The following is a 57,671-nucleotide window of genomic DNA, read 5'->3' as shown; positions in this document are numbered from 1 at the left end:
CGTTGCCCTCGCGCGGCGGCATTGTGCCGTCAGCGACCACGGCGGGCAATGCACCGGCACGGCGGAGCAGGCGTACGAACGCCTCGCGGATCTGCCGGTTGTCGGCAAGCTTGGCCGCCGAGCGGGCGACCACGACGTAATCGCCCCCGGCCATGTCTGACCGGAGGTGGCGTGTGGCATCGCGCAGCACACGCTTGATGCGGTTACGGCCCACCGACCGCGTATCGACCTTGCGAGACACAGCCAAGCCCAGCCGGGCGGGGGGATCCCCTTTCAGCCAGTGCAGTGTCATCAATGGGTCGGATACACGGCGGGCGCCGTTGAAGACCGTTGTATATTCGGCACGCGTACGAACCCGCGCAGAGCGAGGAAATCGCTTGCGCGGGTCGGTGCTGCTCACGATCGGATTTGCATCTGCCGCACGGGGCGGCAACGCAATCAAGCGCTGAGGACTTTGCGGCCCTTGGCGCGGCGACGCGACAGGATCTTGCGGCCGTCAGCGGTCTTCATACGCGCGCGGAAGCCGTGATCGCGCTTGCGCTTGAGGTTGCTGGGTTGGAACGTGCGCTTGGTGGCCATGGGGGCACCTGTATGAATGGGACGGAAAGAACCGGAAATTCTATAGACCCTACCCCGGTCGCGTCAAGCGCTGTAGCGCTTTCCCTGCAGGGGTTTCATCCACAGGCTGTGGATGGATCTGTGAACAAGTCAGGGACAAGCATTCCCGCCCCCGCCCTGCGGTGGTAGTCTGCGCCATCCACTTTCCCCCTTTCCGGCACGTGGCCGGGCGGCTTCCTGCGCCCGTCCCTCGTGCCTTCGATGATTATTTCCGATGGATGCCTGGTCCCGTTGTATCGAACGTCTGGAAGCGGAATTTCCGCCCGAAGATGTCCACACCTGGTTGAAGCCGCTGCAGGCCGACCACCGCGCCGACAGCATGGTGCTGTACGCCCCGAACGCCTTCATCGTCGACCAGGTGCGCGAGCGCTACCTGCCGCGCATCCATGAGCTGCTGCGCTATTTCGCCGATATCACCGACGTGCAGCTGGAAATCGGCTCGCGGCCGCGCGTGGCCGAGCCGGTCCCGGCCATGGCTCCCGCCAGCGGCACGCCGGCGCCGGCCGCACCGGTGGTGCCGTTCAACGGCAACCTGGACGCGCACTACACCTTCGCCAACTTCGTGGAAGGCCGCAGCAACCAGCTGGGCCTGGCCGCTGCCTTCCAGGCGGCGCAGAAGCCGGGCGACCGCGCGCACAACCCGCTGTTGCTGTACGGGGGCACCGGCCTGGGCAAGACCCACCTGATGCTGGCCGCCGGCAACGCCATGCGCCAGGCCAATCCGGGCGCACGCGTGCTCTACCTGCGCTCGGAGCAGTTCTTCAGCGCCATGATCCGGGCGCTGCAGGAAAAGACGATGGACCAGTTCAAGCGCCAGTTCCAGCAGGTGGACGCGCTGCTGATCGACGACATCCAGTTCTTCGCCGGCAAGGACCGCACGCAGGAAGAGTTCTTCCATACCTTCAACGCGCTGTTCGACGGCAAGCAGCAGATCATCCTGACCTGCGACCGCTACCCGCGCGAAGTCGAGGGCCTGGAAGCGCGCCTGAAGTCGCGCCTGGCCTGGGGCCTGTCGGTAGCGATCGAACCGCCGGATTTCGAGACCCGCGCGGCCATCGTGCTGGCCAAGGCGCGCGAGCGTGGCGCCGAGATTCCCGACGACGTGGCGTTCCTGATCGCCAAGAAGATGCGTTCGAACGTGCGCGACCTGGAAGGCGCGCTCAACACCTTGACCGCGCGCGCCAACTTCACCGGCCGCGCCATCACCACCGAGTTCGCCCAGGAAACCCTGCGCGACCTGCTGCGCGCCCAGCAGCAGGCCATCAGTATCCCGAACATCCAGAAGACTGTGGCCGACTACTACGGCCTGCAGATCAAGGACCTGCTGTCCAAGCGTCGCACCCGTTCGCTGGCGCGTCCGCGCCAGGTCGCTATGGCGCTGACCAAGGAATTGACCGAGCACAGCCTGCCGGAAATCGGCGACGCCTTCGCCGGCCGCGACCACACCACCGTACTGCATGCCTGCCGCCAGATCCGCACGCTGATGGAGACCGACGGCAAACTCCGCGAGGACTGGGACAAGCTCATCCGCAAGCTGAGTGAGTAGATCATCGGGACACCGGGAAGGATCAGGCAACAGGGCCAGCGAATGATGCATCGACGCCACGCAGGCGTCATCGCACAAAACGGTGCATCATTCGGGGGCAGGCGTTGGGGAAGCTGTGGATAAAAGTGCGCGTCCGGATCGACGCAAAGTTATCCACATCTTTCCCCACCCGTTCCGGACCAGTAATACAGAGGGTTTCGATGCAATTAAACCCTTTAAAAACAAATACTTGGGTGTGTTTTAAACCAAATCTGGCTCTACCAGCACCACCAAGCTTTTGATTTAACCCACATCTTTTAAAAGCATAGGGGCACGAAACCACATGCGTTTCACACTGCAGCGCGAAGCCTTCCTCAAGCCGTTGGCCCAGGTCGTCAACGTGGTCGAACGCCGTCAGACCCTTCCGGTTCTGGCCAACTTCCTGGTCCAGGTGCAGGGCGGCCAGTTGTCGCTGACCGGCACCGACCTGGAAGTGGAAATGGTCTCCCGCATCGCGGTCGAGGATGCGCAGGATGGCGAAACCACGATTCCGGCACGCAAGCTGTTCGAGATCATCCGTGCCCTGCCCGATGGCAGCCGGGTGACCGTGTCGCAGACCGGTGAAAAGATCACGGTGCAGGCAGGACGTAGCCGTTTCACCCTGGCGACGCTGCCGGCCAACGACTTCCCGTCGGTGGACGAGGTCGAGGCCACCGAGCGCGTGGTGGTACCGGAATCGGCGTTGAAGGAACTGATCGAGCGCACCGCATTCGCGATGGCGCAGCAGGACGTGCGGTACTACCTCAACGGCCTGCTGTTCGACCTGCGCGACCAGCTGCTGCGCTGCGTGGCCACCGATGGCCACCGCCTGGCGCTGTGCGAGACGGCGCTGGAGAACAGCACCGGTTCCAAGCGTCAGATCATCGTGCCGCGCAAGGGCGTCACCGAACTGCAGCGGCTGCTGGAAGGCGGCGATCGGGAGGTAGAACTGGAAGTCGGACGCAGCCACGTGCGGGTGAAGCGCGACGATGTGACCTTCACTTCCAAGCTGATCGACGGCCGTTTTCCCGATTACGAAGCGGTGATTCCGATTGGCGCCGACCGGGAAGTGAAGGTCGATCGCGAGAGCCTGCGGGCTTCGCTGCAACGTGCGGCGATTCTTTCCAACGAAAAATACCGTGGCGTCCGTGTCGAAGTCACCCCGGGCCAGCTGAAGATCAGCGCGCACAACCCGGAGCAGGAAGAAGCGCAGGAAGAAATTGAAGCCGACACCCAGGTCAGCGATCTGGCCATCGGCTTCAACGTGAACTACCTGCTTGATGCCTTGTCGGCGCTGCGCGACGAACACATCGTGATCCAGCTGCGCGATTCCAACTCGTCTGCACTCGTGCGCGAAGCCAGCAGTGAGAAGTCCCGCCATGTGGTCATGCCGCTGCGTCTCTGACGTCTCCGGTTCCACGTGGAACAGAGAGCCCGGCGATGCCGGGCTTTTTTGTGTCTGACGTCTACGTTCCGGATCGACATTCCGGTGGTGTGATGTTCCACGTGGAACTGACTTCCGGAGTTGATAGCTGGATCAACGTAATCGATGAAAATAATTCCAGCGAGGCAGGGTCCTGTGAGATCGGTAGAACAGGATCCCTTTGACCTGGGCTGAAGAACCGGGCTTTAGATGCCTTCAAAGCTTTAAATCTGAGAATAAATCAGAAGCTTGGTGGTGCTGGTAGAGCTGGATTTCATGTAAAACTTTGTTATCTATTTGTTTTAAAAGAAATTTCATGTGTCGAAACCCCTATGGAAAAGCAGGGGATCAGGCTGTGGATAGCTGTGAATAAGCAGGATCCGGAAAAATGGCGGGTAATTTGTCCACAGGATGTTCAACATCCATGAACGCGCAGCACACAGGGCTGAGTGACGCCAACAGGTCCATGGATCATGTCCGGTCCTTTCCCGGACCAGTAAAGCGCCCCGGCTCTGCCGGGCAGATGCTTTAAGCTGCCGGTCTTGCCTCGGATGGTGGTGTCCGGGGCGTCCTGTTTACTTCCGAGCGTCAATGCACATCGTCCGTATTTCGCTGAACCGCGTGCGCCGGTTCGACTCGGTGGAACTGGCTCCCCGCCCCGGAATCAACCTGATCACGGGGGACAACGGCGCCGGCAAGACCAGCGTGCTGGAAGCCCTGCATCTGATGGCCTATGGGCGCAGTTTCCGTGGTCGCGTACGTGATGGGCTGGTGCAGAAAGGCGCTGATGCTCTCGAAGTCTTCGTTGAATGGCAGGAGCATGGGGGCGCGGCACCGGTCGAACGGTTGCGCCGTGCGGGTCTGCGTCACGGTGGGCAGGCGTGGAAAGGCCGGTTGGACGGTGAGGATGTCGCCCAGCTCGGATCCCTGTGCGCTGCGCTGGCGGTGGTGACCTTCGAACCGGGCAGCCACGCCTTGGTCAGCGGGGGCAGCGAGGCACGCAGGCGCTTCGTCGACTGGGGGTTGTTCCACGTGGAACCTGACTTTCTCCCCCTCTGGCGCCGTTACACGCGCGCGCTCAAGCAGCGCAATGCCCTGCTCAAAGCCGGGGCAGCTCCACGGCAACTCGATGCCTGGGATCATGAACTGGCCGAGGCCGGTACTCCGTTGACCTCGCGGCGCGAACACTATCTGGATCGGCTGCAGGACCGGGCAGTGGCCATTGCCGCCGACCTGGCGCCGGGGCTCCAGTTGCAGGGTCTCGAGCTGCAGCCGGGCTGGCGCCGGCATGAAATGTCGCTGGCCGACGCCTTGCTGCTGTCCCGCGAGCGCGATCGCACCATGGGATATACCTCGGTGGGCCCGCATCGAGCCGACTGGTCTGTCGGATATGCTGAAATCCCCGGACGCGATGCCCTGTCGCGCGGCCAGGCCAAGCTCACCGCCCTTGCCAGCCTGCTGGCGCAGGCGGACGATTACGCCGCCCAGCGCGGCGAATGGCCGGTGATCGCCCTGGACGACCTCGGCGCGGAGCTGGACCGGCACCACCAGCAACGCGTGCTGCAACGCCTGGCGGGGACGCCTGCACAGGTCTTCATCACCGCGACCGAGCCACCTGCCGCACTCGAAGGACACCTGCGTCCGGCTGCCGTGTTCCACGTGGAACACGGCGCCATTCATGGGCTGCAATGACCGTTCCGGGTGCGTAATGGCCCGGCTGGTATACTTTCCACGACCCCCTCTTTACTCACGCCCCGACCTCCGGGCCGGCGCGTGACCTGTGGAGCCAACGGCAAGCGCGATGAGCGAAGAACAGAACACCCCGGCCAGCAATGGCAATTACGACGCCAACAGCATCACTGCCCTGGAAGGGCTGGAGGCTGTCCGCAAGCGTCCCGGCATGTACATCGGCGACGTCCACGACGGCACCGGTCTGCACCACATGGTGTTCGAAGTCGTCGACAACTCCATCGACGAAGCCCTCGCCGGCCACGCCGACAACGTCATGGTGACCATCCATGCCGACGGTTCGGTATCGGTGTCGGACAACGGCCGCGGCATCCCGGTCGGCAAGCACGAGCAGATGAGCCAGAAGCTCGGTCGCGAGGTTTCCGCCGCCGAAGTGGTGATGACGGTCCTGCACGCCGGCGGCAAGTTCGACGACAACAGCTACAAGGTTTCCGGTGGCCTGCACGGCGTCGGCGTCAGCGTGGTCAATGCGCTGTCGCAGAAGCTGCTGCTGGATATCTTCCAGGGCGGCTCCCATTACCAGCAGGAATTCAGCAACGGCGCCGCGGTCGGTCCGTTGAAGCAGTTGGGAGCCACTACCAAGCGCGGTACCACCGTGCGCTTCTGGCCCTCGACCGTGGCATTCCACGGCAATGTCGAGTACCACTACGAGATCCTGGCCCGCCGCCTGCGCGAGCTTTCGTTCCTCAACTCCGGCGTCAAGGTCATCCTGGCGGACGAGCGTGGCGAGGGCCGCCGCGACGACTTCCATTACGAAGGCGGCATCAAGAGCTTCGTGGAGCATCTGGCGCAGTTGAAGACCCCGCTGCACCCGAACGTCATCTCGGTCACCGGCGAGCACAACGGCATCACCGTGGAAGCGGCGCTGCAGTGGACCGATTCCTACCAGGAAACGATGTACTGCTTCACCAACAACATCCCGCAGAAGGACGGCGGCACCCACCTGGCCGGTTTCCGCGGCGCGCTGACCCGCGTGCTGAACAACTACATCGAGCAGAACGGCATCGCCAAGCAGGCCAAGATCAGCCTGACCGGCGACGACATGCGTGAAGGCATGATCGCGGTGTTGTCGGTGAAGGTGCCGGACCCGAGCTTCTCCAGCCAGACCAAGGAAAAGCTGGTCAGCTCCGACGTCCGCCCGGCCGTGGAAAACGCCTTCGGCGCGCGCCTGGAGGAGTTCCTCCAGGAGAATCCGAACGAAGCCAAGGCCATCGCCGGCAAGATCGTCGATGCCGCCCGTGCCCGCGAAGCCGCGCGCAAGGCGCGCGACCTGACCCGCCGCAAGGGCGCGCTGGACATCGCCGGCCTGCCCGGCAAGCTGGCCGACTGCCAGGAAAAGGACCCGGCGCTGTCCGAACTGTTCATCGTCGAGGGTGACTCGGCAGGCGGCTCGGCCAAGCAGGGCCGCAACCGCAAGAACCAGGCGGTGCTGCCGCTGCGCGGCAAGATCCTCAACGTGGAGCGCGCCCGTTTCGACCGCATGCTGGCTTCCGACCAGGTCGGTACCCTGATCACCGCGCTGGGCACCGGCATCGGTCGCGACGAGTACAACCCGGACAAGCTGCGCTACCACAAGATCATCATCATGACCGACGCCGACGTCGACGGCGCGCACATCCGCACCCTGCTGCTGACGTTCTTCTACCGGCAGATGCCGGAGCTGATCGAGCGCGGCTACGTCTACATCGGCCTGCCGCCGCTGTACAAGATCAAACAGGGCAAGACCGAGCTGTACCTGAAGGATGACCCGGCGCTGGATGCCTACCTGGCCAACAACGCGGTGGAGAATGCCTCGCTGGTCCCGGCCGCCGGCGAACCGCCGATCGAGGGCGTGGCGCTGGAGAAGCTGCTGATGACCTACGCCAGCGCGCAGGAAACCATCAACCGCAACGCCCATCGCTACGACCGCAACCTGCTCGAAGCGCTGGTCGACTTCACCCCGATGGACCTGGAGCACCTGCGCAACGCCGCTGCTGGCGAAGGCCTGGACGCCCTGGCCAAGCGCCTGAACCAGGGCAGCCTGGGCGCCCCGCGTTTCAGCCTGACCTTGCAGGAGCCGAACGAACAGCGCCCGGCCGCCGTGCTGGTCACCCGCCGCCACATGGGCGAGGAGCACATCCAGGTGCTGCCGCTGGCGGCGTTCGAATCCGGCGAGCTGCGTCCGCTGCACCAGGCCTCGCAGTTGCTGCACGGCCTGATCCGCGAAGGCGCCACGATCAACCGTGGCAACCGCTCGGCCGAAGTCACCGGCTTCGCCCAGGCCCAGGCCTGGTTGATGGAGGAGGCCAAGAAGGGCCGCCAGATCCAGCGCTTCAAGGGTCTGGGCGAAATGAACCCGGAACAGCTGTGGGACACCACCGTGAACCCCGATACCCGCCGCCTGCTGCAGGTGCGCATCGAGGACGCAGTGGCTGCCGACCAGATCTTCAGCACCCTGATGGGCGACGTGGTCGAACCGCGCCGCGACTTCATCGAGGACAACGCGCTGAAGGTCACCAACCTGGATATCTGACACAATCCGGCAACAGGGCAGGTGCCACATCTCGCGCCTGCCCGCTATCCGTGGCAGCCCCAGGAGCACGATGTCCGCACTACCGCCGGTTCCGTTGTCCGTCCCGCCCACCACGCCACCGGTGTCGCGCCAAGGTTCCCCACTGCTGGGGTTCGGACTGGATGTCCTGCTGGCTGCCTGCATCCTGCTGGGCCTGAGCTTGTTCTGCGGCCTGGCCTGGGGCCTGTGGCGCGGTTTCGAGGTCGGCATGGCGATCGCGCGCGAAGGCGGCGGTGCGCCTGACGCGGCCCAACTGGGTACGCAGCTTGGGCAGCCGGGTGCCCTGGCGCAGATGCTGATAGCCCTGGTCTCCACCGGCGGTGCCGCGCTGGTGCTCTACTTCTGGCGCCGGCGCGCCGTGCCGGCCGAACGCGCCGCATCCCATGCCGCCGCACGCCGAGGTTCCACCTGGGCATGGACCCTGCTGGTGGCCGCCTGCGTGTTCGTCGGCAGCAGCCTGATCGGCTGGGCGGGCAAGCAGCTCGGCATCGAGCCGGTACCGACCAACCTGCCCCTGATGGAACAGGCGATGGCCCAGTACCCGGTATTCCTGGTCGCCTTTGCCGTATTCCTCGCGCCGGCCTATGAGGAACTACTGTTCCGCCGGGTGCTGTTCGGTCGCCTCTGGGCGGCGGGCCGGCCATGGCTGGGCATGGTGCTCAGTGGCGCAGCCTTCGCGTTCATCCACGAGATCCCCGGCACGAGCGGCAACGGCCTGCCCGAAATCCTGCAGTTGTGGCTGGTCTATGGCGGCATGGGCGTGGCTTTCGCCTGGCTGTACCGCCGGACCGGTACCTTGTGGGCCGCCATCGCCGCGCATACGCTCAACAACGCCGTGGCGCTGGCCGCGCTGGTGCTCTTCGGCATCCAGTAATGGCATTGGCCGATTGACGGAAATTTAAGCCGGACGCTCGCACACTGCGGACATGAACAAGGGGAAATCCGCCATGAAACCCGTGCTGTCCGTTGCCCTGCTCGCGCTTCTGCTGGCGGCCTGCGCGACGACGACCTCGCCGACGGGCCGGCGCCAGATCATGGGCGGCGTCTCCCAGCAGCAACTGGATCAACTCGGCGCGCAGGCGTTCGCCGAGACCAAGGCGAAACAGACCCTGAGCACGGACGGCAAGCAAAATGCCTACGTGCAATGCGTGGTCAACGCACTGGTCGCGGAGTTGCCCCAACAGTACCGTGGCGTACGTTGGGAGACGGCATTGTTCGTGGAGAAGGAACCCAACGCCTTCGCCCTGCCCGGCGGCAAGGTCGGCGTCAACACCGGCATTTTCAGCGTGGCGAAGAACCAGGACCAGCTGGCGGCGGTGATCGGCCATGAGATCGGCCATGTGATCTCCCGCCATCACGAAGAACGCCTGACCCGGCAGATGGGAGCATCCAGCCTGCTGCAGATCGCCGGCGCCCTTGCCGGCGACTACGGGCAGCTGGTGACCCAGGGGGGCGGCATGGTCGCGCAGACCGGTTTCCTGCTTCCCAACTCCCGCACCCAGGAAAGCGAGGCCGACGTGGTCGGCCAGCGCCTGATGGCGCAGGCCGGCTTTGATCCGGCGCAGGCGGTGGACCTCTGGCAGAACATGATGGCCGCCGGCGGCGCCCGCTCGCCGCAATGGCTCTCGACCCACCCCGACCCAGCCAACCGGATCCGCGAACTGCAGCGTGACATCAATGCGCTGGAGCCTGTCTATCGCCAGGCCCGGGCGGCAGGACGCACCCCCCGTTGCGGCTGACCCGTGCGGATGTCCACGCCGGCCTCCTGGACATTGTTGCAGTACAGCAACACAAGTGATTTCTCCGTCAAAAAATTTCTGTTACGTTTGGCGGCTCCGTCTTACCGGACGGCCCGTCTACAGCACCGCCCCCCGCGGTTTCATCGAGGTGACCCATGATCTCCCGCAGCCATAAGCAGGCCCTGCTTTCCGTCCTCATCGCGACCGTGCTTGGTGGCGCTGTGGTTGCCGACGCCGACGCCCAGTCGCGCTCGTCCGATCGTGGTGGCGAACGCCGCGGCGGCCATGGCTCGACCAAGGCGCAGGTGCTGTATCCGGAAGCGACCCGCGAAGAGCCCAAGGGCAAGCCGTCCTCGAAGATGGGCGGCAAGCTGCAGAAGCTGTTCGTCGCCTACAACAAGGACGAGTACGAGGAAACCCGCAAGCTGGCTGACGAGATCATCGCCGCCGACGGTGCCAACGACTATGACAAGGCGGTCGCCAACCAGCTCGCTTCGCAGGCTGCCTACAACCTTGACGACAACGCCGCCGCCAAGCAGTACCTGCAGCAGGCCGTCACCCTGAACCAACTGGACAACAACGGCCACTTCCAGGCCATGCTGATGCTTGCCCAGCTGCAGCTGCAGGACGAGCAGTACGCTGAAGGCCTGGCCAACCTGGACAAGTATTTCGCCGAGTCCAAGTCGCACAAGCCCGAGGAGCTGGTGATCAAGGGCCAGGCCCTGTACCAGACCGAGAAGTACGCCGAGGCCATTCCGGTGCTGAAGGCGGCCATCGCCGCTTCGCCCGAACCCAAGGACAACTGGAACCAGCTGCTGATGGCCGCCTACGCCGAAGCCGGCCAGACCGGCGAAGCAGTCAAGGAAGCAGAGGCCCTGGCCGCGAAGAACCCGGCCGACAAGAAGGCGCAACTGAACCTGGCCAGCATGTACATGCAAGCCGACCAGATGGAAAAGGCCGCCGTGGTGATGGACAAGCTGCGCGCGGCCGGACAGCTCACCGAAGAGCGCGAGTACAAGCAGCTGTACTCGATCTACGCCAACACCGAGAACAAGGAAAAGGACGTCATTGCGGTGATCAACGAGGGCCTGTCCAAGGGCATCCTCAAGCCGGACTACCAGGTCTACCTGGCGCTGGCGCAGTCGTACTACTACTCCGACCAGATCCCGCAGGCCATCGAGGCGTGGCAGAAGGCCGCCCCGCTTTCCAAGGATGGCGAGACCTACCTGAATCTGGCGCGTGTGCTGCATGCTGAAGGGCGGATTCCCGAAGCCAAACAGGCGGCCCGGGATGCAAAGGCTAAAGGTGTGAAGAACCCGGCCGATGCAGACAAGATCATCAACCTGAAGTAAGCAGGAATAACGCCTGAACAGCTGCATTTGTGATGCGCAGCTGGTCAGGATTGGTATAAGCTTGGAGGTTCCTGCGGTGTCATGCACCGCTGAATCAGGGGCGTCGGAACAGCGCCGCCCCGGCCCCACTAACGAGCTCTTGGCGCATGACGGAACAACTGGTTTTCCACCACAGGTATGACGGCGAGAAAGACACGGGTCTGAGCTGGCCCCGCATCGCCGGTATCGCCTTTGTAATCGCACTCCATCTGGCAGCCCTGATGATGCTCCTGATCCCGGCCGTGGCCCCCAAGGCCGCCAAGGAAAAGGAACGCAACGTCATGGTGACCCTGGTCGACGCTCCGCCGCCGCCCCCACCGCCGCCGCCGCCGCCGCCGCCGCAGGACACCCCGCCGCCGCCGGTCAAGAACCTGGCGCCGCCGAAGGCCTCGCCGCTGCCGCCGCCGCCGGAAGCACCGGTGGTCGACGTGCCGGAACCGCGCCCGAACGACGTGGTGACGCCGCCGACGCCGCCATCGCCGCCGGCCGCTGTCACCGACATCCAGGCCAGCGTGGACATCTCGTCCAAGAACATGAACCCGCCGCGTTATCCGCCGGCCGCTTTCCGCGCCGGTATCCAGGGCGAGGTCATCCTGATCATTGATGTCGACGCCAGCGGCAACGTCACCAATGTCTCCGTCGAGAAGTCCAGCCGTAACCGCGACCTCGACCGTGCCGCCATGGATGCTGCACGCAAGTGGAAGTTCAATGCTTCCGTCGTCAATGGACAGAAGGCGGCTGGTCGCGTCCGCGTCCCGGTCAACTTTGCGCTGAGCTGATCCCCGGCGGCCGCAGGGCCGCCACCAGGGAACCGTTCGACTTTAGCTACACCCTTTAACACCACACACAACAAAGGTAAGCGTCATGCTGCAGGAAATCTTCATCGCCGCTGCTGCCGGGGGCAACGCAAACAACGCGCTCTCGCAGATGGGCTTCGAGCATCTGATTCACGAAATGACCTCCAAGCCGGGTGACTTCGCGGTTTCCTGGGTCGTGCTGCTGACCCTGGTCGTGATGTCGGCGATGTCGTGGTACTGGACCGTCATCAACATCTTCCGCACCGCCCGCCTGAAGTCGGCTTCCGACCGCGTGCCGGGCATGTTCTGGGATGCCGCCAATGCCCAGGACGCCATCCGCGCCATGGAAGAGCAGCCGGCTTCCGAGCCGTTCTCGAAGATCGCACTGGACGCTGCCCAGGCCGCTGCCCACCACCAGCAGGCTGGTGCCGCCGAGACCCTGAGCCGTTCGGAGTTCGTCGATCGCGCCCTGCGTCAGGCCGTCACCCGCGAATCCAACAGGCTGCAGGGCGGCATGATCCTGCTGGCCACCGTCGGCGCGACCGCTCCGTTCGTGGGTCTGCTGGGTACCGTGTGGGGCATCTACGGCGCGCTGATCAAGATCGGTGCCACCGGTTCGGCCTCGATCGACGCCGTTGCCGGCCCGGTGGGTGAAGCGCTGATCATGACCGCCATCGGTCTGTTCGTCGCGATCCCGGCCGTGTTCGCCTTCAACTTCTTCAGCAAGATCAACAGCGCCACCGTCAGCAAGTTCGACACCTTCGCGCACGATCTGCACGACTTCTTCGCCACCGGCTCGCGCGTCCGCTGAGCCGTCGGCAGAGCAGTCCTCGCAACGATATAGACGGAGCCCGTTATGGCTTTCAGTAGTGGTAACAGCAGCGGCCCCATGGCCGACATCAACGTCACGCCCCTCGTGGACGTGATGCTGGTGCTGCTGATCATCTTCATCATCACGGCTCCCCTGATGTCCCACAAGGTCAAGGTAGAGCTGCCCGAGGCCAACCTGAACATCAATCCGGACGACGCTGAAAAACGTCCGAATCCGATCACGGTTGCTGTCAAGGAAGACGGTTCGCTCTACTGGAACGATGAGCTGGTGACGAAGGAGACCCTGGAGTCGCGTTTCGCCACTGCTGCCCAGCAGACGCCCCAGCCCCCGCTCAACCTGCGTGGTGACAAGACCACCAAGATGAGCGTGATCAATGAAGTGACCAAGATCGCGCAGGGCCAGGGCATGCTGGACGTCGGCTTCGTTGCCACCAAAGAAAAGGGGCAATAAGCGATGGCATTCAGTAGTGGTGGAAACAGGGGCCCCATGGCCGACATCAACGTCACGCCCCTCGTGGACGTGATGTTGGTGCTGCTGATCATCTTCATCGTGACCGCGCCGATCATGACGTACCCGATCGCCGTGGACCTGCCGCAGCGGGTCATCAATCCGCCGCCGCAGCTGCGCGAGCCGCCGCCGCCGATCGATCTGCGGGTGGATGCGAGCAATCAGGTTTACTGGAACAACAGCCCGGTGAACGTGAACGAGCTGCAGCAGAAGATGGAAGAAGAAGTACAGAAGGATCCGACCAACCAGCCGGAACTTCGCATCGATGCCAATCCGGATTCCGAGTACGAGGTCATGGCCAAGATCCTGGCCCAGGCCAAGAACGCTCAGATGAAGAAGATCGGTTTCGTGCAGTAACGCAATACCCAAGTCATGACGCGACTGGAGAACGCCCCCGCTTGCCGGGGGCGTTCTTTTTCCGTAAGACCGCGGCGAAACGCGGTAGTCTCCGGACAGCAGAGCCATGGGGAAATCCGCATGTCGAAATCAGGCAGGATCGTGTTGGCGGTGGCTGTATCGGCAGGAGCGATCGGCTCACTGTGCATCGCTCTTCTGCTGATCGCGCCTGCCATGAGGTATCCGGTCGCAGTGGATCTGCCGCAGCGGGTCATCAATCCCTCGCTGCCGCTGCGCCAACCATCGCCGCCGATCGATCTGCGCGTGGATGCCGGCAACCAGGTTTACTGGAACGACAACCCGCTGGATCTGGACGAACTTGGGCGGAAGATGGAAGAGGAAGTAAGAAAGGACCCGGCAAACCCGCCGGCACTGCGGATCGATGCCGCCCCGGATTCCGGATACGAGGTGATGGCCAGAATCCTGGGCCAGGCCAAGGAAGCCGGAATAAAGAAGATCGATTCCATGCGGTAGCGGGGATTCCGGCCCATGGCTGGAAGATGCCCGATCAGCAGGAAACCCCCGCGGTTCCCTGCCGCTTTCATGCCCCAACTCAGCCCGTATGGCCGATCGCCGCCAGATAGGCTTTCACCGTGGCATCGAGTCCGCCATACAGCGCCTCGCCTATCAGTGCGTGGCCGATGGAGACTTCCAGCACCTGCGGCACCTCCTCCAGGAAGCGGCCCAGGTTGGCCTGCGACAGGTCGTGGCCGGCATTGACGCCCAGGCCCGCGGCCTGCGCTCGCCGTGCGGCATCCGCGAACAGCGCCAGGGCGGCGTCCGGGGAGCCGGCGGCGAAGGCCTCCGCATAGGGACCGGTATAGAGCTCGATGCGATCCGCGCCGAGCGCGGCGGCGGCGGTGATGTCGGGGTTGCCAGCGTCGACGAACAGACTGACCCGGCAGCCGAAGCCTTTCAACGCGGCGACCAGGGGACGCAGGCGCTCGCCATCGCGGGCAAAATCAAAGCCGTGGTCGGAGGTGAGCTGGCCATCGCCATCCGGCACCAGGGTGGCTTGCGCCGGCCGGGTCTGTTCGCACAACGGGAGCAGGCCTGGATAGCCGGCGCGCGGCGGTGCGAAGGGGTTGCCTTCGATGTTGAACTCGACGTCCCGTGCACGGGTGAGCGCGGAAAGCGCATGGACATCGTCGGCGCGGATATGCCGCTGGTCGGGGCGGGGATGCACGGTGATGCCGTGCGCGCCCGCATCCAGGCAGGCCGTTGCCGCGCGCAGCACGTCCGGGTCGTTGCCGCCACGGGAGTTGCGCAGTACGGCGATCTTGTTGACGTTGACGCTGAGGCGGGTCATGACGGCGGATGGTCTTCAGATGCGGAGGGGGACGGGGAAGCGGCCGGCCGCAGCTGGTCGCGCAGGGCCTGCAGCTCGGCCGGGTGCAGGGAGCGCGCAGGCTGGCTGGCCGCGCCGCCGAAGCGTGCCGCATGCAGCCCCTTGATCCACAGCAGGAAGAAGAGCAGCGCGGCCAGCAGCGCCAGGAGCAGCAGGCCCGCATGCGTGGTGGTGATGGCAAGGGTGAAGGCGCCCAGCGCGAGCAGCAGGAACAGCCAGTACATGACGATCTCCCGTGGAGGCGAGCAGTGTAGCGGCCCGCCCGGGGACGCTTCCATGCGCCGGACGCTACAGCAGGGGAGAAGCGAGCCGGGCGAAGGCTTCGGGCAGGCGCTGCCGCCACAACGGGCGATCGCGGTCGGGCCGCACCGGCGTGGCGCAGGCGAACTCCTGGGCCAGAATCGCTTCCAGCTCCGCGGTCAGTCCCCGGTCGTGGTAGAGCATCGACAGCTCGAAGTTCAGGCGGAAGCTGCGGTGGTCGAAGTTGGCGCTGCCGACGATGCAGGTATCGTCGTCGGCGATGAAGGCCTTGGTATGCAGCATGCGCGGGCCGTATTCGTAGATCTTGACCCCGGCCTGCAGCAGTTCGTCGTAGTAGGAGCGGCCGGCCAGGGTGACGAACAGCGAGTCGCTGCGACGCGGCACCAGCAGGCGCGTGTCCAGCCCACCCAGCGCGGCCGAGGTCAGCGCCATGCGCGCGGCTTCGCCGGGGACGAAATACGGCGTTACCAGCCAGACGCGGCGGGCGGCTTCATGGATCGCCGCCACGTGCATGCGATGGATCGCCTCCCATGAGGAATCCGGGCCGGACACCAGTACCTGTGCCTGCACCCGGCCATCCTCCCGTGCCGGGCCATCGGAGGGAAAGAGGTCTTCCCGGTCGAAGTGGGCCATGCGCTGCCCGCTGGCGTAGATCCAGTCCTCCAGGAACACCAGCTGCAGGCTGCGCACGACGTGTCCGGTCAGGCGCGTGTGCAGGTCGCGGTAAGCGTCGGGATTGCGGCTGTCGTCCTCCTCGTCGGTGATGTTGATGCCGCCGGTGAAGGCGAGCGAGCCGTCGATGACCACCAGCTTGCGGTGGGTGCGCAGGTTCAGCCACGGGCGCTTGAACGGCTTGAGCAGCTGGCGCGGATGGAACCAGACCACCTCGGCGCCGGCGTCGAGCAGCGGCCGCAGGAAACTGCGCTTGACCCGCGAGGAACCGACCGCATCCAGCAGCAGGCGCACCTTCACCCCTGCCCTCGCCCGCTCGGCCAATGCGTCGCGCAGGGCCGTGCCGGCATGGTCGGGCTCGAAGATGTAGTACTCCAGGTTCACGTGGCGCGTTGCGCCGGCAACTGCCGCCAGGATCGCCGCATAGGTCGCCGCGCCGTCGACCAGCCAGTCCACGGCGGTGGCGGTGCTGGGCGGCAGGCCGGTGGTGGCCTGGCCGATGCGCGCCAGCTCGGTGCAGTGCGCATCGGCCGGGCAGACCGTGTTGTAGGCCTCCATGCCCTCGCGCGAACGCCCGCGCCGCAGGCGCTGGCGCACGATCTTCTGCGGGCCGAGCACATAGAACACGAACAGGCCGATGTAGGGCAGTGCCGCCAGCGACAGGATCCAGCTCAGCGTCGCCACCGGCTCGCGCTTCTGCAGCACGATGTAGCCGGCCAGCAGCACCAGGTACAGCACATAGGCGGTCGCCAGGATCTGCGCCGCGTGCGGGATGGAGGACACGCTGGTCCAGAGACTGTGGAGGGCTTCGCGCATGCGGCGATTCTAGCCATGGCCCGTGCATGGCGCGCGAGGCCGGCCATGGCCGTGCACCTGCATGAACGCCGCGTCGCTGCATCTGCGACGCGGCCGCGCTAGCGTAGGCCGATGCCGACTCCGATCAAGGGCCGAGGTGCCGCCAGCCACCTGCCCGGCCGCTTCGAGACCACCATCACCGATACCGTCGACGACGGCTGGCTGGCCGACGATGGCGAGGAATTCGCCACGCCGCGCCTGCGGACCGACGTGCGCGTCGAAGTCGCGCGCAGCATCATCAGCCGCAACACGTCTCCGGACGTGGGCTTCGACCAGTCGGTCAACCCGTACCGCGGCTGCGAGCACGGGTGTTCGTACTGTTTCGCGCGGCCCACCCATGCCTACCTGAACCTGTCGCCGGGATTGGACTTCGAGACCAAGATCTTCGCCAAGACCAATGCCGCCGAACTGCTGCGCAGGGAGCTGGCCCGGCCCGGCTATGTGGTCAAACCCATTGCGCTGGGCATCAACACCGACGCCTACCAGCCGGTCGAACGCAGACTGGGCATCACCCGCCAGCTGATCGAGGTGATGCTGGAAACCCGCCATCCGTTCTCGCTGATCACCAAGAACGCGCTGGTCGAACGCGACATCGACCTGCTGGCGCCGCTGGCCGCGCAGCGCCTGGTCAGCGTGCATTTCTCGGTGACTTCGCTGGACCCGCACCTGTCGGCGAAGCTGGAACCGCGTGCCTCCGCGCCGCATGCGCGGCTGCGGGCGATGCGGCGCCTGCACGAGGCCGGGATTCCGGTCGGCGTGATGGTGGCGCCGGTGATCCCGTGGATCAACGATGCCGAACTGGAAGCGGTGCTGGAAGCCGCACGCGATGCAGGCGCGCGCAGTGCCGGCTACGTGCTGCTGCGCCTGCCCTACGAGGTGGCGCCGCTGTTCCGCGAATGGCTGCAGGCGCACCATCCGCAGCGGGCCGAACACGTCATGAGCACCCTCAACCAGCTGCGCGGCGGCAAGGACTACGACAGCCAGTTCGGCAAGCGCATGCGCGGCGAAGGCGTGTACGCGCAGCTGCTGGCGCGGCGTTTCGGGCTGGCCAGCAAACGCCTGGGCTTCAACGCCTCGCGCGAGCAATGGCCGTGGCTGGATTGCAGCCGCTTCGTGCCGCCGCTGCCGCCGAAGAAAGCCTCGCCGCAGGGCGAGCTGTTCTGATCCGCCACGGATGCCCTGCGGTCGTCGCCGTCAGGGCCGGGGCCCGGACAACCGCGAGGAGTGCGAGGACAGCCTCTGCCAGTGGCCATCGCGCAGCGCCCACACGCAGGTGAAGCGCTGGCGCCCTTCCCTGGGCTGGCTGGCCATTGCGGGTCGCGGCCTGCGCGCGGGTGCCGCTGATCACGGAGGTATCGCCGTAGCCGCGTACCTGTACGTCCGCGTTGTCGATGCGCGTGTTGCGGTGAGTGCGCTTGGCCAGTTCCTGTCCCTGCAGATAGCCGGCTCTGTGCTGCACCCGGCCATCGGAACGGGGGAGCAGCCAGTCCTCGGCCAACAGCGCGGCCAGCGCCGATGCATCGCCCTGCAGGCGCAGGCGGCTCCAGTCGGTATCGGCCTGTTCGAGCGTCGGCGTCCGTGCCCAGGCCAAGGCGGAAACCAGCCGCAGGGGTACGGCGATCGATGCGCGCATCGGCATGGCCTCAGGGAAAACGCCGACGGTGGCTCGAACCGGCGCGCCTGTGTCGTGCCGGAAAACGCGCGGCAGGGGCTTTCCCGATGCTGCCACAGCGGGGCATTGCCCCGCTCTCCCCGCAGGCCGCGTGGACTCAGCCCCGCGCGTCGTGCTCGTGGTGGTAACGGGTGGCTTCGGCCACCTCGTTGCGCGAGCCGAGGAACACCGGCACGCGCTGGTGCAGCTGGTCGGGCTGGATGTCGAGGATGCGCTGGCGGCCATTGGTAGCGGCGCCACCGGCCTGTTCGATCAGCATCGACATCGGGTTGGCCTCGTACATCAGCCGCAGCTTTCCGGCCTTGGACGGATCCTTCCTGTCCCACGGATAGATGAAGATGCCGCCGCGGGTGAGGATGCGATGCACGTCGGCCACCATCGAGGCGATCCAGCGCATGTTGAAGTCCTTGCCGCGCAGGCCCTCGCGGCCGGCCAGCAGGTCGGCCACGTAGCCCTGCATCGGCGCTTCCCAGTGGCGCTGGTTGGACATGTTGATGGCGAATTCCTTCGTGTCGGCCGGCACCTGCATGCCGCGCTGGGTCAGCACGAACTCGCCGGTCTCGCGGTCCAGGGTGAAGGCGTGGGTACCGTGGCCGACGCTGAGCACCAGCATCGTGCTCGGCCCATAGATGCAGTAGCCAGCCGCGACCTGCTGCACGCCCGGCTGCAGGAAGTGCTCGTCGCCGGGCTTGTCCACGCCGGCCGGCGCGCGCAGCACCGAGAAGATGGTGCCCACCGACACGTTCACGTCGATATTGGAGCTGCCGTCCAGCGGATCGAACAGCAGCAGGAAGTCGCCGTGCGGATATTCGGACGGCACCGGCTGGCTGTGGTCCATCTCCTCCGATGCGCAGGCGGCCAGGTGGCCGCCCCAGGCATTGGCCTCGAGCAGGATCTCGTTGGAGATCACGTCCAGTTTCTTCTGCGCCTCGCCCTGCACGTTGCCGGTGCCGGCGTCGCCGAGCACGCCGCCCAGCGCGCCCTTGCTCACCGCGATCGAGATGCTGGTGCAGGCGCGGGCCACGACCGCCACCAGCTGGCGCAGGTCGGCGTTGATGCGCCGGGCATGCTGTTCTTCGATCAGGAAGCGGGTCAACGACGTGCGGGACATGGACGATGGCTACCTTCAGCGGAAAGGAACGCTATTGTCGCGGGTTGTCCCTGCATTTACGAGTCGAGGGCCGGGGCAGGCCGGGCCGTGTCCCGCCTGTGGGTGGAACTGGACAGGGTTTGTCGGTACGGGAAGCCGGTAGATGCCATCGACGCCGGCTACAGGCGGCATACCATGGACGCCCCGGAGGGAGAGGACATGGACTGGGACCAGGCAACGCATGGCCTGCCGGCGGCACTGGGCATCGGCCTGCTGATCGGCGCGGTGCGGGAGCGCCAGCATGGAAACGCCGCATCGGCGCAGGCGGGCGTGCGTACACACGCATTGCTGGCATTGATGGGGGCCGTGGCCCTCGCGCTGGGACAGGCCGCATTCCTGGTGGCGCTGCTGGCGGCTGCCCTGCTGGCGTGGAGCAGCTACCGGGTGACCGCCCGCGACGATCCGGGCCTGACCGGCGAGGTCGCCCTGCTGGTCACGGTGCTGCTGGGTGGCCTGGCGCTTGAAGAGCAGGAACTGGCGGCGGCGCTCGGCGTGGTGGTGGCGATCCTGCTGTGGGCCAAGGCGCCGCTGGCGCGGTTGAGCCGCGAGGTGATCAGCGACCAGGAGATGCGCGATGCGCTGCTGTTGGCCGCCTGCGCGCTGGTGGTGCTGCCGCTGTTGCCGGTGACCGCGATCGATCCCTGGGGAGTGCTGGTGCCGGCCAGGTTGTGGCGGATCGTGGTGCTGGTGATGGGCGTGGGCATGCTCGGCCACATCGCGCTGCGGGCCGTAGGCGCCCGTCGGGGCCTGCCGGTGGCGGGTTTCTTCTCCGGTTTCGCCTCGTCCACGGCGGCAGTGGCCGGGTTCGGCCGTGGCAGCAGGGCCTCGGCCGCGCTGGTGGGGCCCTCGGCGTCGGCCGCCTTGCTGGCTAATCTGGCCTCCCTGCTGCTGTTCGCGGCGGTGATCGGCACCACCTCGCCCGCGTTGTTGCGTGCGAGCGCGTGGCCGCTGCTGGCCGCGTCGCTGTCGTTGTTGGCGTTCTCGCTGCTGGGCCTGCGCCAGGTGAAGGAAGAAACGCTGCCGCCGACTTCCGCCGCCAACGCCTTCCGGCTGGGGCATGCGTTGATGATCGTGCTGGTGATCGCCGCGGTGCTGCTGGTGTCCGAAGGATTGCGTCAGTTGTTCGGCCAGGCGGGGGCATTGGTGGGGGCCACCATCGCCGCGCTGGGCGAACTGCACGCGGCGGCGGCCAGCATCGCCAGTCTCGCCGCTTCCGGCGGCCTGGAACTGGCGACGGCGCGCTGGGGCGTGGTCGCCCTGCTGGCATCGGCGTCGCTGGCCAAGTCGATACTGGCCTTCGCCAGCGGTGGCCCACGCTATGGAGCCGCCGTCAGTGCGGGGTTGGCGGCGATGGTGGTGGGCGCGGCGGCAACGACCTGGCTGGTACCGGGCTGAACATGCCGGTGCCGGCCGTGCCCATGGATGAAAAAAAGCCCGGATTCGGCCGGGCTTTTTTTCGATCATGGCAAGGGCACCGGATCAGCCGCGGCTGACTTCGTAGACGGCCTTGGCCACGTAGTCCAGGTTCTTCTGGCTGAGCGCGGCCACGCAGATGCGGCCGGTACCGACGGCGTAGATGCCGTACTCGTCGCGCAGCCGGTCCACCTGCGCCTTGCTCAGGCCCGAGTAGGAGAACATGCCGGCCTGCTGCTGGATGAAGCCGAATTCCGGCGCGCCCAGGGCGGCCAGCTTCTGCACCATGCCGGCGCGCAGGGCGTGGATGCGTTCGCGCATCTCGGTCAGCTCGGAGCCCCACATGCCGCGCAGCTCGGCGCTGCCCAGCACGCCGGCGACCAGCGCCGCGCCATGGGTGGACGGGCTGGAGTAGATGGTGCGGATGATGCGCTTGACCTGCGACTGCACGGCCTTGGTCGAGGTCGCGTCCGGGCCCACCACCGACAGCGCGCCGACGCGTTCGCCGTACAGCGAGAACGACTTGGAGTAAGAGTTGGCGACGATGAAGCTGTCGATGCCGGCCTCGGCGATGATGCGCACGGCCTGGCCGTCCTGCTCGATGCCCTTGTCGAAGCCCTGGTAGGCCATGTCGATGAAGGGGAACAGCTGGCGGTCCTTCAGCAGCGCGGCGACCTGCTTCCACTGCTCCGTGCTCAGGTCAGCGCCGGTCGGGTTGTGGCAGCAGGCGTGCAGCAGCACCACGGTGCCCGGCTGCAGCTTCTGCAGGTCGGCGACCATGCCGGCGAAATCCAGGCCGTGGCTGGCGTTGTCGAAGTAGGTGTAGTCGACGATGTCGAAGCCGGCGGCGCCGAACACGGCGCGGTGGTTTTCCCAGCTCGGGTTGCTGATGGCGACGGTGGCGTGCGGCAGCAGCTTGTGCAGCAGGTCCGCGCCCACGCGCAGCGCGCCGCTGCCGCCGATGGTCTGCGAGGTGGCCACGCGGCCGGCGGCGATCAGCTCCGAACCCTCGCCGAACACCAGCTTCTGGGTGGCCTGGGTATAGGCAGGCAGGCCGTCGATCGGCAGGTAGCCGCGCGGCTTGGCCTCGGCGGCGAGCTGCTGCTCGATCAGGTGCACGGCGCGCAGCAGCGGGATGCGGCCGTCTTCGTCGTAATAGATGCCGACGCCAAGGTTGACCTTGGTCGGGCGCGGGTCGGCGTTGTAAGCCTCGGTCAGACCCAGGATCGGGTCGCCAGGAACCTGTTCCACGTTTGCAAAGAAGGACACGGCGGTACTCGTCACGGTGGCGGGAGGAGAGAAGTTCGGGACGACCGCGCAACGCGGTCAAACCGGCCCATCCTAACAGGGCCGGGCGCCATTGGCCGCAGGGTTTCAGGCGGAACCGTCGCGGCGCGACGCAGCGCTCGCCGGCGATCGGCGATGATGCCGGCATGAAGCGATGTAGACGGTTGTTTCCGGCGATCGGCCTGGCAGTGGCGCTGCCGGCGACGGTATCGGCCGGCACGGCGCCCGCCACGCTGGACGCCGTGCAGGTGCAGGCCGCGCGTGTGCATGCGACCGACGATTTCGACCTGCCCGCGTCGATGACCAGCGTCGGCGTGGACGAGGACGGCGCTGGCCGTGGCGCATTGGTGTCCGAAGCCCTGGGCGGCGTTCCCGGCCTGCTGGCGCGCGAGCGGCAGAACCTGGCGCAGGACACGCAGCTGTCGATCCGCGGTTTCGGCGCGCGCTCCACCTTCGGCGTGCGCGGCGTACGGCTGCTGGTCGACGGCGTGCCGGCGACGATGCCCGACGGGCAGGGCCAGTTGTCGCATTTCAACCTGCTCGGCGCCGAACGCATCGACGTGCTGCGCGGGCCGTTCTCGGCGTTGTACGGCAACTCGTCCGGCGGTGTGGTGCAGCTGTGGAGCGCCGATGGCCAGGCGGGCGACCCGTGGCGGTTGCGCGCGACCTTCGGCAGCGACAACAGCCGCAGCCTGGGCCTGCAGCTCAGGGGCCAGGCCAAAGCCATGCATTACAACGTCGCCGCCAGCGATTACCGCACCGATGGCTGGCGCGAACACAGCGCGGCGCGGCGCGGATCGCTCAACGCGCGGCTCGGGTTCGAGCCAGCGCCGGGCCAGCGCCTGGACCTGCTGTTCAACGTGCTCGATGCCCCGCACGCGCAGGACCCGCTGGGCCTGACCGCCGAACAGGCGCGCACCGATCCGCGCCGGGCCACCGCCGTCGCCACCCAGTACGACACCCGCAAATCGGTGCGGCAGGCACAGGCCGGCGCGGTGTATACGCTGGATCGCGAGCGCCGGACCTGGCGGCTGATGGCCTATGCCGGACAGCGCACGGTCGAGCAGTTCCTGGCGATCCCGCCTGCGGCACAGGCCAATCCCCTGCACTCGGGCGGGGTGATCGACCTGGACGGCGGTTACGGCGGCGTGGATGCGCGCTGGGCCTGGCACGGCGCCTTGGCGGGCCGGCCGCTGGAACTGGTGGTCGGCGCCAACGCCGACGGCCAGCGGCAGCATCGCACCGGCTATGAGAACTTCGTCGGCGACGCGCTGGGCGTCAAAGGCCGGCTGCGCCGCGACCAGCGCGACCGCGTCGGCAACGTGGACCAGTTCGCGCAGGCCTGGTGGCAGCTCGGCCCGCGCTGGTCGCTGCTGGCCGGGGCGCGCCACAGCCGGGTGCGCTTCCGTTCCGATGACCATTACATCGTTGCCGGCAATCCCGACGACAGCGGCCGCCGCCACTACGCGGCGACCACGCCGGTGGCCGGGCTGGTGTTCCGCGCCGGCGAGGATCTGCGCCTGTATGCCTCGGCCGGGCGCGGCTTCGAGACGCCGACCTTCAACGAGCTGGGCTATCGCGCCGACGGCGGCGCCGGGCTGGCGCTGGACCTGTCCCCGGCCACCAGCCGCAACGTCGAGCTCGGCGCCAAATGGCGCAACCAGGCCGGCGCGCGGCTGGAGCTGGCGTGGTTCCGCGCCGACACCGACGACGAACTGGCCGTGGCCGGCAACATCGGCGGCCGCAGCAGCTACCGCAACATCGGCGCCACCCGCCGCCAGGGCGTGGAGCTGGGCTGGCTGCAGCCCATCGGCGAGAGCCAGCAGCTGCAGCTGGCCTGGACCCGGCTGCAGGCCAGCGTGCGCGAGGGCTACTTCACCTGCACCGGCCTGCCTGCGCCCTGCATCGTGCCGCGCAATCCGGTGGCGGCCGGCAGCGCCCTGCCGGGCGTGCCGCGCCAGCAGCTGCACGCACGCTGGCGCTGGCAGCCGGGGACGTGGCTGCTGGCGGTCGAAACCGTGGCCGCAAGCGCCACGCCCGCCACCGACCTGGGCGACGCCCGTGCGCCGGGCCACGCGCTGCTGAACCTTGAAGCCAGCCGGCGCTGGCCGACCGCGCATGGCCCGCTGCGCCTGTTCGCGCGCGTGGACAACCTGCTGGACCGGCGTTACATCGGCTCGGTCATCGTCAACGACGGCAACCAGCGCTATTACGAACCCGGCCCGGATCGGGGTTGGACGCTGGGCCTGCAGTGGCAGTGGGCGCCGCGCTGAGGCCGCGATGGCACGACCGCCGCGCCCGCGGGAGGGGATGCGGGCGACGGCGGCCATGCGCGGACGGTCAGGCGTTCATGTCCAGCACGACGCGCCCTTCGATCTGGCCGGCGCGCATGCGCGCGAACACGGCATTGATGTTGTCCAGCGTATCGGTGGTGACCGTCGCGGCGACCTTGCCGTCGGCGGCGAACTGCAGCGATTCCTGCAGGTCCAGGCGGGTTCCGACGATGGATCCGCGCACGGTGATGCCGTTGAGCACCATGCCGAAGATGTCCAGCGGGAAATCGCCGGGCGGCAGGCCGTTGAGCGATACCGTGCCGCCGCGCCGGACCATGCCCAGCGCCTGCTCGAACGCCTTGGGCGACACCGCGGTGACCAGTGCGCCGTGGGCGCCGCCGATCTCCTTCTTCAGGAACGCTGCCGGGTCCGTGGTACGGGCATCGACGGTGACCGCCGCGCCCAGCCGTCGCGCCAGGGCGAGCTTGTCCTCGTCCACGTCCACCGCCGCGATGTTCAGGCCCATCGCCCGCGCGTACTGCACGGCCATGTGGCCCAGGCCGCCGATGCCGGAGATCGCCACCCAGTCGCCCGGCTTGGTGTCGGTGACTTTCAGGCCCTTGTAGACGGTGACGCCGGCGCACAGCACCGGGGCGATCTCGACGAAGCCCAGGTTCTTCGGCAGGTGCCCGACATAGTCGGCGTTGGCCAGTGCGTACTGGGCGAATCCGCCGTTGACCGAATAGCCGGTGTTGCGCTGGCTTTCGCACAGCGTTTCCCAGCCGCCCAGGCAGTGCTCGCAATGGCCGCAGGCCGAATACAGCCAGGGGATGCCGACGCGGTCGCCTTCCTTCACATGGCGGACGCCTGCGCCCACCGCGACCACATGGCCCACGCCTTCATGGCCGGGAATGAAAGGGGGCTCGGGCTTGACCGGCCAGTCGCCCCCGGCGGCATGCAGGTCGGTGTGGCAGACGCCGCAGGCCTCGATCTTCACCAGGATGTCGCCGGCGCCCGGCCGCGGCACCGGCACCTCCTCGATAACCAGCGGCTGGCCGAACGCACGCACCACCGCGGCCTTCATCGTCCTGTCCATGCGCGATCTCCGTCAGGGAATGTCCCTACTCTGGCGACGTCCGGCGGACGCCGCATTGATCGTGATCACGCCCTGGGCAGGGAGCATGCGCCGGGACGCCGCCCGCCGGCTCAGCCTGCCAGCACCGCCGCTTCGCGCGCCAGCCGCTCGATGCCGGTCCAGTCGCGCGCCGCCAGCAGCTCGCGCGTGGTCAGCCACGAACCGCCCACGCACAGCACGTTGGGCAGGTGCAGGAACTGGGCGGCGGTCTGCGCGCCGATGCCGCCGGTCGGGCAGAAGCGCACGTCGCCGAACGGGCCGTTCCATGCCGACAGCATCGCCGTGCCGCCGGCCTGCACCGCCGGGAAGAACTTGAACGTGTCCAGCCCCTGCTCCAGCCCGCGCATCAGCTCCGACGAAGTGGCCACGCCCGGCAGGAACGGCAGGTCGGTATCGCGCGCGGCGGCGTAGAGCCGGTCGGTGGCGCCCGGCGAGACCGCGAAGCGGCCGCCGATGGCCTTCACCTGCTCCATCTGCCCCGCGTCCAGCACGGTGCCGGCGCCGATCACCGCGTCGGGCACGGCCTCGACCATCGCCTTGATCGCCGCCATCGCGGTGGGCGTGCGCAGCGTCACTTCGATCACCGGCAGGCCGCCGCGGAACAGCGCCTGCGCCACCTGCACCGCATCGTCGATGGCGTCGGGGGTGAACACCGGGACCACCGGCGCCAGCTTGAGGACAGCGCGCACGCGCGGATCAGCGCCGGACATCGAACCTTCCTTCGCCCACCAGGGCCATGACGTCGGCCACGCCGACCGGGTTGAAATCGCCGGGAATGGAGTGCTTCAGGCAGCCCGCGGCCAGGCCGAAGCGGATCGTGGCATCCGCGTCGAAGCCTTCGATCAGGCCGTGCAGCACGCCGGCGGCGAAGGCGTCGCCGCCGCCGATGCGGTCGACGATATCGGTCAGCTCCTCGGTCGGCGCCACGGCGCGGGTGCCGTCGCGGCCGAGCAGCATCGCGCCGAGCGAATGGTGGCCGACGCTGTGCGTCGTGCGCTGGGTGCAGGCCAGGTACTGCAGGCGCGGGAAGGCGGCGAACGCCATCGCCGCGGCCGCGTCCACGCGTGCCTGCGCCTCGGCCTGCGGAAACCCGCCGCCCAGCACCACGCCGATGTCGCGGTGGTCGGCGAACACGATATGCGCGCAGTCGAACAGGTCGCGCAGGATCGCCTTCGCGTCGCCGCCCCAGCGTTCCCACAGCTTCGGCCGGAAATTGCCGTCGAAGGACACCTTGATGCCCGCCGCGTTGGCCGCGCGCGCTGCCGCCAGCGTGGCCTGCGCGGCCTCGGCGCCGAGTGCCGGACTCACCCCGGACAGGTGCAGCCACTGCGCGCCGTGCAGCAGCGCCGGCCAGTCGTAGCTGTCGGCGCGCGCGTTGGCGAAGGCCGAATCGGCGCGGTCGTAGACCACCTCGCTGGGCCGGTGGCCGGCGCCGGTGGTCAGGAAGTACAGGCCCATGCGGCCTTCGCCGCGGCGCACCCGGCCGGTGTCCACGCCATGCCGGCGCAATTGCCCGGTCACCGCCGCGCCCAGCGGGTTGTCGGCGACCACGCCGACCATCGCCACGTCGTGGCCGAAGTGCGCCAGCGCCACGCCGACATTGGCCTCGGCACCGCCGCAATGCACCTCCAGGGCCGGGGTCTGCAGCAGCAGCTGGTGGCCGGGGGCGCCGAGCCGCAGCAGCAGCTCGCCGAAACAGACAACACGGGGGGAACTCATCGGGACTCCTGTCGCGGTCTACACGGGCGGGAATGATGGCACGATAGTTTGACCATCGGTGTCATACATCCGGAATTGTCTCTTGTCCCTGTCGGTATCGGCGCCGTAATGTCCCAAAGACAAGGGGTTGCGGCGGTTTCTCCGTCTGTTGCAGTGCAAGATGCTCCCTCCCTGCGCGCCTGCTACTTTCGGTTTTGACCAGCGGTGTCATAGGCCTTTGGCACTACAGGAATCACCGCTTCGCATGTAAACCTTTGGAGAGGGGGAAACACATGTATCCACACAGCAAGCAGAAAAAGACACCGGTTACCTTGCTCGCGCTGTCGATCGCGCTGGCCCTGCAGGCCGGCGCCGCGTCGGCGCAGGATGCCGGCGCTGCCGCCACCGAACTGGACACCGTGACCGTCACCGGTTACCGCGCCAGCGTCGAGAAGGCACTGGACATCAAGCGTGGCGAGGCCGGCATGGTCGACGCCATCGTCGCCGAGGACATCGGCAAGTTCCCGGACAGCAACCTGGCCGAATCGCTGCAGCGCATCCCCGGCGTGGTCATCACCCGCGACGGCGGCGAAGGCCGCCAGATCACCGTGCGTGGCCTGGGCCCGGATTTCACCCGCGTGCGCATCAACGGCATGGAAGCGCTGAGCACCGTCGGCAGCAGCGACGGCCAGGGCGGCACCAACCGCAGCCGCGGCTTCGACTTCAACGTATTCGCCTCGGACCTGTTCTCGCAGCTGATCGCGCGCAAGACCGCCTCGGCCGACGTGGAGGAAGGCTCGCTCGGCGCCACGGTCGACCTGCGCACCGCGCGGCCGTTCGATTACGACGGCTTCACCCTCGTGACCAACGTACAGGCGGCCTACAACGATGCCTCGCAGGCGGCCATGCCGCGCTTCGCCGGCCTGATCGCCAACAGCTGGGCCGACGGCAAGATCGGCGCGCTGCTGTCGGTGGCGTATTCCGAGCGCGATACCGTGGAGGAAGGCACCGGCACGGTGCGCTGGGCCAATGCGTTGGCGAACACACCGACCAATACGGCCAATCCGAAGGGTGTCGGCTTTGCGGGTTGCAGCACCAAGAGCGCTCCATTCCCCGGGGTCTGCAGCGACCAGGTCTACACGCCGCGCTTCCCGCGCTACACGCTGATGGAGCACGACCAGAAGCGCCTGGGCGTGACCGGTTCGTTGCAGTTCAAGCCCAGCGACCGCACCACCTTCAGCCTGGACATGCTGTACTCGAAGATCGATGCCCAGCGCGACGAGAAGTACATCGAGGCCAACGGCCTGAGCAAGACCGGCAACGACGGCAAGGCCCAGATCGTGGTCAGGGACGGGGTGGTCGAGAATGGCGCCTTGGTCTACGCGAAGATGGACAACGTCGACATCCGCGCCGAGAACCGCCATGACGAGTGGAGCACGGATTTCTACCAGGTCGGCCTCGATGGCGAGCACAAGCTGACCGACAATTTCACCCTCAGCGGCAGGGTCGGCACCTCCAGGTCCAAGCATGACAATCCGGTCCAGGCGACCATCATGATGGACAAGCTGGACGTGCAGGGTTACAGCTACGACTACCGCGGCAGCATGACCAGGCCGGTGTTCGACTACGGCGTCAGCCCGACCGATCCGAGTGACTGGACGCTGTCCACCATCCGCCTGCGCCAGAACTACGTGACCAACGAGTTCCACAACGGCGAGCTGGATTTCGCCTGGGTCGTCGGCCCGTCGTTCACCCTGAGCGGCGGCGTGCAGGGCAAGAACTACAGCTTCGATTCGATGGAGCGCCGGCGGACCGCGAACGAGGCCACCTCGCTGCCGAATTTCAGCACGGGCGGCAAGATCGTCCCGGTCGACATGACCGAACAGGCCAGCCTCGGCGGAATGGCCGGTTCGCCGGGCAAGTGGGTGGTGCCGAACTTCGACGCCATCGCCAACCTGTTCGGCGTCCTCAGCGGCGAGGGCATCTACGCGCTGAGCGATTACGCCGCCAGCATGCGCAGCGTCGAGGAACAGGACCGCAGCGGTTGGCTGATGGGCAAGTTCTCCACCGAGATCGGCTCGATCCCGGTGTACGGCAACTTCGGCGTGCGCCACGTCAGGACCAAGCAGACCTCCACCGGTGTCGCCACCGCCAGCGGCAAGCCGGTGGCCGCCACGGTGACCCGCGAATACAACGACACCCTGCCGTCGCTGAACGTGGTGGCCGAAGTCACCCCGGACTTCCTGCTGCGCTTCGCCGCGGCCAAGGTGATGTCGCGCCCGGGCCTGGGCAGCCTGACCCCGGGCGTGACGGTCAACGTCAGCGGCAGTGCGAAGACGGTCAGCGGCGGCAACCCGATGCTCGACCCGGTGCGCGCCAAGAGCTACGACCTGGGCCTGGAGTGGTACTTCGACGAAGGCGCCATGCTCGGCGCGACCCTGTTCTACAAGGACATCGGCAGCTACATCCAGAACACCCGCGAAACCCGGATCTATGCCGACAGCGGTCTGCCGGCCAGCCTGCTGGAAAATCTCAACGCCAGCCCCAGCGACGAATTCGTGTTCACCGTGCCGATCAACACCCCGGGCGGCAAGCTGCAGGGCGTGGAGCTGAACTATGTCCAGCCCTTCACCTTCCTGCCGGGCAAGTGGAGCAACTTCGGCACGCAGCTGAACTACACCTACGTGGACTCGGACATCCAGTACCTGTTGTCCTCCGGCGCCGCCGCGCAGAAGGCGCCGATGACCGGCCAGTCCAAGAATTCGTGGAACGCCACCCTGTTCTATGAAGGCAAGAGCTTCTCCGGTCGCGTGTCGGCCACCAACCGCAACGACTACCTGATCCAGGTGCCGGGCACCGAGACGGGCTTCAACAGCGAAGCCAACGGCGTCCACGGCCAGAGCGGCACCACCATCCTCGATGCGTCGATCCACTACCGCATCAGCGACAAGCTGGAAATCAGCCTGGAAGGCGCCAACCTGACCAACGAGGCGCAGGAATCGTGGGTGGCCAACCCGTCGGTGTCGCTGCCGCTGGAGTACAGCCAGACCGGCCGCACCTACACGCTGGGCCTGCGCTACAGGTTCTGATGCGATGAACCCCGCCCCGGCCCGGCGCCGGGGCGTTCCGGAGATGGTGCGACGCAGGATGTGATGGCGCACGTGCGTCGCTAACTTGGCCCACCGCATGCGGCACAGGCAACCGCACGCACGCTTCCAAGAGACGCACGATGTCACGACGTTCCGCCCGCTCCCTGCTCCGTCCCCTGCTGTTGGCTTCCGCGCTGTCCGCCGCTCTCCCGGCGGCGGCGCATTCTTCCCCGGCGCAACTGCTGTTCCGCGTCTCGGCCGACCAGGGTTTCGTCGCCGACCAGGCGCAGGGCGACGCGGTTCCCAATTTCCAGGACAAGGTGAGCCTGGTCGACGACGGTGCCCATGGCCGCGCGATCCGCTGGGAAGACGACGGCGTGCTGTCGTGGAACGCACCGGGCAACATCCGCGCCGAGCGCGGCACCCTGTCCTTCTTCTGGCGTTCGCGTTACGCCGTGGGCGAAGCGCCGTTCGTGATCTTCCGCGTCGGTTACGCCGACCACAGCAGCTGGGACATGACCTGGCTGCGCATCGACTGGAACGGCCACGGTTTCGATGCCTTCGTCACCGACGCCAACCTGGCGCGCACCCGCGTTTCCTTCCGGCTGGAAAACAACCCGTCGCCGGTGCAATGGCAGCACATCGCCTTCGCCTGGGACGAGGACCGGGGCGTGCGCCTGTTCCTCGATGGCCGCGAAGTGGCGCGCGCGGAGACCACCGGCGACTACGATGCCGCGCTCGACCAGCTCGGCCTGGCCGGGCGGGTAATGGCGCCCTACCAGGTGCAGAGCCGCTACAACTTCCTGCGCGGCAGCGACGTCGACGAGATCCGCGTCTACGACCGCATGCTCGACGCCGACGGCGTGGCCGCGCTGGCGCGCAATGCCGAACCGCGCGCGGATGACGCCGCGACCGCCTCGCAGCGGGCATGGTGGCACCGCTACGGCTGGGAAGGCGCCCCGCCGCCCGCGCTGGCCGCGGCGACAACGACGATCCGCAAGATCGAGTTCGCCGACGCCAAGGACAAGAAGCAGTGGATGTGGAAGGGCACCGACGGCATTGCCGAGACCACCTGGCCCGGCGTCTACAACCGCTCGCGCCTGCCCGGCCGCAACGACTACTTCCAGCTGCCGGACTGGAACACCTATGTTGAAGGCGGGCAGCACCTCGATCTGACGGTGCCTGCCAATGAGCAGATCAACCGCATCGAGATCCGCGGCGCGGCCTTCGGCACGCTCGACGGCGATGCCGGCACCCTATTCACCCGCCCCAAGGGCGTGGTCCGCAGCGTCGATGAGTTCGCCACCCAGACCGGTGGCGCGCTGCGCTTCTCCAACGCCGAGCAGGAAACTCCGATCCAGGAAATCTGGGGTTACCACGTCAGCGACGCCACCGAGCCGCAGGGCACGGTCAAGCAGCGCTACCTGGTCGACAGCAGCGTGCTGCCGGACTACACCAACGTCGCCGCGCTGCGCGACTACATCGATGGGCGCTTCGCACCGGACGAACGCAGCGTGGTGATGGCGCTGCCCAAGGGCGCCGGCTCGCGCCGGCGCGCGGCCGGTTCGCTGCCTGCGCATCCGCAGCCGATCGTGCACGTACTGGTGCCATCCGGCGTCGGCGACGCGCCGGCGGCGCAGCCGCTGATCCGCAGCTGGGCCTACAGCTGGGAGAACATGCACGACGGGCTGGACGGCGTGGCGCTCGATCTTCCCGCGCTCGACCTGCCGGCAACGCATGACGGATTGATCCCGCTGAACATCCGCATCAAGGATCCGATCTGGCCGGCGCGCGACATGATCGACGTGTCGGTCTCGGTGCGGCCCGGTCAGAAGCGCACGCTGTGGCTGGACCTGCGCGACCGCATCCTCACCGCCGACAGCCTGTGGATTTCCATCGCCTCGGCCGCGCCCGGCTTCAATGCCGCTTCGCTGGACGGCGCCGAAGTGCGGCTGGTGTTCAAGGACCGCGCGGAGGCGCTCAAGGAGCACGTCGCCGACCGCTTCAACCAGGTGCGCGACAACTGGGGCTTCCTGGTCGAGGAGCACACCACCTCCAAGCGCCAACGCCTGTACGCGCGTGTCTACGCCGACCTGAGCGATCTGCTGCGGGTCGATCCGGAACACGAGCTGGGCCGGCTGTACTGGAACTACATCAGCTACAACAGCCAGGGCAAGCCGCCGTTCCAGCAGCCGCAGCCGCCCAAGGGCGTTCCGCTGTGGGCGTTCCGGCAGGTGGAGGACCTCAAGCGCGTGCGCCGCTTCGTCGACTGGTGGATCGACAACCGCCAGGTCGAATACGGCGACTTCGGTGGCGGCATTTCCGACGATACCGACCTCACCCAGCAGTGGCCGGGACTGGCGCTGATGGGCGTGGAGCCCGAGCGCATCAATGCCTCGCTGACCGCGCTGTCCGATGCGGTGTACAGGAACGGCATGTTCGCCAACGGCCTGAGCACCATCGAGACCGACGAACTGCATTCCTACGAGGATGGCATCAACGCCAACAGCGCGATGCTCTACCTCAACTGGGGCGATCCACTGACCGTCGAGCGCCTGATGGAGACGGTCAAGGCCTTCGACGAGCGCATCATCCTGCGCAACCCGCAGGGGCAGCTGCTGTTCTCCAGCAACTGGTTCGGCGGCAACAAGGTCTACCGCGAACCGAACTGGCAGTGGCAGAAGCCGTACTCGTTCCCGGTGCTGCATCCGGCATTCCTGATGGGCGAGTACAACGCCGATCCCACCGGCCGCAAGCTGGTCACCGGTCTGGCCGACAGCTATCTGGCCCACGCCTACACCGACGACAAGGGCCGCTGGGCGCTGCCCAACGAGATCAACTGGGCCACCGGCAAGACCCGCGGCGGCGAGCTGAACCAGGGCTCGGGTGGCGGCGACGTCATGCACACGTTCTGGGCGGCGTGGCGCTGGAGCGGCGACGACCGCTACCTGAAGGCGCTGGACTACCGCGTGCTGCGTGGCGGCCCGAACGCGCTGTCCAACCTGGGCGAGAACTTCATCGACCTGCTCGGCCGCCAGCAGGACTGGGGCCGGCAACTGGTCGCCGACGCCGACAAGGGCGACACCGGCTTCGCCGCCATCACCGCGTGGCAGCTGAGCGGCGACAAGAAATACCTTGAAGCGCTGCATGCCGAGGGCATCCAGGCCAAGGCGCAGCGCGAGTACATGAACACCGAAGGCCACTGGTGGAGCGACCGCGTCGAGGCGCCCAGCGAGTTCCTGCAGCGCCTGCGCCTGGGCGGCATCGCGCTCAAGCGCAACCAGAGCTTCCCCGGGCACACGATGAGCTGGCGATTCGCCCAGCCCGGTGCCGCCGAGCAGGTGGCGCTGCTGGTGCATGCGCCCTCGCGCGAACGTTTCAAGGTCATCGCGTACAACCTCGGCGACCGACCGGTGGACGCGGCGATGACCGGCTGGAACATCGCCGCCGGCACCTGGCGCATCACCAGCGGCATCGACCGCGATGGCGACGACAGGATCGACGGCAAGGCGCAGGTGCGCGAGGTCGCGCTGCAGCGCAGCGCCTCGACCATGCTGCGTTTCGCGCCGAAGCAGGCACAGGTGTTCGAGTTCGAGTTGCTTGAAGCCGGCACCCCGGTGGAAACCCGCGCCGACCTCGGCATCGGCCGTGGCGACCTGCAGATCACGGAGGGAGGCGTGCGGCTGACCGTGCACAGCCTGGGCCATGCCGCCACCCGGCCGGGCCATGCGCTGATCGAGGATGCGCGCGGCCGCGAAGTGGCGCGCGTTGTGATTCCCGCGCTGGAAGCGCCGCTGGACCTGCGGCCGCGCACGGTGACGCTGGATCTGCCGCTGCCGCCCGGCTTCGACCGCCGCGGTGCCAGCGTGCGGGTGCTGCAGGAGGATGACGCGGAAGAAGTGACGTTGTTGAACAACCGCCTGCCGTTGCGCTGACAACCCCGTGGCGCCGTGCGTCGCGAAACCCCGCAGGCGGCATGCTGCCCGGAGGGGCTTGCCGCGGCAATGCCACAGCGGGGCGTTGCCCCGCTCTACAAGGCGGCCGGGGTTTTGTAGCGCCGGGCATCGCCCGGCGGGGCTTGGCCAGTAATGCCCCAGCGGGGTGTTACCCCGCGCTACGACAGCGGGGCGTCGGTCTGCATGTCCCGGCTGCCGCGCAGGTACCAGCCGGGGCGTTCCGGATCGGGGACGAATACCGTGCAGTGCTCCATCGGGCGCCGATAGACATGCACCGAGACCGCGATCTCCGTGTCGCTGGCGTTGCGCAGCACATGGAACTCGTCGGGCGGGATCAGGTTGCCGGCGCTGCCGCGTTCGCCGGTCAGGGTCGGCAGGGGCTGGAAGCGGCAGGCTTCGCCACGGGCCTCCAGCAGCCGGTAAGGGGTGATGCGCAGGGCGCCGCGCCAGACGCCTTCCACGCACCACAGGCCATCATGGTCGTGCAGCGGCGTGCCCTGCCCCGGTCCCCAGGTCATGGCGATGATGCTGTAGCCATGGCGCTCGCTGCGGTACAGCTCGCGGCGTGCGTAGTGGTCGGTGATCGGCTCGTGCACGCAGTCGGGCAGCACGATCGCCGGATCGGCGATGGCCTGCGACAACGCCTGTTCGACCCGCGCCACCGCCGCGGCAATGTCGGGCGCGAGGACCGCCGCATCGATGGCCTCCACCAGCCGGTCGCGGCCGGTGAAGTCGGGGAAACGGGTTGCATCTGAAATCATGCCGCCAGTCTAGGGCAAACCAGTGAACATTCCGTTCGCCGTCCGGCATGATCCGATGGCATGTCCGGTTCATGAGGTACCGCGCTGCACGAACGGCACCTGCGCATAGAGCCGGCGCTCGCCGCCGCGCGGGTCGTCCTGCAGGCGGCTGTCACGGTCGAACACCAGGGTCTGCCGGCGTTGCAGCGAATAGGGTTCCCAGTGCGGCAATCCGCCCTGGCCGGGATCGCCATGGTGGGCGAAGGCCAGCAGCGCGTCGCTCATCGCATCGGCCATGCGCGTGGCCGATGCGGAGCTGCCGGTGCGTGAGCCGGGCTGGTGCGTGTTGTGGAACACCAGCGGGATGTCCAGCGTGTGGAAGGCGCGCAGCCGTTCCGCCTCGCCGCCATGGTCGTACCAGTCCAATTGGTAGGCCCAGGTCGGCGCGCCCTGCCGCGCACGCGCTTCCAGTTCCTCGACCGCGCCGCGCCAGGAGCGGCCGGCCGTGGTCGCGGCGAAGAACACTTCCGACGGCGTGTAGTGCGGGTACATCCGCCGGTAGGCGGCGATCACCACCGACGGCAGCAGGTCCACGAACTGCTCCTTCTCCAGCTTCGCCGGCAGCTCGTCCCAGTCCAGTTCGAAGTTGCGCGCATCGTGGCCGAGGAAGGCGCGGGTCTCGTCGTGGGTATTGCCGATGACCATGGGAACCGCGGCCGACTGCGCGGGGGCCTGCGGCCAGAACGGATGCGCGGGCAGGTGGTGCGCATCCAGCACCGGGCCGAAATACAGGCCGGTGTCCTCGACCCATGAGGGGTCGCGCAGCTTCACCGCTTCCAGCAGCTTTTCCATCGGCAGCGTGCGCAGCGCCTGCGGGTCGCGCAGATGGAAATGCTCCAGCACCTTCCGTGCGCGCTGCGTGGCCGCGCGCGGGCCGGCCGCGGTGACCTGCTGGCCGCTCATCGTCCAGGCGCGATGGAACAGGCCGCGCGCCGCCGGCATCGCCATCAGCGTGGCGATCTTGGCGCCGCCGCCGGACTGGCCGAACACGGTGACGTTGCCGGCATCGCCGCCGAACTCGGCCGCATGCTGGCGTACCCATTGCAATGCCTGGACCAGGTCGAGCTGGCCGGCGTTGCCCGAATCGGCGAACGCGTCGCCGCCGAGGCCGGCCAGGTACAGGTAGCCGAACACGTTGAGGCGATGGTTGACGGTGACCACCACCACGTCGCCGCGCCGGCACAGGTTGCCGCCGTCGTACAGCGGATCGCTGCCCGAACCGTTGTTGTAGGCGCCGCCGTGGAGGTAGACCAGCACCGGGCGGCGGCCGCCGTCGCGCAGGGCCGGCGTCCATACGTTGAGATAAAGGCAGTCCTCGCTGCCCGGCCCTTCGCCGCTGGCCTGCGGTGCGGCGGAGCCGTAAGCCAGCGCATCACGCACACCGTGCCATGGCGTTTCCAGTGCCGCCTGCTGGAAGCGCCGCGGCGCGGTATCGGCGCCATAGGGGATGCCGCGGAAGACGTGGGAGCCCTGCTCGGTCTGGCCGGCGACGCGGCCTCCGCGCACGCGCGCGATCGGGCTGGCCTGCCCGCGCGCGGCCGCGGCCGGCAGGGCGGCGCCTAGCGAGAACAGGGCACCGGCGTACAGGAAGTGGCGGCGGTGCGGGTCGTCGGGCGCGACGGTCATGGTGCGGTCTCCACCGACTGCGCGGCGATCCAGTCCAGCGCCAGCCGCGGCCAGGCGGCGGTAGTCAGGCCGGTGATGCCGCGCGTGCCGAAGCCGTGCCCGCCGTGCGGAAACACATGCAGTTCGGCCGGTACGCCGGCCTGGCGCAGCGCGGCGTAGAAAGCCAGGCTGTTGCCGACCGGCACCGCGTCGTCGTCGCCGGCATGCACCAGGAAGGTCGGTGGCGTGTCGGCGCGGACCTGGTGCTGCATCGAGTAGTGCCGCTGCAACGCCGGTTCCGGCTGCGGGCCGAGCAGGCGTTCGCGCGAGCCGGGGTGCGCATCCGTGCCGGCCATGTCGATCACCGGGTACACCAGCAGCTGGAAATCCGGGCGGGCGCTGACGCGGTCGATGGCGTCCGTCGCCGGGTACACGGGCTGCTTGAAGCCATTGCCGAGCCGCGCGGCAAGGTGTCCGCCGGCGGAGAAGCCGATCACGCCGATGCGCCGTGGGTCCAGCTGCCATTCCCCGGCACGGGCGCGGATCAGCCGCAGGGCGCGCTGCGCGTCGGCCAGTGCGGCGTCGCGGTCCTCGCGGCCCTCGCCGGGCAAGCGGTAGCGCAGCACGAACAGGGTGATGCCGCCCTGCTCGACGAAGGCCGGCACCAGCGCCGAACCTTCCTTGTCCAGCACCACGCGCTGGTAGCCGCCGCCGGGCGTGACCAGCAGCGCGGTGCCGTTGGGCCGGGCCGGCCGGTAAACGACCAGATAGGGCTCGCTGACATGGGTGATGTACCGGTCCGGCAGCGCCGGGTCGGCACTGCGCTCCATGACCCGGGGCGCCTGGGCGAGTGCTTTGTCCCCCGGTGCCAATCCAGTCGGCCACAGTGCGATCCGCTGCGCCGAGCCAGGTACCGGCTCACCGTCCGCGCTGGCTGCCGCGGTTCCGGGGGAAAACCCGGGAAGCAGAATAAAAACCATGAATAACAATGATCTGCGGATGATGTTCGGGGACATGGGGAGTCTCGCGATGCGGAGCCGGAGGGGCTGTGATGCGTTGCGTATTGCCATATGACACCGGTTTACCATATACAGCACCCATAGCACTGTCGATGAGCAGTGCAGCAACGCCACCAGGAGAGCCACTTGAGCAACGATCAAGGCCGACAGGACCCGTCCGCCGCGCTGGACGACATCGCCCGCCACTTCGTGGAGGCGCGTCGTGCGGGGCGTTCGCTCGCGGAGTTTCCCGGCGCGATCCCCGCCGATCTGGTGACCGCGTACCAGGTGCAGGACCTGGCCATCGGCCGCTGGGATGACGCGGTGGTCGGCTGGAAGGTCGGCTACATCGCCGCCGAGCGCCGCGACGAATCCGGGGACGAGCGCCTGCTGGGCCCGGTGTTCTCGCGCAAACTCTGGAATGCTACCGGTAGCATCGTGGAGATACCGGTGTTCTCCGGCGCCGGCGGTTTCGCCGCGGTCGAGGCCGAGTACGTGCTGCGGCTCGATGCCGACGCGCCCGCCGACAAGCTCGACTGGACGCCGGACGAAGCCGCCGCCCTGCCCGCGCGCCTGTTCACCGGCGTGGAGGTGGCCAGCAGCCCGCTGGCGACGATCAACGTGCTGGGGCCGCGGGTGGTGGTTTCGGACTTCGGCAACAACAATGGGCTGGTGCTGGGCACGGAGATCGTGGACTGGGCTCGGCTGGACGAAGCGCGGCTGCTGGCGCGCACCGAGATCGACGGCAACGTGGTCGGCATCGGCGGCGCCAGCAACCTGCCCGGCGGCCTGCGCGCGGCCTATGCATTCGCGCTGGCGCGCTCGGCGCGCCGCGGACGGCCGTTGCGCCGTGGCGACCTGATCGCCACCGGCAACGCCACCGGCATCCACGACATTGCGGTCGGCCAGCAGGCCGTGATCCGCTTCGAGGGTTACGGCGAGATTTCCTGCAGGGCGGTGGCGGCCGGCTGACCGGCGCGCACGGCGGACATGCGTGGAGGGGGTTCGATGATCAATCGCAGAGGTTTCCTTGCCACCAGCCTGGGCGCGCTTGCCGCGCCGGCGCTGGTGGCCTGTTCGGGCAGCGGCCGCCAGGCCAGCGGCGATGGGCGCGTGCTCACCGCCACCGACGTCCACGTGGCCGACTACCCCACCGTCACCGCGGTCAAGTGGATCGGGCAGGAGCTCGAACGCGAGACCGGCGGCCGGCTGCGGCTGGCGCAGTACCACTCCGGCCAGCTCGGCCGCGAGTCGGAGGCGATCGACATGGCGCGGTTCGGCGCCATCGACATCACCCGCGTCTACTCCGGCGCGCTGAACAATGCCTTCCCGCTGACCCAGGCGCTGTGCCTGCCCTACGTGTTCGACTCGGTCGCGCACATGCGCCGCGCACTGGACGGCGGCATCGCCGATGCGGTGCTGGCCGGCTTCGAGAGCCGCGAGTTGGTCGGCCTGGCGATCTACGACTCGGGCGCGCGCTGCTTCTACAACACCAAGCACCCGATCGTGGAACCGGGCGACCTGCACGGCCTGAAGCTGCGCGTGGCCAGCTCGGACATCTTCCTGCAGCTGATGCGCCTGTTCGGCGCCAACCCGACGCCGATGTCGCTGGGCGACACGTTCTCCGGCATGGAGACGCACATGATCGATGGCGCCGAGAACAACATGCGCAGCTTCCACTCCAGCCGCCACTTCGAGGCCGCGCACTACTGGTCGGAAAGCCAGCATTCGTACGCGCCGGACGTGCTGCTGATGTCGCGGCGCAGCTTCGACGCGCTGGCGCCGGGCGACCGCCGCCTGCTGCTGGACCTGGCGCGGCAGTCGGTGCAGGTGATGCGCGGCGAATGGGATGCCTCCGAGGACAAGGCCCGCCAGGCGGTGCTCGCCCATGGCGTGAAAGCCAACGCGGTGGACATCGCCGCGTTCCGCGATGCCGCCGCGCCGCTGCTGCGCGACTACCTGCGCCAGCCGGAGATCGCCGCCCTGCACCGCCGCATCCGCGATTTCGCCTGAGGACCCGCATCGATGACCGAGTCCAATCCCCGCTCTACCCCGGCCGGCCTGCAGCGCGCGCTGGAAGCGCTGGCCACCGCCGTCATCCACGTCGCCGTCGTCGCCCTGCTCGGGCTGGTGGTGGTGCAGGGCTGGCAGGTGTTCGCCCGCTACGTCATCAACGATTCGCCTAGCTGGACCGAACCGGTCACCCTGCTGCTGCTGAGCACGGCGATGAGCATGGGCGCGGCCGCCGGCGTGCATACCAACCGCCATTTCGGCTTCTTCCTGCTGGCTGACCATCTGCATCCGCTGGCCCGGCGCGCGGTCGATGCGGTAGTGCCGCTGGTGGTGGCCGCCATCGGCGCGGTCATCGCCTGGTGGGGCTGGGCGCTGTGGATCGACGGCCTGCACATCAAGGCCGCCGGCGCCAACCTGCCGCAGAGCGTGAACTACCTGCCGCTGAGCGTCGGCGGCGCGCTGATGGTGGTGTTCGCCCTGAACCGGCTGCTGCTGGCGCTGCAGCCGGCCGCCCTCGAAGGAGACCGCTGAACCATGGGCATCGCAATCCTGTTCGCCGTGTTCGGCGCGCTGCTGCTGATCGGCGTGCCGGTGGCCTACGCGCTGGCCGCCGCCGCGCTGGCCACCCTGCTCTATCTCGATCTGCCCAGCGTGGTGCTGGTGCAGCAGATCTCGGCCGGCACCGGCTCGGCGTCGCTGATCGCCATTCCGCTGTTCATCTTCGCCGGCGAGATCATGATGCGCGGCGGCATCTCCGAGCGCCTGATCGCGCTGGCCGCCTCGCTGGTCGGGCGCCTGCGCGGCGGCCTGGGCCAGGTCTCGATCCTGTCCTCGCTGTTCTTCGGCGGCGTCTCCGGCTCGGCCATCGCCGATGTCTCGGCGGTCGGCGGCACGATGATCCCGCAGATGGTCCAGCGCGGCTACGACCGCGACTTCGCGGTCAACGTCAGCATCACCGCGGCGCTGGTGGCGTTGCCGGTGCCGCCGTCGCACAACCTGATCCTGTTCTCGGCAGCGGCCGGCGGCGGCCTGTCCATCGCCGACCTGTTCGCCGCCGGCGTGGTGCCGGCGCTGCTGATGACCGTGGTGCTGATGGTCACCGGCTACGCCGTGGCGCGCCGCCGCGGCTATGGCGTGGAGCCCTTCCCGGGCCTGCGCGCGGTGCTGCTGCGGCTGATCGCCGCCCTGCCCGGCCTGGGCCTGGTGGCGCTGATCTTCGTCGGCATCCGCGCCGGCATCTTCACCGCGGTCGAGTCGGCGGCCATCGCCGTGGTCTACGCGCTGCTGGTCACCACCGTGCTGTACCGCCAGCTCGACTGGAAGGAATTCATGGCCACGGTGGTGCATGCCGCGCGCAGCACCGGCGTGATCCTGTTCGTGATCGCCACCGCGGCGGTGTTCGGCTGGCTGCTGGCCTACCTGCAGGTGCCGGCGGCGGCGGTGGCGTTCCTGCAGTCGTTCGCGCACGGCAAGTTCATGGTGCTGCTGATGATCGTGGTGATGCTGCTGCTGCTGGGCACCTTCATGGACCTGGCGCCGATGATCCTGATCTGCACGCCGATCTTCCTGCCGGTGGCCAAGGCCTACGGCATCGACCCGATCCACTTCGGCCTGGTGCTGGTGCTGACCGGCGGCCTGGGCCTGGTGACGCCGCCGGTGGGCTCGGTGCTGTTCATCGGCACCGCCATCGGCAAGATCACCGTCGGCCAGAGCATGAAGACGATCTGGCCGTTCTGGCTGGCCGGGCTGGGCGTGCTGCTGGTGGTGGCGTTCTTCCCGCAGCTGTCGCTGTGGCTGCCGGCGCTGCTGCGCAGCTGAGCGCCATCGCGGCCGGGACCGGGCCGATGATTCCGGCCCGGGACGGCGTCTCGGGCTAACATCACGGTCTGGCGCGGGTTACCGGCCCTGCCGTCGGCGGACTCCGCCGCGCCACCCATTCGTCGCGCCCCGTCGGGCGCGGCCCCGCCCGAACCCGTTCCGCTGGATGGTTTGCAAGGACATGTCATTGCGCAAGAAGGCCGATTCCGACGCCACGACCCGGCCACTGGGCCGGGCCGCGACCATCAACGACATCGCGCGCCTGTCCGGCGTCTCCAAGAAGACGGTGTCGCGGATCATCAACAACTCGCCGCTGGTGCGCAAAGACACCCGCGAGAAGGTCGAGGCGCTGATGCGCGAGGTGGGCTACGCGCCCGATCCGCTGGCGCGCGGACTGGCGTTCCGGCGTTCGTTCCTGATCGGCATGGTCTACGACAACCCCACCGCGCAGTACGTGGTGGACATGCAGTACGGCGCGCTCGATGCGCTGCGCGGCTCCAGCTTCGAGCTGGTGGTGCATCCCTGCGACACGCGCAGCCCCGGCTACATCGAAGGGGTGAAGCGCTTCGTGCAGCAGCAGAAGCTGCACGGCGTGATCCTGGTGCCGCGCGCCTCCGAAGACCAGGCGCTGGCCGACATGTTGGAGGAGATCGGCTGCCGCTATACCCGCATCGCCTCGCTGCCGCTGGACGACACCTCGCAGATGGTGATCACCCACGACCGCGACGGCGCCGCCGAAGCCGCCGACTACCTGCTCTCGCTCGGCCACCGCGACATCGCCCTGATCACCGGCCCGTCGGCCTACCGTTCGGCGCATGAACGCACCGCCGGCTTCATCGACGCGTTGGAGCGGCGCGGCATCGAACTGCCGCCGGCGCGCATCATCGAGGCCGGCTACACCTTCGAGTCCGGCGTGGCCGCGGCGGAGAAGCTGCTGCTCGGCAAGCAGCGCCCGACCGCCATCTTCACCGGCAACGACGAGATGGCCGCCGGCGTCTACAAGGTCGCCATGCGCGCCGGCATCAACATTCCGCGCGAGCTTTCGGTGGTGGGCTACGACGACAGCCCGCTGGCCTCGCGGCTGTGGCCGTCGCTGACCTCGGTACGGCGCAATACCCGTGACACCGGGCGTACTGCGGCGGCGATGCTGATCCAGCCCGAGGGCCAGGCCGCGTTGCAGATCGCCAGCGTGCGCCCGCACCTGATCGTGCGCGATTCCTGCCAGCCGCCCCTGGATTGACCCTCAACTCATTGTTCCGGAAAGGAAAGCCAGCATCCCGCGATGCGGAATGACACCGGTTTCCTAATTGGCTATGATGGCCCCGCACCGCATCCAGCGGGGTCCGTCCAGGACGGAACCGCGCCACCGCCGCGCCGTATCGCCCACCAGGCAAGGCGCGGCGCCGCAACCCACCCCCGTATCACCGCTCAGGGAGAGGAACACCATGACGTATCCATTCAGCCTCGAAGGCAAGGTCGCGCTGGTAACCGGTGCCAATACCGGTCTGGGCCAGGGCATCGCGCTGGCGCTGGCCGCCGCCGGCGCCGACATCGCCGGTGCCGGCATCGTCCCGGCCGAGGAGACCGCCGCCAAGGTGCGCGCGCTGGGCCGCCGCTTCCTCAACATCGAGGCCAACCTGATCAGCATCGAGCCGGTCGAGCGGGTAGTGCGCGAAACCGTCGAGGGCCTGGGCGGGCTGGACATCCTGGTCAACAACGCCGGCCTGATCCGCCGCGCCGACGCGGTGGAGTTCAGCGAGAAGGACTGGGACGACGTGATGAACGTCAACATCAAGTCCGCGTTCTTCATGTGCCAGGCCGCCGGCAAGCATTTCATCGCCCAGGGCCGCGGCAAGATCATCAACATCGCCTCGATGCTGTCCTTCCAGGGCGGCATCCGCGTGCCGTCCTACACCGCCTCCAAGAGCGGCATCGCCGGCATCACCCGGCTGCTGGCCAACGAGTGGGCGCAGCGGGGGGTGACCGTCAACGCCATCGCCCCCGGCTACATGGCCACCGACAACACCGCGCAGCTGCGCGCCGACGAGGACCGCAACAAGGCGATCCTGGATCGCATCCCGGCTGGGCGCTGGGGCAGGCCGGAAGACCTGGGCGGCACCGCCGTGTTCCTGGCGTCCAGCGCTTCGGACTACGTCAACGGCGCGGTCATCCCGGTCGACGGCGGCTGGCTGGCGCGCTGATCCGGCATTCCCCGGCGCGCGGCGACGGCCGCGCGCCACGCATTCCCCTTATCGAACAGAGAGTCACGCAATGAAGATCGCCTTGATGCAGGAGTTCAGCCAGGCCGCCAAGAACCCGGTGGTGCTGGAACAGCTCAACACCGTCGCCGCCGCGCAGGGCCACGACGTGTTCAACGTCGGCATGGACGGTGACAACGACCACCGCCTGACCTACATCCACCTGGGCATCTGCGCCGCGCTGCTGCTCAACGCCAAGGCGGTGGACTTCGTCGTCGCCGGTTGCGGCACCGGGCAGGGCGCGATGATGTCGCTCAACGCATGGCCGGGCGTGTACTGCGGCTACTGCATCGAGCCGACCGATGCCTTCCTGTTTGCCCAGGTCAACAGCGGCAACGCGCTGTCGCTGCCGTTCGCCAAGGGCTATGGCTGGGGCGCGGAGATCAACATCCGCTACATCTTCGAGAAGGCCTTCGCCGGCGAGCGCGGCCAGGGCTACCCGGCCGAGCGCAAGGAGTCGCAGATGGCCAACGCCGGCATCCTGGCGCAGGTGAAGCAGGGCGCCTCGAAGGATTTCATCGCCGGCCTGAAGTCGATCGACCCGGAACTGGTGAAGCAGGCCGTCGGTGGCGCGCGCTTCCAGAAGGCGTTCTTCGACAACGCGCAGGACGCGGAGATCGTGGCCTACGTGAAGGGCGTGCTGGGCCAGTAAGGGCAGGGCACGGAACCCATGGACGAGGGCGCCTGCGGGCGCCTTCGTCGTTTCCGGGTGTCGTCGTCGTCGATGCCCCCGCGGCACCCGGCTGGTAGCATGTCCACCCCCGAAATCCAGGCGCCGTCACCCATGGCCGACTCCAAGAACCCGTCCGTCACCCAGGCCCAGGCCGAAGAGGCCGTGCGCACCCTGCTGCGCTGGGCCGGCGAAGATCCCGCCCGCGAGGGCCTGCTGGATACCCCGCGTCGGGTGGCCGAGGCCTATGGCGACTGGTTCAAGGGCTACAACGACGATCCGCGCGAGTACCTGGCGCGCACCTTCGAGGAAGTGGCCGGCTACGACGAGATGATCGTGCTGCGCGACATCGAGTACGAAAGTCACTGCGAGCACCACATGGCGCCGATCATCGGCCGCGTGCACGTGGGCTACGTGCCCAACGGCCGCGTGGTGGGCATCTCCAAGCTGGCGCGGGTGGTCGAGGCCTATGCGCGCCGCTTCCAGGTGCAGGAGAAGATGACCGCGCAGATCGCCGACGTCATCCAGGACGTGCTGCAGCCGCTGGGCGTGGGCGTGGTGGTGGAAGGCTCGCACGAGTGCATGACCACCCGCGGCATCCACAAGCGCGGCGTCAGCATGGTCACCTCGCGCATGCGTGGCAGCTTCCACGACGACGCCCGCACCCGCGCCGAGTTCCTGCGCTTCATCGAAGTCGGCCACGCGCGGCGCTGAGCCGGCCGCGTTGCAGGCCTCTTGCCCCCCGCGGGAGGAGGCGCCTGCGAACCCCGGGCCTGTGGCGCCTCCACAATGCGCAAGGGCGTGGGGGGAGCGGAACGACGCCTGCGATGCTGGAACTCCGATTTGCCCGCCGCCCTCCCATGACATCCAGGAACCACGGAACAAGCCCATGCACTACGTCGAATTGGTCGCAATGCTGGTCATCGTGCAGTACCTGTTCTTCGGCGCCCTGGTCGGCCGAGCCCGCGGCCGCTATGGAGTGAAGGCGCCGGCGGTGGTTGGCCACGAAGGTTTCGAGCGCGCCTACCGGGTGCAGATGAACACCCTGGAGCTGATGGTCGCGCTGCTGCCGGCGCTGTTCGTGGCCGCGCGCTTCTGGCCGGCGGCCTGGGTGGCGGGCATCGGCGCGGTATACCTGGTTGGCCGCTTTCTCTACTGGCGCGCCTATGTCAGCAACCCGGGCAGCCGGGCGCTGGGTTTCGCCCTGTCGATGCTGCCGGTCATGGCGCTGCTGCTGATGGCCCTGGCCGGCGCCGTGCTGCGCTGACAACCGCCGCCCCGCTGGGGTCTTCCCGGTGAAGCTCCGCCGGGCGCTGCCCGGCGCTACAGGGAACCGACAAGATCGACCGCCGTGTAGAGCGGGGCACCGCCCCGCTGGAGCTTTCCCGATGAAGCTCCGCCGGGCGTTGCGTCCGGCGCCGCAGGAAAAAAAGGGAGCCTTGCGGCTCCCTTTGTTGTTGTTGCCGGCGGCGGGGCTCAGAAATCCAGGCTGAGCCTGGCGTAGCTGTAGCGGCCGGGCAGGTCGTACGTGCCCGGGTCGTAGCCGTTGAGCGTGCAGCTCAGGCAGATCGGCGGGTTCTTGTCGAACACGTTGTTGACGCCCACGGTGATCTTCATTCCCTTCATCCACGCATCGGTGCGCCAGCTGACCTGCGCGTCGTGCAGGGTGGTGGCGCCCAGCCAGTGCAGGTCGGCCGCGCTGTCGGTGCAGATCGGGAAGCCGTTGGCGCCGGCGCAGCTTTCGCGCAGGCGGTCGACGTAGCGCAGCGACCAGCTCGCGTTCCAGTTGCGGTAGTCCCAGTTGGCGGTCAGGTTGGACGTCCATTCCGGGATCGAGCTGTCGTTGACCTCCACGCCGGGACGCTTGGGCTCGGCCTGGCCGGATTCGTTGACCAGCTCGTAGCGGGTGACCCAGGTCGCCTTCCAGTCCAGGCCCAGCTGGCCCCAGCCGGTTTCCGGCAGCAGCCAGTGCGCGGTGAAGTCCCAGCCGCTGGTGTTGATGGTGCCCAGGTTGGCGAGGATGTCCTCGAAGCGGACGATCTGGCCGCGGTCGTTGCGGGTGTAGCTGGCGCAGGCCACCGCGTCGCGGCTGTCGATGCAGCGGTTCATGATCGCCTGCGCGTCGGGGGCCTGGATCGCGCCGTCGATGGTGTGCCGGTAGAAGGTCACGCCCAGGTCCAGCTTGCTGGCCCAGCTGCCGCCTTCGGCCCAGCCCGGGCTCCACACCGCGCCGGCCATGAACGAACGGCTCTTCTCCGGCTGCAGGTCGCGGTTGCCGGAGGTGACCACCGAGATCTGCGGGTTGACCTGCTCGTATCCCGGCGGCACGCCGTCGGCCACGCACTTGGGCGTGGTGGAGGCGGCGTTGTTGCACGGGTCCACCAGGGTCGCGTCGAAACGGCTCAGCGTGCCGTACAGCTCGCCGATCGACGGCGCGCGGAAGCCCTGCGCCCAGGACATGCGCAGCAGCAGTTCGTCGGCCGGCTGCCAGCGCAGCCCGATCTTGCCGGTGCCGGTGCCGCCGAAGGTGGAGTAGTCCGAATAGCGGCCGGCCACGCTCAGGTCCACGCTCTTGCCCCAGAACCCGCCGCGCGCCAGCGGCACGTCGAACTCGGCATAGGCCTCCTTCACCGAATAGCTGCCGATGGTGATGCCGGACGGCACGCCGTTGTACTCGCCGGCCACGGTGATCGGGTCGGGGTAGTACTCGCCCTTGTAGCGGCGCCACTCCGCGCCGGCGGCGAAGGACAGCGGCCCGGCCCACAGGTCGGCCAGTTCGCCGGTGATGTTGGCCGAGGCCTGGCTCAGCGTGTTCTTGCTGCGGTCGCGCACCACCGGCGAGATCCACGCCAGCATGTCCGCGGTAATCGTGCCGGGGCCGCCGAAGATGTTCAGCGGCACGCAGCCGGCGATGGCCGCGCAGGCAGCCGGATCACCCAGCGCCTGGTTGATGTGCTTGATGTTGTAGCTGCCGGTATTGGTCTGGGTGGCCTTGCTCTGGCTGGACATGGCATTGATGTCCCAGCTCCACGGCCGGCTGTTGACCTCGAAGCTGCCTTCCAGTCCGCCTGCGGCATACCAGGTCTTCACGTCCTGCTCGTAGCGGCGTGGTCCGCCTTCGACCGGGCGGCGGCCGATCAGGAACAGGTTGGCGTCCGGGCCGATGGTGGTCAGGTCGAAACCGAACGGGTTGTAGCGCTGGTTGGCCGGGATCACCAGCTTGGTCTCGGCCCAGTCGTTGTACACGCCGGCATCGGTGCCGAGGAAGATCGGTTCCGGCGCGGCTTCGTTGGCCGATTTGCGCTCGCTGTACAGGCCGCGGAACCAGCCGCTGGCGCTGGGCGAGAAATCGAAACGCACCTGGCCGAACACCGACTTGCGCTCGTTCGGCGTCAGCAGCAGGTTGTACGGGGCGAAGTTGAAGCGGTTCGCGGTAGTGAAGGGGATGAAGTTGCCGGGAAAGCCGGTTCCGGCGTAGTTGGCGCCGTTGGGCAGGGTGATGTTGCAGGTGGCGGACCCGGGAATCGGATTGCCGCTGTCGTCCTTGGCCAACGGGCAAAGCCCGCCGTAGGTGTTGTTGCCATCGGCCGGGGCGAAGACCGAGCGCCCACCCGGCGTGGCCGAACTGCCATTGGCCAGGCCGGTGCCCGGCACCGGCTCGCGTGCCCACTTGTACTCGGCCGAGGAGATTTCCTTCTGCTTGAAATACGAAGCGCCGACGACCCACTGCGCACGGTCGCCGCTCTTGCCGAAGCTGAAGTCCACGCCGGTGGTGCCGCCGCCCTTGAGGTTGTAGTCGCCGTACTGGACCTCGACGTGGCCGCCCTGGACGTTCTTCTTGGTGATGATGTTGACCACGCCGGCGATGGCGTCCGAGCCATAGATCGACGAGGCGCCGTCCTCCAGCACTTCGATGCGCTCGACCAGCGCCAGCGGAATGGTGTTCAGGTCCACCGACGAGCCCACGCCCGAGCCGGAGGATTCGTTGACCCAGCGGATGCCGTCCACCAGCACCAGCACGCGCTTCGGGCCGAGGTGGCGCAGGTCCACCGTCGCCGCGCCGGCGCCGACGCCGCCGCCATCGGGCGGGAAGCCGAAGTTGCCGCTGGAGTTGAGCTTGGTGCTCAGCGAGGCGCCGCTGGCGGTGAGGTGCTGCACCACGTCGGCGACCGAGGTGTAGCCGGTGCGGTCGATGGCCTCGCGGGTGAGTACCTGCACCGGGACCTGGGTCTCCAGCTCGGCCTTCTTGATGCGGGTGCCGGTGACCTGGATCGTGTCCAGGGTGCGGGCGGCGGTGGATTCCTGTGCGGTGGCGACGGCGGGCAGCAGGCACAACAGGGAAAGCTGTATGGCTCTGGTCAGGCGGTGCGGATGCAACGATAACGACGTCATCGGGAAGCTCCTTGGATTGCCGGACTACCTCGCCCGCCACCATGACGGGCGTGCGCGATTTGTAAGCAATTCGTTAGGAGCCTACAAGTGAATGCGCGGATGGGCCGACGGACGGCATCCGTCGGCCGAATACCGCCGGCTGCGGCCGCTCAGCGCGCCGAAAACCCGCCGTCCACCAGGTGGTAGCTGCCGGTGATGAACGAGGCCTGGTCCGAAAGCAGGAAGCAGGTCAGCGCCGCCACCTCCTGGGCGGTACCCAGGCGCCCGGCCGGATGCAGGGCGACCAGGCCGTCGTAGGCCGTGCGGTCCATGCCGGCCAGCAGCGGCGTGTCGATGAATCCCGGGCCGACCGCATTGATGCGCAGTCCGCGCGCGGAATATTCCAGCGCCGCGGTCTTGGTCATGCCCACCAGCGCGTGCTTGGCCGCCACGTACGCGCTGGACCCGGCCCAGCCGTTGCTGCCGAGGATCGAGGCCATGTTGACGATGGCGCCGCCGCCATTGGCCAGCATCGCCGCGATCTCGTACTTCATCGAATGGAAAACGCCGTGCAGGTTCACGCCGAGCACGCGGTGCCATTCCTCCAGCGGGTAGTCGGCAGTGGCCAGGCTGGCGCCGCCGATGCCGGCGTTGTTGACCGCCAGGTGCAGCCCGCCGTACTCGGCGACGGTGGCTTCCACCAGTTGCCGCACCGCGTCGGGGTCGCTGACATCGAGCTGGCGTGCGCGCGCTGGCGTGCCGATGCTGGACGCCACTTGTTCGGCGGCATTGCGGTCGAGGTCGGCAACGACGACCTGCGCGCCGCTGGCGGCCAGTTGCCGGGCGACCGCCTCGCCGATGCCCGAGGCGGCGCCGGTGACCAGGGCGACCTTGCCGGAAAAATCCAGTTGCATGATGGGTCTCCAGGGCGGCGGGGGAGGGCCGCCATGCAGACCATCATCCGCATCGGCCGTCGCGGCGGCGTTGCGTTCGATCAAACCGGCGCGCCGCGTTCAGCCGGCGAACGTATCCCATGCCATGCGCGCGATCAGCACCACCACCAGCACCAGGAACAGCTTGCGGATCAGCGGCGTGCCGCCGCGCAGGGCCAGCCGCGTGCCGGTCACCGAACCGGCCACGTTGGCCACGGCCATCGGCACCGCGAAGCCCAGCAGCACGTTGCCGCTGGGCACGAAGAACGCCAGCGCGGCCACGTTGGTGGCCAGGTTGACCACCTTGGAGGCGGCCGAGGCGCGCAGGAAATCCAGGCCGAAGAAGCGGATGAACAGGAAGATCAGGAAGCTGCCCGTGCCGGGGCCGAAGAAGCCGTCATAGAAGCCGATCACCGCGCCCATCGCCAGGGCGATGGCCAGTTCGCGGCGACCGACCTCGCGCGGGCGGTGCATGGCACCGAAATCCTTCTTCGCCAGCGTGTAGCCGAGCATCACCACCAGCAGGGTCAGCACCAGTGGCCGCACTGCGTCCTTGGACAGCAGGCTGACCGCGGTGGCGCCGAGGAAGGCGAACACGAACGCCGTCGCCGCGGCCAGCAGCACCGGCCGCCACGGGAAGCGCACCGAGCGCGCATAGCGCCACGTCGCCGCGCCGGTGCCGAACACCGAACTGAACTTGTTGGTGCCCAGCAGGGCGGCCGGCGTGTGCTGCGGCAGCACCGTGAACAGGCCCGGCAACTGGATCAGCCCGCCGCCGCCGACCGCCGCATCCACCAGCCCGGCGATGAAGGCGATGGCCAGCAGCCAGGGCAGTTCGGCAGGCAGGAGTTCCAGCATGGTTGGACCTGAACGGGGGGCGCGACAGCATACGCCTGTACCGGCTGGTGGCGATGGCGCCATGGATGGGAAAATGCGCGCATGCAGATAGCTCCGGATTCTCCCTGTCCCTGCGGCTCCGACCACATCCATGGCCGCTGCTGCGCGCGCTGGCATGCCGGCGAGGCCGCACCCGATGCCGAAGCGCTGATGCGCTCGCGCTACAGCGCCTACGTGACCGGCAACGCCGGCTACCTGCTGGCGACCTGGCATGCCGATACGCGGCCGGAGACGCTGTCGCTGGACGACGCGCCCGGCCAGCGCACGCAGTGGCTGGGCCTGGAGGTGAAACGCCACCGCGTCACCGGTGCCGACACCGCCGAGGTGGAATTCGTCGCCCGCTACCGGATCGGCGGCGGCAGCGCCGTGCGCATGGCCGAACACAGCCGCTTCGTGCGCGAGAATGGCCGCTGGTACTACCTGGACGCGCTTGCCTGAACACTGGGGCGGCGCCGATGACGCCGCGCTAACCGGGCATGGCTAAGCTCGGGGCATGCAGATTTCCAGTGCCGCATTGCTGAAGACGTCCAGCGCTGCGACAACGCCACCCACGCTGGCGGAGCGCTACCGCGCCGTGCGCCGGACCAGCATGGCCCTGGCCGCGCCGCTCACGGCCGAGGACGCGATGGTGCAGAGCATGCCCGAGGCCAGCCCGGCCAAGTGGCATCTGGCGCACACCACCTGGTTCTTCGAACAGTTCGTGCTCGGCCGGCAGCCGGGTTACCAGCCGCTGCAACCGCAATGGCGGGCGCTGTTCAACAGCTATTACCAGAGCATTGGCCCGGCGCATGCGCGCGCGCAGCGCGGCCTGCTGTCGCGGCCGGCGCTGTCGCAGGTGCTGGAATACCGCGCGCAGGTCGACGACCGTGTCGGCCAGTGCCTGCGCGCCGGCACCCGCGATGGCGAGGCGCAGCGCCACCTGGAGCTTGGCCTGCAGCATGAACAGCAGCACCAGGAGCTGTTGCTGACCGACATCAAGCACGCCTTGTGGAGCAGTCCGCTGCAGCCGGCCTATCGCGACGACCTGTCCGTGCCGCCCACGGCGCCGGCAAGCGACGCCGCGCTGTGGATCGAAAGTCCGGAGCGCATCGTCGAGATCGGCGCGCTGGCCTGGCCCGCGCATGCGCATTTCGCCTACGACAATGAATCGCCCAGGCACCGCGTGCTGGTGCCGGCGCATGCGCTGGCCGCCCGCCCGTTGAGCAATGCCGAATACCGCGCCTTCATCGACGATGGCGGCTACCGCGATCCGCTGCTGTGGATGAGCGACGGCTGGGCGCAGCTGCAGGCAGGCCAGTGGCGCCGTCCGCTGTACTGGGACGAGGCGCTGGAGCGCGAATACACCCTGGGCGGTTGGCGCGCACTGGATCCGGATGCGCCGGTCTGCCATTTGAGCTGGTTCGAGGCCGATGCCTGCGCGCGCTGGGCCGGCGCGCGCCTGCCCACCGAGTTCGAGTGGGAAGCGGCGGCTTCGGCAAGGCCGCCCGCCGGCAACTTCGCCGATGCAGGCCTGCTGCACCCGAAGGCTGCGCCGGTCGCCGGGCCGGGCGTGCCGCGGCAGCTGTTCGGCGACGTCTGGGAATGGACCAGCAGCGCGTACGGCGCCTACCCCGGCTTCCGCCCGTTGCCGGGCAGCGCCGGCGAATACAACGGCAAGTTCATGTGCGGCCAGTTCGTGCTGCGCGGCGGCAGCTGCGCCACGCCTGCCGGGCATGTGCGTGCCAGCTACCGCAATTTCTTCCCGCCCGCGGCGCGCTGGCAGTTCGGCGGCCTGCGCCTGGCCCGGGATATCTGAGATGGACGCGCCGGACCCGCTGCTGGAGAGGCTGGTCGACCACCGTCCCGGCCGCGCCGCCATCACCGCCGACGTGCTGGCCGGGCTGTCGGCGCGGCCGCGCGCACTGCCGTCCAAGTATTTCTATGACGCGCGCGGTTCGGCGCTGTTCGAGGAGATCACCCGGCAACCGGAGTACTACCTCACCCGCACCGAACTGGCGCTGTTGCGGCAGGTGCTGCCGGAGATCGCCGCACGGGTGGGACCGCAGGCGCGGGTGGTCGAGTACGGCAGCGGCAGCGGCCGCAAGACCCGGCTGCTGCTGCAGGCGCTGGGCGATGTAGTGGCCTATACGCCGGTGGAGATATCGCGCACCGCCCTGGTGGACAGCGTGCGGGCGCTGGCCATGCAGTTCCCCGCGATCGAAATGCTGCCGGTGTGCGCCGACTTCACCGCGTTGCCGCCGCTGCCGCCGTCGCGCCGCACCGCACGGCGTACGCTGTTGTTCTTTCCGGGCTCGACGCTGGGCAACTTCGCCGAAGCGGCGGCGGTGTCGATCCTGCGCGGGATGCGCCTGGCCATGGGCCCGGAGGGGCTGGCGCTGATCGGCATCGACCTGGACAAGGATCCGGCCATCATCGAAGCCGCCTACAACGATGCGGCGGGCGTCACCGCCGCCTTCACCCTCAACCTGCTGGCGCGCCTGAACCGCGAGATCGGCAGCGACTTCGATCTTTCGGGCTTCGTCCATCGTGCCCGCTACGTGGTCCCGTCGCGGCGCATCGAGACGTCCCTGGTCAGCCGCCATGCGCAGGTGGTGCGTGTGGCCGGGCAGGCGTTCGGGTTCGAGCGCGACGAAGCCATGCATGTGGAATACAGCCACAAGTACGGCGACGCGCAGTTCGCCGCGATGGCCGCCGCGGGCGGCCTGCGGGTAGGCGCGGCCTGGGATGCGCCCGCGCGCATGTTCGGCCTGCGCCTGCTGCAGCCCGCCTGACCTCCCACGGCGCGCGCGCTGCCTCTTATCATCGGGCTTCGTTCCAGGGTGTGGCGCCGCAGGGAGCCGTTGCATGAAATCTATCCGGATGCTGCCGGCGTTGGGCCTGGCCTGCACGCTTGCCATGGCGTCGCCGGCGCGGGCCGCCATCGCCGATTTCGGCAGCTGCGGCACGGGCCTGCGCGACGCGGCCATCGCCCAGGGCATGGCTGCCGCACGCTTCGATGGCCTGTTCGCCAGCGTCGCTCCCGACATGAGCGTGCTGCCGCTGCTCGACGCCCAGCCCGAATTCACCACGCCGATCTGGGATTACCTCGCCGCGCTGGTGGATGCGCAGCGCGTGGCCGATGGCCGCGCCATGCTGGCCACGCATCGCGACCTGCTCGACCGCATCGCCGCCCAGTACGGCGTCGATGCGGCCACCGTGGTCGCGGTCTGGGGCGTGGAAAGCGACTACGGCCGCATCGCCGGCAAGCGGCCCCTGCTGCAGTCGCTGGCGACGCTGTCCTGCAATGGCCGTCGCCAGCCGTTCTTCCGTGGCGAACTGCTGGCCCTGCTCAAGCTCATCGACCGTGGCGATCTCGCCGCCGACGGTCTCACCGGCTCCTGGGCCGGCGCCTTCGGCCAGACCCAGTTCATGCCGTCCACCTATGCGCGCATCGCGGTCGATGGCGACGGCGATGGCCGTCGCGATCTGGTCGCCAGCATTCCCGATGCGCTGGCCTCCACCGCCAACTACCTCAAGCAGTCGGGCTGGCGCAGCGGCCAGCCTTGGGGCGTGGAAGTGCGTATTCCCGTCGGCTTCGACGCCACCCTGGCCGGCCGCGGCAAGCGCCGGCCGCTGGCGGCATGGCGCGCGCTGGGCGTGACTCTTGTGGATGGCGGCGCGCTGCAGGCTACGGCGATGGCCGATGACAGCGCCGCCGCCCTGCTGCTGCCGGCCGGCGCCAAGGGCCCGGCATTGCTGGTATTCCGCAACTACGACGCGATCTATTCCTACAACGCGGCCGAAAGCTACGCGCTGGCCATCGCCATCCTGGCCGACCGCCTGCGCGGCGGCAACGGCCTGGGCGCCGCCTGGCCCACCGACGATCCCGGCCTGGGCCGCGACGGGCGCCGCGAGCTGCAGGCGCTGCTGCTCGCACGAGGCCACGACATCGGCGCCGCCGACGGCATGGTCGGCGATGCCACCCGTCGCGCGATCCGCATCGAGCAGCAGCGGCTGGGATGGCAGAACGCCGATGGCCGCGCCGGCACCCGCATCCTGCAGGCCTTGCGCGATGCCCGGCCGGCGGCGTCCACGGTTTTCCGGCTGCCTGCCGGTTATTCGCAGTTCGTCCAGTCACCCACCGTGCGGAGCGATGTTTCGATGAAGGATGTAAAGGGCCTGAGCACAGGCGATTTCAAGGGCTTCACCGCCTGGAAGGTGGAAACGCCGTTCTCCACCGCGGCCATCAGTGTGTTCGGCGGCCAGTTGCTGTCGTTCGTGCCCAGGGGCGGCCGCGACGTGATGTGGCTTTCGCCCACCGCCAGGCAGCCGCCCACGCCGATCCGCGGCGGCAGCCCGGTGTGCTGGCCGTATTTCGCCAGGCAGGGGCAGGGCAATGACGTGCCGTCGCACGGCTTCGTGCGCACCGTGCCATGGGAACTGCGCGATGCGCAGCGTCAGGCCGATGGCAGCATGGTGCTGACCCTGGCGCCGCCAGCGCTGGAAGGCCTGTCGCTGCGCCTGACCATGAAGCTGCGCATCGGCCGCACCCTGGAACAGGAACTGCTCACCGAGAACACCGGCAGCCAGCCGGTCGCTTTCACCCAGGCGCTGCACAACTACTTCAACGTCAGCGATGCGTTGCAGGTGGACGTGACCGGGCTGGATGGCCTGACCTACCTGGACAAGCTCGACGGCGGCAACGCCCATGTCCAGCAGGGCGACTGGAACCTGCGCGACCCCCGCGATCCGGGGCGCAGCGACCGCATCTATATGCAGGCGCGCGGGCACTACGTGCTGCGCGATCCGGGCTTCGGCCGCAGCATCGACATCGCCACCGGCGGCAGCCATACCGCCGTCGTCTGGAACGCGGGCGAGGCGGCCGCGGCGAAGATGGACGACATCGGCGCCGGCTGGCGCAACTATGTATGCGTCGAAGCCGGCAACGTCGGTCCGGACGTGATCGAACTGGCGCCGGGTGGCCGCCACACCCTGAAGCAGGTGTTCGAGGTCAAGCCGCTGTAATGCTCCAGCTCGAAGCCGTTTCTCCAAGGAGAAACGGCCTGGCCCGCACGTCACTCGTGTACCGGCCAGGGCCGGCAGCGCCGGGCGCCGTCAGTGCGCCGGGCGGCGCAACGCCAGCAGGGTCGCCACGCCGGCCACCAGACCCCAGAACGCCGAACCGATTCCGGCCAGCGACAGCCCCGAGGCCGTGACCAGGAACGTCACCAGCGCCGGCTCGCGCTCGCCTTCGTCCTTCAGCGCCACTGCCAGGCTGTTGCCGATCGTGCCGAACAGCGCGATGCCGGCCAGCGTGGCGACCAGCTCCTTCGGGAAGGCGGCGAATACCGCCGCCACGGTGGCGCCGAACAGCCCGATCACGATGTAGAACGCGCCCGCGCTCACTGCCGCGGGATAACGCCGTGCCGGGTCCTCATGCACATCGCGGCCCATGCAGATCGCCGCGGTGATCGCCGCCAGGTTCAACGCATATGCGCCGAACGGCGCCAGCGCCGTGTTGACCGCGCCTATCCACCCCACCACCGGCGATATCGGCGCGTCGTAGCCCGACGCCTTCAGCACCGCCACGCCCGGCACGTTCTGCGAGGCCATGGTCACGATGAACAGCGGCAAGGCGATGCCGAACACCGCCGCCCACGACAGCGTCGGCAGGGTGAACACCGGCCGCGCCAACTGCAGCCGCACCTGCTCCATGTGCATCAGTCCCTGGCTGCCGGCGACCGTCGCGCCCACCAGCAGGGTCGCGATCACCGCATAGCGCGGGAACAGGCGGCGCCCGGCCAGATAGGTGGCGAACATCGCCAGTACCAGCAACGGCTGCGTGCCTACCGATACGAACACGTCCAGTCCGAAGCGCAGCAGTACGCCGGCCAGCATGCCCGAGGCCAGCGACACTGGAATGCGCCGCATGGCCTTCTCGAACACACCGGAGAACCCGGCCAGCGCTCCCATGAGCGCCGCCAGCACGAAGGCGCCGATCGCATCGGACAATGGCAGCGCGGTCGCGCCGACCACCAGCATCGCCGCCCCGGGCGTGGACCATGCCGTGACCACCGGTACGCGGTAGCGCAGCGACAGGCCGATGCAGGTCACGCCCATGCCGATGCCCAGCGCCCACATCCATGACGCGATCTCGGCCTGTCCGGCGCCCACGGCCTGCGCCGCCTGGAACACGATCACCGCCGAACTGGCGAAACCCACCAGCACCGTGATGAAGCCGGCGACGATGGCCGGCAGGGAAAGGTCGCGGAAGAACGAGCGCGGTGCGGGATCGGCCATCGTGCAGTCGGAAGCGGGGGAAGAACCCGCATTGTGGCCCAGCGGCACGGTCGGTCGCCTGCCGCACTCGCGGCCTATATGGAGGACGCAGCGGCCTCGTTGTGGCATCCGCAGGCACGACCCACCGGCGCTGCCCCGCGTCGCGCCTTGCCGATTGTGGCGTGAGGGTGCTTTTCAGGGATTTGTTGAAAAAAGAGATTGCACATTTCACAAAGATGTCTAGAATTCGCTCCCTCGCTTCACGGCGCCAGTCACTTCGGTGGCAGGGAGCAGGAAGCGGCGGCAACGGCCTCGCAAGAGGGTGTTGACGGAAACGAAAAGCCTGACATAATAGGCGGCTCGCTTCGACGAAAGGCCCTTCGGGGTTGGGGTTGAAGCAGCGGAGTCCACCTCGAAACGAGGTGTTGACGAAGCGGAAAAGCCGGCTATAATGGGCGGCTCGCTCGGACGGAAACGTCGGGCACTTGGAAGAAGGCGCTGAGGCCGATTCCGAAGTTCTTTGAAAGTATGCGCAGGTATCTTGTGAAGGCGCCTGCAGGAGTGGATGACTGTCCATCTTGCAGACGTTTGATCAAGCAATGAGTAGTTTGTAAAGCAAGCGAAACGTTGCCAGTGGTTGAACATCTGCAGCTAAGAGTATTTGTCTTCGGACAT

The 57,671-nt window shown here is 68.0% G+C and carries 47 protein-coding genes (1 of these 47 running past the window's edge); 30 read left to right on the top strand and 17 right to left on the bottom strand.

Annotated elements, in window-relative coordinates; all coding sequences use genetic code 11:
- Positions 1–400 carry the 5' portion of a ribonuclease P protein component gene (rnpA, locus tag QMX80_RS03705; protein ID WP_273083686.1) on the bottom strand. It extends 62 nt beyond the left edge of the window, so only the first 400 of its 462 coding nucleotides appear in the window; its start codon is at positions 398–400; its stop codon lies beyond the left edge, outside the window.
- 38 nt (positions 401–438) lie between these two features.
- On the bottom strand, positions 439–579 hold the full coding sequence (rpmH, locus tag QMX80_RS03700) for a 50S ribosomal protein L34 (RefSeq protein WP_006404565.1): 141 nt from the start codon (positions 577–579) through the stop codon (positions 439–441).
- 253 nt (positions 580–832) lie between these two features.
- Between rpmH and dnaA the strand changes: the two genes are divergently transcribed.
- From dnaA to QMX80_RS03640, 12 genes are all read left to right on the top strand, one after another.
- On the top strand, positions 833–2,164 hold the full coding sequence (gene dnaA / locus QMX80_RS03695) for a chromosomal replication initiator protein DnaA (protein ID WP_055768694.1): 1,332 nt from the start codon (positions 833–835) through the stop codon (positions 2,162–2,164).
- Positions 2,165–2,486: 322 nt separating this feature from the next.
- Positions 2,487–3,587, top strand: coding sequence for a DNA polymerase III subunit beta (gene dnaN / locus QMX80_RS03690; RefSeq protein WP_055768690.1), 1,101 nt, complete (start codon positions 2,487–2,489; stop codon positions 3,585–3,587).
- A 609-nt stretch (positions 3,588–4,196) separates the two neighbouring features.
- Entirely contained in the window at positions 4,197–5,297 is a 1,101-nt protein-coding gene (recF, locus tag QMX80_RS03685) for a DNA replication/repair protein RecF (RefSeq protein ID WP_282275343.1), read from the top strand.
- A 109-nt stretch (positions 5,298–5,406) separates the two neighbouring features.
- Positions 5,407–7,866 (top strand): DNA topoisomerase (ATP-hydrolyzing) subunit B, encoded by a 2,460-nt coding sequence (gyrB, locus tag QMX80_RS03680; RefSeq protein ID WP_273083678.1) that lies wholly within the window; start codon positions 5,407–5,409, stop codon positions 7,864–7,866.
- A gap of 70 nt (positions 7,867–7,936) precedes the next feature.
- Positions 7,937–8,779 (top strand): CPBP family intramembrane glutamic endopeptidase, encoded by an 843-nt coding sequence (locus QMX80_RS03675; protein ID WP_282275339.1) that lies wholly within the window; start codon positions 7,937–7,939, stop codon positions 8,777–8,779.
- 73 nt (positions 8,780–8,852) lie between these two features.
- Positions 8,853–9,644: a M48 family metallopeptidase gene (locus QMX80_RS03670; RefSeq protein ID WP_282275338.1), complete on the top strand. Its 792-nt coding sequence runs from the start codon at positions 8,853–8,855 to the stop codon at positions 9,642–9,644.
- A gap of 155 nt (positions 9,645–9,799) precedes the next feature.
- Positions 9,800–10,996 (top strand): tetratricopeptide repeat protein, encoded by a 1,197-nt coding sequence (locus QMX80_RS03665; protein WP_282275337.1) that lies wholly within the window; start codon positions 9,800–9,802, stop codon positions 10,994–10,996.
- Positions 10,997–11,256: 260 nt separating this feature from the next.
- A complete protein-coding gene (locus QMX80_RS03660; RefSeq protein WP_235504308.1) occupies positions 11,257–11,814 on the top strand; it encodes an energy transducer TonB in 558 nt (185 codons plus the stop codon).
- 85 nt (positions 11,815–11,899) lie between these two features.
- Positions 11,900–12,643 (top strand): TonB-system energizer ExbB, encoded by a 744-nt coding sequence (gene exbB / locus QMX80_RS03655; protein WP_055768675.1) that lies wholly within the window; start codon positions 11,900–11,902, stop codon positions 12,641–12,643.
- A 45-nt stretch (positions 12,644–12,688) separates the two neighbouring features.
- Positions 12,689–13,114, top strand: a complete 426-nt coding sequence (locus QMX80_RS03650; protein ID WP_055768673.1) for a biopolymer transporter ExbD — start codon at positions 12,689–12,691, stop codon at positions 13,112–13,114.
- 3 nt (positions 13,115–13,117) lie between these two features.
- Positions 13,118–13,528, top strand: coding sequence for a biopolymer transporter ExbD (locus QMX80_RS03645; RefSeq protein WP_055768671.1), 411 nt, complete (start codon positions 13,118–13,120; stop codon positions 13,526–13,528).
- A 120-nt stretch (positions 13,529–13,648) separates the two neighbouring features.
- A complete protein-coding gene (locus tag QMX80_RS03640; RefSeq protein WP_282275332.1) occupies positions 13,649–14,041 on the top strand; it encodes a biopolymer transporter ExbD in 393 nt (130 codons plus the stop codon).
- Positions 14,042–14,120: 79 nt separating this feature from the next.
- On the opposite strand, the gene QMX80_RS03635 is transcribed toward QMX80_RS03640, so the two are convergent.
- The 3 genes from QMX80_RS03635 to cls all read right to left on the bottom strand — a co-directional run bounded on the left by QMX80_RS03635 (position 14,121) and on the right by cls (position 16,664).
- Complete coding sequence (locus QMX80_RS03635; protein ID WP_282275330.1) at positions 14,121–14,876, bottom strand: pyridoxine 5'-phosphate synthase; 756 nt, start codon at positions 14,874–14,876, stop codon at positions 14,121–14,123.
- Positions 14,873–15,139, bottom strand: coding sequence for a hypothetical protein (locus QMX80_RS03630; RefSeq protein WP_055768665.1), 267 nt, complete (start codon positions 15,137–15,139; stop codon positions 14,873–14,875). Before QMX80_RS03630 ends, QMX80_RS03635 begins: the two co-directional genes overlap by 4 nt.
- Positions 15,140–15,203: 64 nt before the next feature.
- A complete protein-coding gene (cls, locus tag QMX80_RS03625) occupies positions 15,204–16,664 on the bottom strand; it encodes a cardiolipin synthase (protein ID WP_273083668.1) in 1,461 nt (486 codons plus the stop codon).
- A gap of 111 nt (positions 16,665–16,775) precedes the next feature.
- On the opposite strand from cls, the gene QMX80_RS03620 reads away from it, so the two are divergent.
- Positions 16,776–17,867: a PA0069 family radical SAM protein gene (locus tag QMX80_RS03620; protein WP_273083666.1), complete on the top strand. Its 1,092-nt coding sequence runs from the start codon at positions 16,776–16,778 to the stop codon at positions 17,865–17,867.
- Positions 17,868–18,472: 605 nt separating this feature from the next.
- Here the strand turns inward: QMX80_RS03620 and QMX80_RS03615 are convergent.
- Positions 18,473–19,486, bottom strand: coding sequence for a class 1 fructose-bisphosphatase (locus tag QMX80_RS03615; protein WP_282275327.1), 1,014 nt, complete (start codon positions 19,484–19,486; stop codon positions 18,473–18,475).
- A 198-nt stretch (positions 19,487–19,684) separates the two neighbouring features.
- On the opposite strand from QMX80_RS03615, the gene QMX80_RS03610 reads away from it, so the two are divergent.
- Positions 19,685–20,920, top strand: coding sequence for a DUF4010 domain-containing protein (locus QMX80_RS03610; protein ID WP_282275326.1), 1,236 nt, complete (start codon positions 19,685–19,687; stop codon positions 20,918–20,920).
- Positions 20,921–21,004: 84 nt separating this feature from the next.
- On the opposite strand, the gene QMX80_RS03605 is transcribed toward QMX80_RS03610, so the two are convergent.
- Positions 21,005–22,207: an amino acid aminotransferase gene (locus QMX80_RS03605; RefSeq protein ID WP_282275325.1), complete on the bottom strand. Its 1,203-nt coding sequence runs from the start codon at positions 22,205–22,207 to the stop codon at positions 21,005–21,007.
- Between the two features lie 164 nt (positions 22,208–22,371).
- Here QMX80_RS03605 and QMX80_RS03600 point away from each other — a divergent pair, with 164 nt between their 5' ends.
- The gene (locus QMX80_RS03600; protein WP_282275324.1) at positions 22,372–24,498 is read left to right on the top strand and encodes a TonB-dependent receptor; all 2,127 of its coding nucleotides are present in this window, start codon (positions 22,372–22,374) and stop codon (positions 24,496–24,498) included.
- A 67-nt stretch (positions 24,499–24,565) separates the two neighbouring features.
- On the opposite strand, the gene adhP is transcribed toward QMX80_RS03600, so the two are convergent.
- From adhP to QMX80_RS03585, 3 genes are all read right to left on the bottom strand, one after another.
- A complete protein-coding gene (gene adhP / locus QMX80_RS03595) occupies positions 24,566–25,594 on the bottom strand; it encodes an alcohol dehydrogenase AdhP (RefSeq protein ID WP_282275323.1) in 1,029 nt (342 codons plus the stop codon).
- A gap of 110 nt (positions 25,595–25,704) precedes the next feature.
- Positions 25,705–26,343, bottom strand: a complete 639-nt coding sequence (gene eda, locus QMX80_RS03590; RefSeq protein WP_055768637.1) for a bifunctional 4-hydroxy-2-oxoglutarate aldolase/2-dehydro-3-deoxy-phosphogluconate aldolase — start codon at positions 26,341–26,343, stop codon at positions 25,705–25,707.
- Positions 26,330–27,352 carry a sugar kinase gene (locus tag QMX80_RS03585; RefSeq protein WP_282275320.1) on the bottom strand — a complete coding sequence of 341 codons (1,023 nt, stop codon included), beginning with the start codon at positions 27,350–27,352 and terminating at the stop codon, positions 26,330–26,332. Before QMX80_RS03585 ends, eda begins: the two co-directional genes overlap by 14 nt.
- A gap of 272 nt (positions 27,353–27,624) precedes the next feature.
- On the opposite strand from QMX80_RS03585, the gene QMX80_RS03580 reads away from it, so the two are divergent.
- Together QMX80_RS03580 and QMX80_RS03575 are read left to right on the top strand one after the other, a co-directional pair.
- Entirely contained in the window at positions 27,625–30,420 is a 2,796-nt protein-coding gene (locus QMX80_RS03580; RefSeq protein ID WP_282275318.1) for a TonB-dependent receptor, read from the top strand.
- A 140-nt stretch (positions 30,421–30,560) separates the two neighbouring features.
- Positions 30,561–34,355: a LamG-like jellyroll fold domain-containing protein gene (locus QMX80_RS03575; RefSeq protein ID WP_282275316.1), complete on the top strand. Its 3,795-nt coding sequence runs from the start codon at positions 30,561–30,563 to the stop codon at positions 34,353–34,355.
- A 179-nt stretch (positions 34,356–34,534) separates the two neighbouring features.
- Here QMX80_RS03575 and QMX80_RS03570 read toward each other — a convergent pair whose 3' ends face one another.
- From QMX80_RS03570 to QMX80_RS03560, 3 genes are all read right to left on the bottom strand, one after another.
- Positions 34,535–35,137 carry a cysteine dioxygenase family protein gene (locus QMX80_RS03570; RefSeq protein WP_282275315.1) on the bottom strand — a complete coding sequence of 201 codons (603 nt, stop codon included), beginning with the start codon at positions 35,135–35,137 and terminating at the stop codon, positions 34,535–34,537.
- A gap of 69 nt (positions 35,138–35,206) precedes the next feature.
- Positions 35,207–36,802, bottom strand: coding sequence for a carboxylesterase/lipase family protein (locus tag QMX80_RS03565; RefSeq protein WP_282275314.1), 1,596 nt, complete (start codon positions 36,800–36,802; stop codon positions 35,207–35,209).
- Positions 36,799–37,761, bottom strand: coding sequence for an alpha/beta hydrolase (locus QMX80_RS03560; RefSeq protein WP_282275313.1), 963 nt, complete (start codon positions 37,759–37,761; stop codon positions 36,799–36,801). Before QMX80_RS03560 ends, QMX80_RS03565 begins: the two co-directional genes overlap by 4 nt.
- A 165-nt stretch (positions 37,762–37,926) precedes the next feature.
- Between QMX80_RS03560 and QMX80_RS03555 the strand changes: the two genes are divergently transcribed.
- From QMX80_RS03555 to QMX80_RS03515, 9 genes are all read left to right on the top strand, one after another.
- Positions 37,927–38,751, top strand: a complete 825-nt coding sequence (locus QMX80_RS03555; RefSeq protein WP_055768617.1) for a 2-keto-4-pentenoate hydratase — start codon at positions 37,927–37,929, stop codon at positions 38,749–38,751.
- 36 nt (positions 38,752–38,787) lie between these two features.
- The gene (locus QMX80_RS03550; protein WP_273083644.1) at positions 38,788–39,792 is read left to right on the top strand and encodes a TRAP transporter substrate-binding protein; all 1,005 of its coding nucleotides are present in this window, start codon (positions 38,788–38,790) and stop codon (positions 39,790–39,792) included.
- Positions 39,793–39,804: 12 nt separating this feature from the next.
- A complete protein-coding gene (locus QMX80_RS03545; protein WP_055768611.1) occupies positions 39,805–40,323 on the top strand; it encodes a TRAP transporter small permease in 519 nt (172 codons plus the stop codon).
- Positions 40,324–40,326: 3 nt separating this feature from the next.
- Entirely contained in the window at positions 40,327–41,610 is a 1,284-nt protein-coding gene (locus QMX80_RS03540; protein WP_282275312.1) for a TRAP transporter large permease, read from the top strand.
- Between the two features lie 181 nt (positions 41,611–41,791).
- On the top strand, positions 41,792–42,850 hold the full coding sequence (locus tag QMX80_RS03535) for a LacI family DNA-binding transcriptional regulator (RefSeq protein ID WP_055768605.1): 1,059 nt from the start codon (positions 41,792–41,794) through the stop codon (positions 42,848–42,850).
- Positions 42,851–43,055: 205 nt separating this feature from the next.
- Positions 43,056–43,811 carry a 2-dehydro-3-deoxy-D-gluconate 5-dehydrogenase KduD gene (gene kduD / locus QMX80_RS03530; RefSeq protein ID WP_055768602.1) on the top strand — a complete coding sequence of 252 codons (756 nt, stop codon included), beginning with the start codon at positions 43,056–43,058 and terminating at the stop codon, positions 43,809–43,811.
- A 70-nt stretch (positions 43,812–43,881) separates the two neighbouring features.
- Positions 43,882–44,520 (top strand): RpiB/LacA/LacB family sugar-phosphate isomerase, encoded by a 639-nt coding sequence (locus QMX80_RS03525; protein ID WP_055768598.1) that lies wholly within the window; start codon positions 43,882–43,884, stop codon positions 44,518–44,520.
- 132 nt (positions 44,521–44,652) lie between these two features.
- A complete protein-coding gene (gene folE, locus QMX80_RS03520) occupies positions 44,653–45,252 on the top strand; it encodes a GTP cyclohydrolase I FolE (RefSeq protein ID WP_055768594.1) in 600 nt (199 codons plus the stop codon).
- Positions 45,253–45,427: 175 nt separating this feature from the next.
- Complete coding sequence (locus QMX80_RS03515) at positions 45,428–45,805, top strand: MAPEG family protein (RefSeq protein WP_055768590.1); 378 nt, start codon at positions 45,428–45,430, stop codon at positions 45,803–45,805.
- Between the two features lie 209 nt (positions 45,806–46,014).
- Here the strand turns inward: QMX80_RS03515 and QMX80_RS03510 are convergent, their stop codons facing one another.
- The 3 genes from QMX80_RS03510 to QMX80_RS03500 form a co-directional block, all read right to left on the bottom strand.
- Positions 46,015–48,930, bottom strand: coding sequence for a TonB-dependent receptor (locus tag QMX80_RS03510; protein WP_282275310.1), 2,916 nt, complete (start codon positions 48,928–48,930; stop codon positions 46,015–46,017).
- A 149-nt stretch (positions 48,931–49,079) separates the two neighbouring features.
- Positions 49,080–49,823, bottom strand: a complete 744-nt coding sequence (locus tag QMX80_RS03505; RefSeq protein ID WP_055768585.1) for an SDR family NAD(P)-dependent oxidoreductase — start codon at positions 49,821–49,823, stop codon at positions 49,080–49,082.
- Positions 49,824–49,922: 99 nt separating this feature from the next.
- Positions 49,923–50,699 carry a TSUP family transporter gene (locus QMX80_RS03500; RefSeq protein WP_055768581.1) on the bottom strand — a complete coding sequence of 259 codons (777 nt, stop codon included), beginning with the start codon at positions 50,697–50,699 and terminating at the stop codon, positions 49,923–49,925.
- Positions 50,700–50,780: 81 nt separating this feature from the next.
- Here QMX80_RS03500 and QMX80_RS03495 point away from each other — a divergent pair, with 81 nt between their 5' ends.
- The 4 genes from QMX80_RS03495 to QMX80_RS03480 all read left to right on the top strand — a co-directional run bounded on the left by QMX80_RS03495 (position 50,781) and on the right by QMX80_RS03480 (position 55,742).
- On the top strand, positions 50,781–51,176 hold the full coding sequence (locus tag QMX80_RS03495) for a YchJ family metal-binding protein (protein ID WP_282275309.1): 396 nt from the start codon (positions 50,781–50,783) through the stop codon (positions 51,174–51,176).
- Positions 51,177–51,231: 55 nt separating this feature from the next.
- The gene (egtB, locus tag QMX80_RS03490) at positions 51,232–52,533 is read left to right on the top strand and encodes an ergothioneine biosynthesis protein EgtB (protein ID WP_282275308.1); all 1,302 of its coding nucleotides are present in this window, start codon (positions 51,232–51,234) and stop codon (positions 52,531–52,533) included.
- 1 nt (position 52,534) lies between these two features.
- Positions 52,535–53,509 carry an L-histidine N(alpha)-methyltransferase gene (gene egtD, locus QMX80_RS03485; RefSeq protein ID WP_282275307.1) on the top strand — a complete coding sequence of 325 codons (975 nt, stop codon included), beginning with the start codon at positions 52,535–52,537 and terminating at the stop codon, positions 53,507–53,509.
- Positions 53,510–53,633: 124 nt separating this feature from the next.
- The gene (locus QMX80_RS03480; RefSeq protein ID WP_282275359.1) at positions 53,634–55,742 is read left to right on the top strand and encodes a lytic murein transglycosylase; all 2,109 of its coding nucleotides are present in this window, start codon (positions 53,634–53,636) and stop codon (positions 55,740–55,742) included.
- Between the two features lie 90 nt (positions 55,743–55,832).
- Here the strand turns inward: QMX80_RS03480 and QMX80_RS03475 are convergent, their stop codons facing one another.
- A complete protein-coding gene (locus QMX80_RS03475) occupies positions 55,833–57,017 on the bottom strand; it encodes a benzoate/H(+) symporter BenE family transporter (RefSeq protein ID WP_282275306.1) in 1,185 nt (394 codons plus the stop codon).
- Positions 57,018–57,671 lie beyond the last annotated feature (654 nt).

The sequence above is a fragment of the Stenotrophomonas sp. PS02297 genome (assembly GCF_029959705.1).
Taxonomy (GTDB): Bacteria; Pseudomonadota; Gammaproteobacteria; order Xanthomonadales; family Xanthomonadaceae; genus Stenotrophomonas; species Stenotrophomonas nitritireducens.
This window is presented reverse-complemented; position numbering and strand designations above follow the sequence as displayed.

Excerpts from the sequence above, each read along its gene's own strand:
- rpmH (WP_006404565.1), bottom strand. The coding sequence starts at position 579 with ATGGCCACCAAGCGCACGTTCCAACCCAGCAACCTCAAGCGCAAGCGC.
- dnaA (WP_055768694.1), top strand. The coding sequence starts at position 833 with ATGGATGCCTGGTCCCGTTGTATCGAACGTCTGGAAGCGGAATTTCCG.
- dnaN (WP_055768690.1), top strand. The coding sequence starts at position 2,487 with ATGCGTTTCACACTGCAGCGCGAAGCCTTCCTCAAGCCGTTGGCCCAG.
- recF (WP_282275343.1), top strand. The coding sequence starts at position 4,197 with ATGCACATCGTCCGTATTTCGCTGAACCGCGTGCGCCGGTTCGACTCG.
- gyrB (WP_273083678.1), top strand. The coding sequence starts at position 5,407 with ATGAGCGAAGAACAGAACACCCCGGCCAGCAATGGCAATTACGACGCC.
- QMX80_RS03675 (WP_282275339.1), top strand. The coding sequence starts at position 7,937 with ATGTCCGCACTACCGCCGGTTCCGTTGTCCGTCCCGCCCACCACGCCA.
- QMX80_RS03670 (WP_282275338.1), top strand. The coding sequence starts at position 8,853 with ATGAAACCCGTGCTGTCCGTTGCCCTGCTCGCGCTTCTGCTGGCGGCC.
- QMX80_RS03665 (WP_282275337.1), top strand. The coding sequence starts at position 9,800 with ATGATCTCCCGCAGCCATAAGCAGGCCCTGCTTTCCGTCCTCATCGCG.
- QMX80_RS03660 (WP_235504308.1), top strand. The coding sequence starts at position 11,257 with ATGATGCTCCTGATCCCGGCCGTGGCCCCCAAGGCCGCCAAGGAAAAG.
- exbB (WP_055768675.1), top strand. The coding sequence starts at position 11,900 with ATGCTGCAGGAAATCTTCATCGCCGCTGCTGCCGGGGGCAACGCAAAC.
- QMX80_RS03650 (WP_055768673.1), top strand. The coding sequence starts at position 12,689 with ATGGCTTTCAGTAGTGGTAACAGCAGCGGCCCCATGGCCGACATCAAC.
- QMX80_RS03645 (WP_055768671.1), top strand. The coding sequence starts at position 13,118 with ATGGCATTCAGTAGTGGTGGAAACAGGGGCCCCATGGCCGACATCAAC.
- QMX80_RS03640 (WP_282275332.1), top strand. The coding sequence starts at position 13,649 with ATGTCGAAATCAGGCAGGATCGTGTTGGCGGTGGCTGTATCGGCAGGA.
- QMX80_RS03635 (WP_282275330.1), bottom strand. The coding sequence starts at position 14,876 with ATGACCCGCCTCAGCGTCAACGTCAACAAGATCGCCGTACTGCGCAAC.
- QMX80_RS03630 (WP_055768665.1), bottom strand. The coding sequence starts at position 15,139 with ATGTACTGGCTGTTCCTGCTGCTCGCGCTGGGCGCCTTCACCCTTGCC.
- cls (WP_273083668.1), bottom strand. The coding sequence starts at position 16,664 with ATGCGCGAAGCCCTCCACAGTCTCTGGACCAGCGTGTCCTCCATCCCG.
- QMX80_RS03620 (WP_273083666.1), top strand. The coding sequence starts at position 16,776 with ATGCCGACTCCGATCAAGGGCCGAGGTGCCGCCAGCCACCTGCCCGGC.
- QMX80_RS03615 (WP_282275327.1), bottom strand. The coding sequence starts at position 19,486 with ATGTCCCGCACGTCGTTGACCCGCTTCCTGATCGAAGAACAGCATGCC.
- QMX80_RS03610 (WP_282275326.1), top strand. The coding sequence starts at position 19,685 with ATGGACTGGGACCAGGCAACGCATGGCCTGCCGGCGGCACTGGGCATC.
- QMX80_RS03600 (WP_282275324.1), top strand. The coding sequence starts at position 22,372 with ATGAAGCGATGTAGACGGTTGTTTCCGGCGATCGGCCTGGCAGTGGCG.
- adhP (WP_282275323.1), bottom strand. The coding sequence starts at position 25,594 with ATGGACAGGACGATGAAGGCCGCGGTGGTGCGTGCGTTCGGCCAGCCG.
- eda (WP_055768637.1), bottom strand. The coding sequence starts at position 26,343 with ATGTCCGGCGCTGATCCGCGCGTGCGCGCTGTCCTCAAGCTGGCGCCG.
- QMX80_RS03585 (WP_282275320.1), bottom strand. The coding sequence starts at position 27,352 with ATGAGTTCCCCCCGTGTTGTCTGTTTCGGCGAGCTGCTGCTGCGGCTC.
- QMX80_RS03580 (WP_282275318.1), top strand. The coding sequence starts at position 27,625 with ATGTATCCACACAGCAAGCAGAAAAAGACACCGGTTACCTTGCTCGCG.
- QMX80_RS03575 (WP_282275316.1), top strand. The coding sequence starts at position 30,561 with ATGTCACGACGTTCCGCCCGCTCCCTGCTCCGTCCCCTGCTGTTGGCT.
- QMX80_RS03570 (WP_282275315.1), bottom strand. The coding sequence starts at position 35,137 with ATGATTTCAGATGCAACCCGTTTCCCCGACTTCACCGGCCGCGACCGG.
- QMX80_RS03565 (WP_282275314.1), bottom strand. The coding sequence starts at position 36,802 with ATGACCGTCGCGCCCGACGACCCGCACCGCCGCCACTTCCTGTACGCC.
- QMX80_RS03560 (WP_282275313.1), bottom strand. The coding sequence starts at position 37,761 with ATGGTTTTTATTCTGCTTCCCGGGTTTTCCCCCGGAACCGCGGCAGCC.
- QMX80_RS03550 (WP_273083644.1), top strand. The coding sequence starts at position 38,788 with ATGATCAATCGCAGAGGTTTCCTTGCCACCAGCCTGGGCGCGCTTGCC.
- QMX80_RS03545 (WP_055768611.1), top strand. The coding sequence starts at position 39,805 with ATGACCGAGTCCAATCCCCGCTCTACCCCGGCCGGCCTGCAGCGCGCG.
- QMX80_RS03540 (WP_282275312.1), top strand. The coding sequence starts at position 40,327 with ATGGGCATCGCAATCCTGTTCGCCGTGTTCGGCGCGCTGCTGCTGATC.
- QMX80_RS03535 (WP_055768605.1), top strand. The coding sequence starts at position 41,792 with ATGTCATTGCGCAAGAAGGCCGATTCCGACGCCACGACCCGGCCACTG.
- kduD (WP_055768602.1), top strand. The coding sequence starts at position 43,056 with ATGACGTATCCATTCAGCCTCGAAGGCAAGGTCGCGCTGGTAACCGGT.
- QMX80_RS03525 (WP_055768598.1), top strand. The coding sequence starts at position 43,882 with ATGAAGATCGCCTTGATGCAGGAGTTCAGCCAGGCCGCCAAGAACCCG.
- folE (WP_055768594.1), top strand. The coding sequence starts at position 44,653 with ATGGCCGACTCCAAGAACCCGTCCGTCACCCAGGCCCAGGCCGAAGAG.
- QMX80_RS03515 (WP_055768590.1), top strand. The coding sequence starts at position 45,428 with ATGCACTACGTCGAATTGGTCGCAATGCTGGTCATCGTGCAGTACCTG.
- QMX80_RS03510 (WP_282275310.1), bottom strand. The coding sequence starts at position 48,930 with ATGACGTCGTTATCGTTGCATCCGCACCGCCTGACCAGAGCCATACAG.
- QMX80_RS03505 (WP_055768585.1), bottom strand. The coding sequence starts at position 49,823 with ATGCAACTGGATTTTTCCGGCAAGGTCGCCCTGGTCACCGGCGCCGCC.
- QMX80_RS03500 (WP_055768581.1), bottom strand. The coding sequence starts at position 50,699 with ATGCTGGAACTCCTGCCTGCCGAACTGCCCTGGCTGCTGGCCATCGCC.
- QMX80_RS03495 (WP_282275309.1), top strand. The coding sequence starts at position 50,781 with ATGCAGATAGCTCCGGATTCTCCCTGTCCCTGCGGCTCCGACCACATC.
- egtB (WP_282275308.1), top strand. The coding sequence starts at position 51,232 with ATGCAGATTTCCAGTGCCGCATTGCTGAAGACGTCCAGCGCTGCGACA.
- egtD (WP_282275307.1), top strand. The coding sequence starts at position 52,535 with ATGGACGCGCCGGACCCGCTGCTGGAGAGGCTGGTCGACCACCGTCCC.
- QMX80_RS03480 (WP_282275359.1), top strand. The coding sequence starts at position 53,634 with ATGGCGTCGCCGGCGCGGGCCGCCATCGCCGATTTCGGCAGCTGCGGC.
- QMX80_RS03475 (WP_282275306.1), bottom strand. The coding sequence starts at position 57,017 with ATGGCCGATCCCGCACCGCGCTCGTTCTTCCGCGACCTTTCCCTGCCG.